Source organism: Kitasatospora sp. NPDC059827, assembly GCF_042731675.1.
GTDB lineage: Bacteria > Actinomycetota > Actinomycetes > Streptomycetales > Streptomycetaceae > Kitasatospora.
On the sequence record NZ_JBHWIV010000002.1, the window covers coordinates 51,445 to 103,723 of the forward strand.

Below are 52,279 nucleotides of genomic sequence, written 5' to 3' on the forward strand. Positions count from 1 at the left end.
CCCGCATCGTCGCCCCCCGCCGGGGGCACCCCCCCCTCCCGCAACCCCCCAGGGCCGCTGCCCCCCCTGGGGGGGTCCCCGCGGCCGTCGGGGTGTTCAGGCCTTGTGGGAGGACTCCAGGTGGGCGAAGACCACCACGTTGTCCAGGTAGTCCCGGCGCTTCTTGTCGTAGGTGCCGCCGCAGGTGATCAGGCGGAGCTGGGCGTCCGGGGTCCTGCCGTAGACCTTCTGGTCGGGGAAGGCGTTCTTGGCGAAGGTCTCCACGTTGTCGACCGAGAAGACGGCGACGGTGCCGTCGGCGCGGCTCACCTCGACCTTGTTGCCGGGCAGCAGCAGGCTCAGCAGCAGGAAGACCGCCGGGCCCTTGGTGGTGTCGACGTGGCCGGCGACCACCGAGCTGCCGCGCTCGCCCGGGGTGACGCCGTCGCGGTACCAGCCGACCAGGTTCTTGTCGTCCGGCGGGGGTGCGTTGAGCTGTCCGGCCGGGCCCAGGGCGAGTTCGGTGAACGGGGCGTCGACGGCGATCTGCGGGATCCGCAGCCGGGTCGGCTTGGACCGCTTGAGCACCGGTGCGCCCGGCGCCGCGGCCGGGGCCGTGGCGCCGTCGGTGGCCGCCGCGGGGCCCGGGACGGCGGGGGCGGCAGCCGCCGGGGGAGCGGCTTGGCCGGCCGCCTGGTCCTCGGCGGTTCCGGTGTCCACCGAGTTGTAGATCAGCAGCAGGCCGACCGCTGCCGCGCCCATCCCGCCGCGCAGCAGCCTGGGCATTCCGGAGCCGGGACCGCCGGTCATCCGTGTCCTCCGCTCGAAGTGCTTCGTGGGGAGCCTGTTCCGCAACGGCCCGCCGCCCCCGTGCGCCCCGCCCGGGAGGGGGGAGCGCCCAGAGGCGGCGGTGGCGGACGTCAGACGGCTGCGGCGCCGGAGGTGCGACGGCCGCGGCGCAGCGCGATCGCACCGGCCCCGAGGCCGCCGAGCAGCAGCACCGCGCCGGAGGCGAGGCCGCCGCCGGACAGTGCCAGGCCGCCGCCGCCGGTGTGCACGCCGCCGTGCGGGGTGTGCTCCTCCTCCCGGCCGTCGGAGCCCTTGCCCTCGGAGCCCTTGTGCTCGCCGGAGCCCTTGCTGTCGGAGCCCTTGTGCTCGCCGGAGCTCTTGCCGTCGGAGCCCTTGCTGTCGGAACCCTTGTGTTCGCCGGAGCTCTTGTCGTCGTAGCCCTTCGAACTGTCGGAGCCGCCCTTCTCGGGCTGCTTCTCCTGCCAGGTGAGGTTCTTGCCCTGGTCCGAGGAGGAGCCGTCGGCGAAGGCCATGGGGGTGCCGACGGTGAGGACGGCGGCGACGGCCGCTCCGGCGAGCAGCGTGCGTGCAGAACGCATGAGGATGATCCTTCCGGCGCGTGGGTCGCGACCGCCGGCACGGTGCCGGTCAGGGGACTCGCGAACAAGTGGCGCCTGATCCACCGTCAACCACGGTGGGGCCGCCTGCCACCCGAGCGTGGCAGCGCCGGTACGGAGAGTGCGCCCTTCGGGTGGAGTCCGGGGCGTGTTCACCCGGGTGGCCCGGCGATCCGGGTGATTCGGATTCGAGGCGGGGTGGTAGTGGTGCGCGCACGTACGGGCCCGCCCCCGGCGTGGCGCGCGCATGGGCCCGCCCCCGGCGTGGTGCCGGGGGCGGGCCCAGAGCGGAGCGGGGACGCGGCTCAGCGGTCCCAGCGGTAGAACTCGCGCGCCATGGCGTCCTTCGGCTCGCGCCAGGTGGCCGGGTCGTAGGCCTGGACGAAGGCGGTCAGGCGGTCGCTGACGGTCCGGAACTCCGGGTGGCCGAGGACCTTGGCGACGGCTGGGCCCGGCGGGCGGTCGGCCTCGATCAGGTGCAGGTAGACGTCGCCGAACTGGAAGAGGCTGCGCCCGGTGACGCCGATCAGGTGCGGCAGTTCGCCGCGGTCGGAGTCGGCGAACACCTCGGCGATGTCCGGGGCGGCCTCGGGCTTCATCCGCGCGACGATCAGGGCGCGGTGGGCGCCGGTCACTGCTCGGCCGCCCGCTTCTCGACCTTCTCGCGGATCAGCTGCAGCTGGATCCGGGAGTTCTTGTTGATGTGGTTGACCATGCCGTCGTCGTCCACCGGCGCGGTGGGCTTCATCGCGAAGTCCTGGACCCAGCGCATCCGGGTGCCGGCCGGGACCTCGGCGTACTCCCAGCGGATCTGCATGAACTCGAACGGTCCGGGCTCGACCCGGCGGGCGTTGACCTCCAGCGACGACCGGTCGGTGGTGCGCTCGGAGACCCAGCTCCACACCTGGCCGTTCTCGTCCGGGTGCATGGTGAGCCGGAACTGCACCCGGTCGCCGTCGCGCTCCAGCACCTCGACCGAGGCGTACTCGCTGAAGAGGTCCGGCCAGTTCTCCAGGTCGTTGGTCATCTCCCAGACCAGGTCGAGCGGGGCGTTGATGACGATCTCGTTGTCGGTGTGTCCGGGCATCTCAGGCACCGGCCTTCGCGGCGAGGGAGGTGTTGACCAGCTCCAGGAACTCGGCCGGGGTCTTGGCGGACTCGGCGCCGGAGGTGACCTTGAGGCTGTGCCGGTTCTCCAACTCGCCGACGATGCCGAGGAGTCCGAGCGAGTCGACGCCGAAGTCGTCGAACTGCGCGCCCGGCTGCTCCAGGTCGTTCGGGGCGACGGTGACGCCGGCCCGGGCCTGGAGCAGGGCGGCCAGTTCGGGATAGCTGAGGGTGTTGCTCACGGGGTTCCCTTCGAGGAGGTCCAGTGGATCGGGGGTGCGGGGGTCAGGTCGGCTCCCCGCGGCGGAGCACCAGCGCGGAGTTGGAGCCCATCAGCCCGCGGCTGAGCACCAGCGCGGTGCGCAGTTCGGCCGGGCGGGCGCGGCCGGTCACCAGGGCGAGGTCGTGGCAGACCTCGGTGACGTTGGGGGTGGGCGGCAGCACGCCGTCCTCCATGGCGAGCACGGCGGCCGTGACGTCCAGCATCGGGGCGCCGCAGTAGGCCCGCCCGGTGCCGGCCTTGGGGGCGGTGACCGGGACGCGCTCGGCGGCCGGGCCGAGCGCGTCGACCAGCGCCAGGGCCTCGGCCCGGTCGGCGGCGGGGACGCCGAGCGCGTCCGCGAAGACCACGTCGATCTCCTCGGGCGCGATCCGGGCCTCGTCCAGCGCGATCCGGATCGCCGCGGCCAGTCCCTCCCGGGACTGCTCCCAGCGGGAGGCCCCGGTGAAGGTGGCGCCGTGTCCGGCCAGGTGGGCCCGGACGGCGGCGCCGCGCCGGCGGGCCGCTGACTCGTCCTCCAGCAGCAGCATCGCGCCGCCCTCGGCGGGGGCGAAGCCGCAGGCCTGCGCGGTGAACGGCAGGTAGGCGGCCTCCGGCCGGTCGGCCAGGCTCAGCTCGGGGTAGCCGAGTTGGCAGACCATGGAGTACGGCGCGAGCGGGGCCTCGGCGGCGCCGACCACCACGGCGTCGGTGCCGCGCTCGACCGAGCGGGCGGCGTGCGCGAGCGCGTCCAGGCCGCCGGCCTCGTCGCTGGCGACCACCCCGCACGGGCCCTTGTAGCCGCCGCGGATCGAGATCTGGCCGGTGCTGGCCGCGTAGAACCAGGCGATGGACTGGTACGGGCCGACGAACCGCGGCCCCTGGCCCCAGAGTTGCTGGAGCTCGCGCTGGCCGAACTCGCCGCCGCCGGAGCCGGCCGCGGTCACCACGCCGACCGCGAAGGGCCGTTCGGGATCGGGCCGGAACCCCGCGTCGGCCACCGCCAGGTCGGCGGCGGCCATCGCGTAGTGGGTGAAGCGGTCGGTCTGCACGAGGTAGCGGCTGTCGATCACCGACTGCGGCTCGAACTCCCGCACCTCGCCCGCGACCCTGAGCGGCAGCTCGGTGCAGCCCTCGCGGGATATCCGGTCGAGGACGCTCACGCCCTGCCTGGTGGCCTTCCAGAAGGCGTCGGCCCCGACACCGTTCGGCGCCACCACGCCGAGACCGGTGACGACCGCCCGGCGGCCCTGCTGACGTGACGTCATGGAACTCACCCCGTTCTGTTGAGCACGACGGCGGACTGGAATCCGCCGAATCCGCTGCCGACCGAGAGGATGTGGCTCAGCGGCAGCTCGCGCGCGGTGCGCGGCACGTAGTCGAGGTCGCACTCCGGGTCCGGAGTCTCGTAGTTGGCGGTCGGCGGCACCACGCCGTGGGCCAGTGCCAGGGTGCAGGCGACCACCTCGATCGCGCCGATCGCGCCCAGCGAGTGCCCGACCATCGACTTGATCGAACTCATCGGCGTCTCGAAGGCGTGGCCGCCCAGCGAGCGCTTGACCGCGGCGGTCTCGTGCCGGTCGTTCTGCTTGGTGCCCGAGCCGTGCGCGTTGACGTAGTCGACGTCGCCGCGGTCGACCTTGGCGTGGTCGAGCGCGTGGTCGATCGCCCGTGACATCTCCAGCCCCTCCGTGGTGAGGCCGGTCATGTGGTAGGCGTTGCCGAAGGTGGCGAAGCCGCCGATCTCGCCGTAGATCCGGGCGCCGCGGCGGCGGGCGTGCTCCAGCTCCTCCAGCACCAGGACGGCGCCGCCCTCGCCGAGGACGAAGCCGTCCCGGTGGGCGTCGAAGGGGCGGGAGGCGTGCTCCGGGTCGTCGTTGCGCTCGCTGGTGGCCTTGATGGCGTCGAAGCAGGCGACGGTGATCGGCGAGATCGGGGAGTCGGAGGCGCCGGCGACGCAGATGTCGGCGCGTCCCTCCTCGACCGCCTGGAAGCCGTAGCCGATCGCGTCCAGGCCGGAGGTGCAACCGGTGGAGACGGTCTGCACCGGGCCGTGCGCGCCGACCCGCTCGGCCACCGCGGAGGCCAGCGTGCTGGGCGCGAAGGCCCGGTGCAGGTGGGGCTCGGCGTGCCGGTGGTCCACGTCCCAGCGCGCGCCGGAGGCGCTGACCAGGGCGTAGTCGTGCTCCAGCCGGGTGGTGCCGCCGACGGCGGTGCCGAGCGAGACGGCGATCCGCCACGGGTCCTCGGCGGCCAGGTCCAGCCCGGCGTCGGCGACCGCCTCGGCGGCCGCGACCATCGCGAACTGCACGTAGCGGTCGGCCCGTCGGACCTCCTCGGGGCTCAGCCCGTGGGCGGCCGGGTCGAAGTCGCACTCGGCCGCGATCCGGGAGCGGAACCCGGCCGGGTCGAACAGGGTGATGCCCCGGGTGGCGGTGCGGCCGGCCGTCAGGAGGTCCCAGAAGGCGGGGATCCCGATCCCTCCGGGCGCGACCACGCCGATCCCCGTGACGGCGACCCGCCGTGTCACGAGGCCACCTTGGCGTGTTCCGGGGGGCCGGCGGGGGCGGACTCCCCGGCGCCGGCGGCCTCCTCGGTGCTCACGTGGCCCAGGTCGGGGCGCGGCGCGAGCGGGCCGCAGTGGAAGACCATCCGGGCCTCGGTGTCGCCGACGTTGCGGAAGCGGTGGCGCATGTTGATCGGGATCATCAGGCCCTGGTCGGGCTTGAGCGGCCGGGTCTCCCCGTCCAGGTCGACCTCCAGGTCGCCGGAGACGACGAACACGAACTCCTCGGAGTACGGGTGGTAGTGCTCGTTGATCCGCTCGCCGGGCGCGATGATGGCCAGGCCCATGAAGCCGCTGGTCGCCCCGCAGCTGGGCGGGGTGAGCATGGTGCGCAACAGGGCGCCGTGGCGGCGGTTCTCCGGGGCCTCGTCGACGTTGATGATCGGCGGGAACTGCGTGGTCATGATGGCTTTCCTCCGGGAGGGCTGGCCGGGTGTCAGTCGTTCTGCGAGCTGCGGTCGGTGACCGGGCTCATGGCGCGGGCGGCGAGGAACGCGCCCAGGCCCGCGGCGGTGCGCAGGTCCCCGGCGGGGCCGAGGTCGAGCAGGGCGGCCAGTTCGGCGGCCTCCTGGTCGCCGGCCACACCGAGCGCGGCGGCGGCCTCGGCCTCGGCCGGCACCCGGAGGTCGACCAGGCGCACCACGGTGTCCTCGCGCTGGAAGACGATGGCCGCGGCGACCGGGCCGGTCGGGTCGGCGGTGGCGAGGTTGTCGTGGTCGAAGAGCAGCTCGGCGACGGCCGGCCCCCGGCCCGGGCGCACCGGGTAGAGCACGGCGTGCCGGTGCAGCCGCCCGGAGGAGGGGGAGCTGGCGATCGCCTGGTGCCGGGCGGGCAGCGCGGCCTTGGCGAAGAAGGCCCGGGCGGACTGCGGGTCGCCCAGCTGCCGGGCCTCCTCCAGGTACGGGTTGAGCTCCTCCTCGACCGCCCGCACCTCGGGCTGCATCGCCACGTGGCGCAGCGCGTCGCCGAGGTTGCCGACCACCTCGACCGCGCGCACCACCCGGTTGCCGTGCATGAACAGCGAGGTGCGGCGCAGCCGGGTGTGCTCGTCCACCTCGGCCCGGGGCGAGGTGTAGCCGGACAGGATCCGGGCCACCTCGGCCTCGCTGCCGGGCTTGACGGTGAAGGTCAGCGCGTGGCGCACCACGCCGTCCGGGCCCGGGTCGGCCCGCGGCGGGCCGACGTGCCCGGCGGGCTCGCTGCGCGGCAGGCCGGGCGGCACCTCCATCGGGGCCCTGGTGCCGGTGGACCCGGCCGCCGAGGTCTCGCGCAGCACCGCGTAGCGCAGCGAGCGGAAGTTGTCGCTGACGCAGCCGTGCATCGGCTTGACCATCTCGCGGTGGGCGGGGCTGTCCACCCACTGCAGGAAGGTCTCCTGGTCCCGCCACTCGCTGGTGATCAGCCACTGGCGGGGGTCGTTGATGGACTGGCACAGCTGGTCGCTGACATGGCCGGGCACCGAGGCCACCTGGTGGCGCAGTTGCTCGTAGACGTCGAGGAAACGCTGCTGGGCGCCGTCCTGGATCTCCAGCATCAGCACCACCCTCAGCCGGGTGTCGGATTCCTCGTGCTGCTTCGGCTGCGGTTCGGACAGAGTCGTCATGATCCACTTTCTGCTCTTGGCCGCACGCGGCGGGCCGTGGCGGCCGCGTCCGGCGGGTGCTCCCGGCTGGGGGAGGGCGGTGCGGTGGCGGTCGGCCCGGGGCGCTCGGCGCCAGGCCTGAGGTCGATCGTGAGCGGCCGACCGGGCGCGGCGCGAGATTTGCGGGCCATCCGGGCGAAGGGGCGGCACAGGCCCCCTCGGGCGGGGGATGGAAGAGCGGGGCCCCGGCTGAGCGGGCCCGTCCAGGGCGGCGCCGAGTCCAGTCGCCGGGCCGCGGAATCCCCTTACAGGGTGGAGCAATTGATGAATCCGAAGGTGGACGAACGGGTGCCGGTCCTGATCGTGGGCGGCTCCCTGGTCGGGCTGTCGGCCTCGCTGTTCCTCGGTCGGCTGGGTGTCCGGCACCTGCTGGTCGAGAAGCACGCCGACACCTCGCACCACCCGCGCGGGCGCGGCAACAACGTCCGCACGATGGAGCTGTACCGGGTGGCCGGGATCGAGCCGGCGATCCGTGAGGCGGCCTCGGTACTGGCCCCGAACCACGGCATCCTGCAAGCGCCCTCGCTGACCGGCGAGGAGCAGGAGTGGCTGTTCCGGGAGATCGACCCGGGCGGGCGGCTGGCCCGGTTCAGCCCCAGCTCCTGGTGCCTGTGCAGTCAGAACGACCTGGAGCCGGTGCTGCTGCGGTCGGCCCGCGACCTCGGCGCGGACCTGCGGTTCAGCACCGAGCTGATGTCCTTCGAGCAGGACGCCGACGGCGTCACCTCGGTGCTGCGCAGCCGGGAGACCGGCGAGGAGCGGGTGGTGCGCTCGGAGTACCTGATCGCCGCGGACGGCCCGCGCAGCCCGGTCCGGACCGGCCTGGGCATCGGCCGGACCGGCAAGGGCGAGCTGTTCCACAACGTCAGCATCACCTTCCGGGCCAAGCGGCTGGCCGACGTGGTCGGCGACCGGCACTTCATCGCGTGCTACCTGACCAACCCGGAGGCGGACGGCGCGCTGCTGCCGGTGGACAACCAGTCCGAGTGGGTCTTCCACGCGCCCTGGCACCCCGAGCACGGCGAGCCCCTGGAGGCCTTCACCGACGAGCGCTGCGAACGGCACATCCGCACCGCCGTCGGCCTGCCCGAGCTGGACGTCGAGGTGACCGGCAAGGCGCCCTGGCACGCCGCCGAACGGGTCGCCGAGCGGTACGGCGTCGGCCGGGTCCTGCTCGCCGGGGACTCCGCCCACGAGATGTCCCCGACCGGCGCGTTCGGCTCCAACACCGGCATCCAGGACGCCCACAACCTGGCCTGGAAGCTGGCCGCGGTGCTCTGCGGCTGGGCCGGGCCCGGCCTGCTGGAGACGTACGGGCAGGAGCGCCGCCCGGTCGCCGAGGTCACCGGCGAGCGCGCCTCGGCCCGCTCCGCCGAGCACAGCCACCCCGGCTACGCGGTCGTCCCCGGCGTCGGGCGGCAGGCCGGGGTGCTGTCGGTGGCGCTGGGCTACCGCTACCCGCGGGGCGCGGTGGTCGGCACCGACCCGCGGGGCGCGGTCGTCCCGGAGCAGTTCGAGTCGTCGGGCGAGCCGGGCAGCCGGGCCCCGCACCAGTGGCTGCTGTGCGCGGGCGTGCGGCTGTCCACGCTGGACCTGTACGAGCAGGCGATGGTGCTGCTCACCGACCCCGAGGGCGCGGCCTGGCAGCAGGGCGCCCGGCGGGCGGCGGACCGGCTGGCCGTCCCGCTGGACGCCTACCGGATCGGCGACGGCGCCGAGGACGACCTGGCGCCGGAGCCGGGCAGCGACTTCGCCGCCCTGCACGGGGTGGGCCCGGGCGGTGCGCTGCTGGTGCGCCCGGACGGTTTCGTCGCCTGGCGCTCGCCGGGCCCGGTCGAGGATCCGGAGGCCGAGGTGGAGGCCGCGCTGCGGGCGGTGCTGGACCTCTGACGCACGCGGACGGGCCCGCCGGTCGTCACGCCCGGCGGGCCCGTCCTGTCAGGTCCCGGGTGTCAGGTCCCGGGTGTCATGGGTCAGGAGTCTCGGGGGTCACAGGGGGTGCTCAGGCGGTCAGTGACCGCCCGCGTCGACCACCTCGACGTCGGCCACCTCCCGCTCGATCTCCTCGGCGGGCAGCGCCACCCGGATCGCCCAGTAGTAGATCGCCAGCGCGAACACCGAGACCAGCGCCATGTCGTACCAGAGCGGGATCAGGCCGGTGCCGTTGCCGAAGCCGCCCTGCCAGGAGATCAGGCCGAGGCCCAGCAGGTAGACCGGCAGCCACTGGGCGGCCTTCCAGTTGAGCCGCGGCGCGTTGGGCAGGCGGTTCTTGATCGCGTACGCCGCGTAGCCGCCGAGCAGGGCGTAGCCGAGCACGATGGCGATGCCCAGGCGGGACAGGGTCTGCCAGCCGGCCCAGTAGATGATCAGGCTGGCGACCACGAAGGAGACCGGGGAGATCACGCCGCCCAGCGGCAGCCGGTAGGAACGCTCGCGGTCGGGCAGCCGGCGGCGCAGGGCGCCGAAGGCCAGCGGGGCGCCGGCGTACATCAGCACGCTGGCGGAGGTGATGAAGCCGACCAGCTGCTGCCAGCTCGGGAAGGGCAGGAAGCAGATCACGCCGGTCACGAAGGACAGGATCAGGCCGAACCACGGCACGCCGTTCCGGTCCAGCTGCTCGAACTTCTGCGGCGCGTAGCCGTTGCGGCTCAGGCCGTAGGAGATGCGCGAGGTGGAGGTGGTGTAGATCAGGCCGGTGCCGGCGGGGGAGATCACCGCGTCGACCTTGAGCACGTAGTACAGCCAGCCGATGCCGACCAGGGTGGCCAGGCCGGCGAACGGGCCGTCGATGCCGGGGAAGTCCAGCTTCGCCCAGCCGTTGGCGAAGGCGGTGACCGGCAGTGCGCCGATGAAGACGACCTGCAGCAGGGTGTAGATCAGGGTGCCGATGGCGACCGAGCCGAGCACGGCGCGGGGGATGTCGCGCTTGGGGTTGCGGCTCTCACCGGCGATCTGGATGGCCTGCTCGAAGCCGAGCAGGGCGAAGATGATGCCGCTGGTGCTGATCGCGGCGAGCACGCCCTTGGCGCCGAACGGGGCGAATCCGTGCGAGGTGAAGTTGGAGGCGTGGAAGCTGGTGATCGCCAGCATGAAGATCGTGAGCAGAGGAACGAAGATCTTCAACCAGGTGGCGATGCTGTTGGTCCGGGCGAGGACCTTCACGCCGAGGAAATTGACCGCGACGAACACCGCCATCAGCATGGTCGCGACAATGAATCCGCTGGTGGTCAGGGTGCCGTTGGCGTGCTGCAGTCCGCTGGCCCAGGGCACGTCCTTGGCGTAGCCGATCATGGCCTCGACCTCGATCGGTGCCACGGTGGCCGCCTGGAGCCAGGAGAACCAGCCGAAGGACATGCCGGCCAGGCCGCCGAAGGCGTAGTGCGGGTAGCGCGCGGTGCCGCCCGAGACCGGGAAGAGCCCGCCGAGCTCGGCGTGCACGAGCGCGAGCAGCACGATTCCGACGGCGCCGATGCCCCAGGAGATGACGGCCGCCGGTCCGGCGGCGGTGACGGCGCTCTTCGCGCCGAAGAGCCAGCCGGAGCCGATGATCGAGCCGACCGAGGCCCACATGAGGCCGATGAGTCCGACGTGGCGCTTGAGCGACCGGTGTGCGGTCCCGGTGGTGCCGGAGCTCTGGCCGGGCGGCGAGATCTGGTTGAGGGAAGCCATGGATGATCTCTCTGTGTGTGGGGGCTCCGGGGTGGGCGGAGCGCGGAGAGTTGCCACACAGTAGGGCTATTCATAGACCTCTGCACAGATTCCATTGCTGAATGTTTACTTTCTTTGCCAGATATCCGTGCAGGTAGGGGGCCGTCTGTTCATGGGCGTGTTACGTGACTCGCGAGTAGGTTCAGTATTTGAGCGGCAATTGAGCTTCGCCGTCCGGTCCGGCAATATGGATCACCCCACTCGTTTATGGGAATGACGTGAATCGCATAGCCATGCCGCCGCGGGCGCGGCGTAGGCTGGTTGCGTGCGTTTCGTGATCCTGCCGCCGCCGGTCCGCTAGCGGGCGGCGCACCGATCGGACCCGGCCGGGAGGCAGCGCCCCCGGCGCCGGGGCGATGACCGCCGCCCGCGTACCCCGCGGACCCGAACCGGCGAGCCATCGTGGAGTACCGACGCATGACCTCCTGCACCGCCGTGCCGTTCCGGCACGGCCTGTTGTCCATTTCCGCCGCCGCCGTCGCCTGGGGGGCGGGCGGAGCCGTGGCCGCGCTGCTGATGCGCACCAGCGGGCTCGGCCCGGTGGCCGTCTCCTGCTGGCGCTTCGGCGTCGCGGCGCTCTGTCTGGCACTGCTTCCCTCGGGGGCCGGGCGGGCCTCCGGCGGCGGGCGCGGCTCCGCCGTGCTGACCGGCCTCGGGCTGGCCGTCAGCCAGTGCGCCTACTTCGCCTCCGTGCACTGCGCGGGGCTGGGACTGGGCACCCTGGTCACCATCGGGGCGGGGCCGGTGCTCACCGGCCTCGGCGGGCACCTGCTGCTCGGCGAACGCCTCACCGGGCGGGCGGTGGCCGCCGTCGCGCTCGCCCTCGGCGGGCTGGCCCTGCTGGTGGCGTCCCCGGCCGCCGGGCCCCGGCCGGTGCTGGGCGTCGGCCTGGCGGTGGTCGCGGGCGCGGGCCAGAGCGGACTGACCCTGTGGGCCCGGGCCGGCGGGTCGGCCCGGGCCGACCGGGGCGCCTTCGTCACCGGCCTGCTCTGCCTGCTGCCGTTCGCGGCGTTCCAGGGCGTGCTGCCCAGTACCGGGCAGCCGGCGCTGACCGGGGGAGCGCTGCTGTTCCTCGGGACGGTGCCCACGCTGCTCGCCTACCGGTGGTACTTCTCCGGGCTGACGGCCGTCCCGGGCACCACCGCCTCGGTGCTGGTGCTGCTGGAGCCGGCCACGGCGGCGGTGATCGGCGTGCTGTTCCTCGGCGAGCCGGTCACCGCGGGCCTGGTGGCCGGTTCGGCACTGCTGCTGGCCGCGATCGCGGCCCTGGCCCGCGGGTAGCGGGCGGCGCGGGCGGCGTGGCGCGGCGGCGTGCACCCGGGCGGGCGAGCTGTGGTCGCCGGGGGCGCGCCGCCGTGCTGTCGTGGGCCGCATGATGACCTCACGCGCGGCCCGGGTGGCCGTCACGACCGCGACCGCCGTCCTGCTCGCCGCCGGGGCCGCGGCCCCCACCGCCTCGGCGGCGGGGGCCGCCCGGCGCGACGTCACCGCCGCCACCTGCCGGGCCGCGGGCGGGCACGTCGAGGGCAGCGGCTACTGCGTGGACGCCGGTGGGGTGGACGCCTGGGGGGCGGAGATCGACGGCCAGGCGGTCAACCCGAACCCGCGCCCCGGGTTCGAGTGACACGGCCGGTTCACGGCACCGGCCGGAGCGTCACCGGCGCCGGGGTCAGCGCCCGCAGCACCAGGTCGATCCTGACCTTGGCGGCGCCGGCCCGGTGCAGGGCGGCGGCGACCGCCCGCAGCTCCTCGGGCCCCGTGCAGGCGAGCCGCAGCTCCAGGTCGGCGTCCCCGGCGAGCGCGAGGCCGCTCTGGACCGCCGGGAACTCCGCCGCGAGCCGGTCGAAGTCCAGCGGCACCGGCCCGTGGCTGATCCGGGCGATGGCGTGCAGCGCCCGGGCCTGCTCCGGACGGCCCGGAGCGGGTTCGAAGCCGTCCGGGACGAGCTGTAGCGGGGCCGTCACCGGTGCTGGAGGCGGGCGGTCGGGGTCGCGGTCGGGGCCGTGCCGGGGGCGGCCCCGACGGTGGCGGGGGTGGTGACCGGCGGGGCGACCAGCCCCGGGTCGAGCACCAGGGTGTCGACGCCGAGCGGCCGGGTGAGGTTGCGCAGCGCGGCCTCGCCGAGTTCGGTCCAGGCCTGGTCCGGTCCCAGGAGGGCGGCGAGGGCCTCGGGGCTGGAGAAGCCGACGGCGCAGCGGACGCCGTTGCGCATGCGGAAGAGGCGGAGGGCGGCGGTGCTTCCGGTGCCGGTGGTGGTGACCGGAACGTGCCAGACGACGCAGGCCATGCGGATGCTCCCGAGTGGGGTGGTGGTGGCTGCCGGAACTGCTCGTCCCGACGCTAGGCCGGGTCCTGCCGGACCGCGCCGGTCCTGACGCAGCGTTGACCGAATGGGGTGGTGCGTTGACGCACTCCTGACACCCGGCTCACCCGATTGGACTACACCAGTCCCGCGTCGGCCCGAACTCGGCCCGAACGGTGTCGTACAACCGCCCCAACCCCGCCCGTCCCGTACGGCTCCGGAGCGCTCCGCTTGCCGTGCGCCGCGCACCGGACCACGGTGGATCCGGCCGCCGGTCGCGCCCCGCGCGGGCTCCCGGATCCGACCGGCGCGCGCTCCGGGGCGGGGGGAGGTGGAGAGTGGGGCCCGGGACGAGATATCTTGACGTCAAGACGTTGGAGACGTGAAGCGGAGTTTCGATGACTGACTCGACCATCATCTATACGCACACCGACGAGGCTCCGGCCCTGGCGACCTACTCGTTCCTGCCGGTGGTCCAGGCGTACGCCTCGACGGCGGGCGTCCGGGTGGAGACCCGTGACATCTCCCTGGCCGGGCGGATCATCGCCAGCTTCCCGGAGCGTCTGACCGAGGCCCAGCGGATCGGCGACGCCCTGGCCGAGCTCGGCGAGCTCGCCAAGACCCCGAGCGCCAACATCATCAAGCTGCCGAACATCTCGGCCTCGGTGCCGCAGCTCAAGGCCGCCGTCGCCGAGCTCCAGGCCCAGGGCTACGCCCTGCCGGACTACCCGGACGAGCCGCGCACGGCCGAGGACGAGGACGTCCGCGCCCGCTACGACAAGGTCAAGGGCAGCGCCGTCAACCCGGTCCTGCGCGAGGGCAACTCGGACCGCCGGGCCCCGCAGTCGGTCAAGAACTACGCCAAGACCCACCCGCACCGGATGGGCGCCTGGAGCTCCGACTCCAAGACCAACGTCGCCACCATGGGCGAGAACGACTTCCGCTCCACCGAGAAGTCCGCCGTGATCGCCGCCGACGGCGCCCTGCGCATCGAGCTGGTCGGCCAGGACGGCGCCACCACCGTGCTGCGCGAGAAGGTCCCGGTGCTGGCCGGCGAGGTCGTCGACGCCTCGGTGATGCGCGCCGCCGCCCTGAACGACTTCCTGGCCGCCCAGGTCGCCCGGGCCAAGGCCGAGGGCGTGCTGTTCTCGGTGCACCTCAAGGCCACCATGATGAAGGTCTCCGACCCGATCGTCTTCGGCCACGTCGTCCGCGCCTTCTTCCCGCAGACCTTCGCCCGCTTCGGCGACGCGCTGGCCGCGGCCGGCCTGAACCCGAACAACGGCCTCGGCGGCATCCTGGCCGGCCTGGACGCGCTGGAGAACGGCGCCGAGATCAAGGCCTCCTTCGAGGCCGAGCTGGCCGAGGGCCCGGCCCTGGCCATGGTCGACTCCGACAAGGGCATCACCAACCTGCACGTGCCGAGCGACGTCATCGTCGACGCCTCGATGCCGGCCATGATCCGCACCTCCGGCCACATGTGGGGCCCGGACGGCCAGGAGGCCGACACCCTCGCGGTGCTGCCGGACAGCAGCTACGCCGGCGTGTACCAGGCCGTCCTCGACGACTGCCGCGCCCACGGCGCCCTGGACCCGGCCACCATCGGCTCGGTCCCGAACGTCGGCCTGATGGCCCAGAAGGCCGAGGAGTACGGCTCCCACGACAAGACCTTCGAGATCGCGGCCGCCGGCACCGTCCGCCTGGTCGACGCCGAGGGCAACGTGGTGCTGGAGCAGGCCGTCCAGCCCGGCGACATCTTCCGCGCCTGCCAGACCAAGGACCTGCCGATCCAGGACTGGGTCAAGCTGGCCGTCACCCGCGCCCGCGCCACCGGCGACCCGGCCGTGTTCTGGCTGGACGCCGAGCGCGCCCACGACGCCGTGCTGATCGAGAAGGTCAAGGCGTACCTGCCGCAGCACGACACCACCGGCCTGCAGATCGAGATCAAGTCCCCGGTCGAGGCCACCAAGTTCTCGCTGGAGCGCATCCGCCGCGGCGAGAACACCATCTCGGTCACCGGCAACGTCCTGCGCGACTACCTGACCGACCTGTTCCCGATCCTGGAGCTGGGCACCAGCGCCAAGATGCTGTCGGTCGTCCCGCTGATGGCGGGCGGCGGCCTGTTCGAGACCGGCGCCGGCGGCTCCGCCCCGAAGCACGTCCAGCAGCTGGTCAAGGAGAACTACCTGCGCTGGGACAGCCTGGGCGAGTTCTTCGCGCTGGCCGCCAGCTTCGAGCACCTGGCCTCCACCACGGACAACGCCCGCGCCCAGGTGCTGGCCGACACCCTGGACCGCGCCACCGGCACCTTCCTCAACGAGGACAAGTCGCCGAGCCGCCGCCTCGGTGGCATCGACAACCGCGGCAGCCACTTCTACCTGGCCATGTACTGGGCCCAGGAGCTGGCCAAGCAGACCGCCGACGCCGAGCTGGCCCAGGCCTTCGACGCGCTGGCCAAGGCGCTGACCGAGCAGGAGAAGGCCATCGTGGACGAGCTGATCGCCGTCCAGGGCTCGGCCGTCGACCTCGGTGGCTACTACCAGCCGGACCCGGCCAAGGCCGCGGCCGTGATGCGCCCGTCGAAGACCTTCAACGAGGCGATCGCCAACCTCGGCTGACACCCTTCGGGTTGACGCACCGGGAGGCCCCCGGGACCGCTGCGGCGGTCCCGGGGGCCTCCTCGCGTCTCCGCCGGGCCCGCCGGGCCGCCGGACCGGGCGGCGGGCGCCCGTGGCCGTTCAGGCCAGGCCGAGCACCACTCCCGCCCCGGTCAGCAGCAGGACGGCCGCGCCGTTGGCCCGCGGCAGGGCGAGCGCGGTGCCGACCGCCTCGCGCAGCAGCTGGTACGGGCCGTGGGCGAGCGGACCGTCCGCGCCGAGCACCCGCGCGGGGGCGCCGGCCCGGCGCGCGGCCAGGGCGGAGCGGACGGTGTGGAAGCCGCTGGTGATGACGGCGCAGCGGTAGCCGGGGTGCTCGGCGGCCATCAGGGTGGCGCTGAACCGCAGGTTCTCGGCGGTGTTCACGGCCCGCTCCTCGCGCCGGATCCGCTCGGCCGGGACGCCCCGGGCGACCAGGTAGCGGGCCATCGCGCCGGCCTCGGTGCAGTCCTCGTGCGGGCCCTTGCCGCCGGTCACCAGCAGCAGCGGCGCGTGCCCGGCGGCCTCCTCGGCGGCGAATCGTTCCAGCGCGGCGTCCAGCCGGGCCGCCAGGGTCGGCGCGGGCTCGCAGCCGTCCAGTGCGGCCCCCAGGACCACCAGGTAGTCGGCCCCGGCGGGCACCGGGCGGCGGCGCTGGAACAGCGCGCAGCCGAGGAAGCCGAGCAGCCAGAGCAGGACGTACCCGCCGAGCAGGACGGCGGGGAGGAACAGGGCGTGCATACCCCTCGAACGCGCCCGGGGGAACGACCGTTCCACGACATGACGGAGCCCACGTCCTCCGGGGGCGTGGGCTCCGGGGAGGGCGTGGGCTCCGGGTGTTCCGGGCGGGCCGGGTGGTCTGGGCGGGCCGGGTGCTGCGGGCGGGCCGGGGCTCAGCCGGCGTCGGCCGCCGGGGTGGCGGTGGGCGCGGCGGCCGGGGCGGCGGCCGGGCGCTGACCCCTCTTGTGCAGCGAGGCCAGGTAGGCGTTGTACGCCTCCAGCTCGGCGTCGCCGGTGCGCTCCTCGGAGCGGTCCCGGCGGCGGGCCTGCCGCTGCTCGGAGCCCATCCACTGGTAGACCAGCGCGATCAGCACGATCGCGGTCGGGATCTCGCCGAACGCCCAGGTGATGCCGCCGGCCAGCTTCTGGTCCTCCAGCAGGTCCGTCCCGGGTGGTGCGCTCTGGACGGTGAAGGTGGTCACCAGCGGGTGGCTGGCCATCATCACCGCCACGCCGAAGAAGGCGTGGAACGGCATCCCCATGAACAGCTCGATGATCCGCATCACGTGGCCGGGGCGGTGCGGGCCCGGGTCGACGCCCATGATCGGCCAGAAGAAGGCCAGACCGGTCATGAGGAAGTGCACCATCATGAAGATGTGCCCGAGGCGGTACTGCATCAGGAAGTCGAACGCGGGAGTGAAGTAGACCCCGTACAGGCTGGCGATGAACATCGGGATGGTGAAAGCCGGGTGCGAGATCACCCGGACGTACCGGCTGTGCAGCAGCGCCACCAGCAGCTCGCGCGGACCGCGCGGCCGGCCCTTGCCCGCCGGGCGCAGCGCACGCAGCGCCAGCGTGATCGGGGCACCGAGCAGCAGCAGGATCGGCGTCAGCATGGACAGCACCATGTGCTGGATCATGTGCGCGCTGAACAGCACCATGCCGTAGTCGTTCAGCCCGCTGCAGGTGACCAGCAGCAGGCTGGCGACGCCCGCGACCCAGCCGACGACCCGGCCGATCGGCCAGCGGTCGCCGCGCCGGTACAGCCGGACCACGCCGGTCAGGTACAGCGCCAGCGCGACCAGGCCGCCGAGCAGGAACACCCAGTCCGGGGACCAGGTCCAGACGTTGGAGAGGGTGAACGGGCCTAGTGGGGTCATCCCGCCGTGGTGGTGCATTCCTGACATTCCGTCGCCCATCGGCGGGTCCCGCTTTCCGTCATTGTGGTCCCCGCTGGGGGTCCGGTTCGCCCGTTTTGCTTGGCATACAGCCTAGGTGGGCCTTACCCCGGGCGTGCCGCCGCCCCCTCCGTACGGGTGGCCCGGCCAGTGGGCGGGGTGCTGGGTGGGGCGGTGGGCGGGGCGGTGTCGGGCGAGGGTTCGGGTGGGCCGCGCGTCGCTAGACTGACCGGCCGGTCGGCAGGGAGGAATCAGGCATGGCGGCGGCACAGCGGCCCGTGGTCGCGCTCACCGGGGCCACCGGGTTCATCGGATCGGCCGTACGGGAGGCCCTCGCGGCGCGCGGCGTGCCGGTGCGGGCCCTGGTGCGCGGGGAGCCCGTCGCGGACGGGCACACCGCCTGGGTGCCCGGCGACCTCGCCGACCGCTCCGCACTGGACGGGCTGTGCGCGGGCGCGGGGGTGCTGCTCCACCTCGCCTCCCGGGTCACCGGCGGCGAGGAGGAGTGCGCGGCCGTGAACGACCGGGGCACGGCGGCCCTGATGGCGGCGGCCACCCGGGCCGGGATCGGGCGGATCGTCCACCTGTCGACCACGGCGGTGTACGGCGGGGGCCCGCACACGGACCTCGGGGTCGGCGGGGCGCCGACCGCGCCGCTGTCGGCGGCCAGCCGCACCCGGCTGCTCGGGGAGGGGCACGCCCTGGCCGCCGGTGCCGCGGTGCTGCGCCCGGCCCTGGTCACCGGGACGGGCGACCGCTGGGTGGTGCCCGCGCTGGCCGAGCTGGCCCGCAGGGTCCCGGGCCGCTGGGCGGGCGGCGCGGCCCGGCTCTCCCTGGTGGACCGGACCGACCTGGCCCGGCTGATCACCGGGCTGGCCCTGGACGCCCCGGAGCGGGTGACGGGTGTCCACCACGCGGCCCACCCGGAACCGGTCCGCAGCGGCGAGCTGCTCGACGCCCTCGCCGGGCTCGGCCTGCTGCCCGCCCAGGACGGCCCGGCGCTGTCCTGGGCGCAGTGCCGCCGACGGCTCGCCGCCGCGCCGGGCCCGGTCTCCGAGCGCCAGTTCGCCATGGTCGCCCGCGACCACTGGTACCGCAGCGACGCGGTCTGGCGCCTCGCCGCCTGCCCGCCCGGCCCGGGCCCGCTGGCCCGCCTCGCCGGGGCGGCGCCCTGGTACCGGTCGGCGCTGGGGCTGTAGGGCGGGTCAGGGCTGTAGAGCGGGTCGGGGCCGCAGGAGTGCGTCAGGGCTGGAGGCGGCGGGCCCGGGCGTCCAGGAAGCGCTGCTCGGCGAGGCTCGCGGTGGCCTTGGCCGCGCGGCGGTAGTGGTCGTACGCGGCCGCCCGGTCGCCGGAGCGTTCCAGCAGGTGGGCCCGGACCGAGAGCAGCCGGTGGTGGTCGGCCAGGCGCCGGTCGGCGTCCAGGGTGGCGAGCAGGTCGAGGCCGGCCCGCGGGCCGTTCAGCTCGGCGAGGGCGACGGCGCGGTTGAGGGTGACCATCGGGTTGGGGGCGATCCGCTCCAGGATCAGGTAGAGCGCGTGCACCTGGGCCCAGTCGGTCCGGTCCGCGGTGGCGGCGTCGGCGTGGGTGGCGGCGATGGCGGCCTGCAGCTGGTACGGGCCCAGAGCGGGGCCGGCCAGGGCGGCCTTGGCGAGGGCGGTGCCCTCGTCGAGCAGCGGGCGGTCCCAGCTCGTGCGGTCCTGTTCGGCCAGCGGGACCAGGTCGCCGGTGGCGGTGGTGCGGGCCGCCCGGCGGGCGTGGGTGAGCAGCATCAGGGCGAGCAGCCCGGTCACCTCGGAGTCCTCGGGCAGCTGGGCGTGCACGATCCGGGCCAGCCGGACGGCCTCCTGGGCGAGGTCGGTGCGGTGCAGCTCACTGCCCGAGGAGGCGGTGTACCCCTCGTTGAAGATCAGGTAGAGCACGTGCAGGACGACCCGCAGCCGTTCCTCGCGCTCGGCGCCCTCGGGGAGGGCGAAGGAGCTGCCGGCGGCCCGGATCCGCTGCTTGGCCCGGCTGATCCGGGCCGCCATGGTGGCTTCCGGCACCAGGAAGGCGCGGGCGATCTCGGCGGTGGTCAGGCCGCCGACGGCGCGCAGGGTGAGCGCGGTCTGGGAGGCGGCGGTGAGCGCCGGGTGGCAGCACAGGAACAGCAGCACCAGGGTGTCGTCGGTGTCCGGCACGTCCTCGGGCGGCACCTCGGCGGCCGTGGTCGCGTGCTCGCGCTCGCGGCGGGCGTGGTCGCTGCGGATCCGGTCGACCAGCCGCCGGGAGGCGACCGTCACCAGCCAGCCGCGCGGGTTGTCCGGTACGCCCTCCTCGGGCCACTGCACGGCGGCGGCGAGGACGGCCTCCTGGACGGCGTCCTCGCAGCCCTCGAAGCGGTCGTACCGTCGTACCAAGGTGCCGAGGACCTGCGGCGTGAGTTCACGCAGCAGGCCCTCGAAGTCCGGTGCCGTCATGCCTCCAAGTGTCCGTCGGAGAACATCACCTGGCGCACCTCGACGCCCAGCCCCTCGATCGCCGCGTCCGGGATCCGCGCGGCCAGTTCGACGGCCCGCTCCTTGTCGTCGCAGTCGAGCAGGTAGAAGCCGCCCAGGAACTCCTTGGCCTCCAGGAACGGGCCGTCGGTCACCACCGGCCGGCCGTCCCGGACGGTGACCACGGCGGCCTGCGACGGGTCGACCAGCGCCTGGGTGAGGATCAGTTCGCCGGAGGCCTTCAACTCCTCGATGAACGCGCCGTGCCCGGCGCCGATCGCGGCCTTCTCCTCGTCGGTCAGCGCGTCCAGCACGGCCGGGTTGATGTGCAGGCTGATCAGGAACTTCATCGCGTCCTCCTCGTCGTGGGCGGGCCCGGTGCGGGGCCCTCGACCGTCCGGTCGGAGCCGGGGCCGCCGTCTTGACATCCCCGTCGGAGAAATCTCCCACGGGTTTCGTCGCCTCTCCCGGGTCTCTTCCCCTCCCTCGGGTCTCTTTCCGTCCCCCGGGTCTCTTTCCGTCCCCCAGTGCTCCGACGTCAAGAAGTCCCCGGCCGCTCCGACCGACCGGTGCGAGGGACCCGATGCGGGGAGCCCGCGACGAGAGACGACGAGGAGCACGTGATGAGAGCCGACCGGGCCCGGCTGGGGCTGGCCCTGCTGATGCTGCCGACCCTGGTGGTCGCGATGGACATGACGGCGCTGCTGCTCGCCCTGCCGAGGCTGAGCGCGGACCTGGGCGCCTCCGCCGTCGAACAGCTGTGGATCAGCGACGGCTACGGGCTGATGGTGGCCGGGCTGGTGATCACCATGGGCACGCTGGGCGACCGGATCGGCCGTCGACGCCTGTTGCTCATCGGCGCGGCGGCCTTCGCGGTGCTGTCGGTGGTCGCTGCCCTCGCGGTCGACCCGCTGATGCTGATCGTGGTCCGGGCCCTGCTGGGCGTGGCCGGGGCGACGCTGGCGCCGTCCACGCTGGCGCTGATCACCAACATGTTCCGGGACGACCGCGAGCGCGGGCGGGCCGTAGCCGTCTGGGCGACCTGCCAGTTCGCCGGCGGTGCGCTGGGGCCGGTGCTGGCCGGACTGCTGCTCCGGTCCTTCTGGTGGGGATCGGTGTTCCTGGCCGCCGTCCCGGCGATGGCGCTGCTGCTGGCCGCCGGGCCGTTCCTGCTGCCCGAGTTCCGCGGCGGGGCGGCCGGGCGGCCGGACCCGGCCGGGGTCGGGCTGTCGCTGGCGGCGGTGCTGCTGGTGCTGTACGGCGTCAAGCAGTTGCCGGTCGGGGGCGCGACCGGCGTCCCGGTGGCCGCCCTGCTGCTCGGCGCCGGCGTCGGCTACCTCTTCGTCCGACGTCAACGGGGGCTGGAGCAGCCGCTGTTGGACCTGGGGCTGCTGCGCAACCGGCCGTTCGCGGCGGTGCTGGTCTCGCTGGTGCTGGCCGGGACGGCGATGGCCGGCACCGGGCTGCTGGTCACCCAGTACCTGCAGAGCGTGCTGGGCCGCTCGCCGTTCGCCTCGGCCGTGCTGTTCGCGCCGATGGGCCTGGCGGTGGCGGCCGGAACCCTGGCCGCGCCGCGGCTGGTCGGCCGGGTGCGGCCGACCACCGCGATCGCCGGCGGACTGGCGCTCTCGGCGCTGGGCGCCCTGCTGCTGGTCGCCGTGGACGGGAACGCGGGCTCGCTGCCGCTGGTGATGACCGGCATCGCGGTGCTGGCGCTCGGCACCGGGCCGCTGTTCGCCCTGGGCACCGGGCTGGTCCTCGACTCGGTGCCGCCGGAGCGGGCGGGATCGGCGGCGGCGATGTCGGAGACCGGCAACTACTTCGGCGGCTCGCTCGGCTTCGCCGTGCTCGGCACCGTCGCCGCGGCGGTCTACCGCGACCGCACGGGCGGCGGCCCCGACTCGCCGGCCGCCGCGGTCGAGGCGGCCCGGCACCTGCCCGCCGAGCAGGGTGCCGCACTGCTGCGCGGCGCGCGCTCGGCGTTCACGGCCGGGCTGCACGTGAACGGGCTGATCGCCGCCGCACTGTTCGCCGGGCTCGCGTTGCTGGCCCTGGCGGTGCGGCCGACGGTGCGGCCGGCGGGGGGAGTGGCCGGGGAAAAGGTTGGCGAGGGGGCCGGGGAAAAGGTTGGCGAGGGGGCCGGGGAAAAGGTTGGCGAGGGGGCCGGGGAAACGGCCTCTACCCGGCCCGGGTGAACGGCCGGTGCGGGGGCGGCGGTGGTGTCCGCCGCTCCCCGGCGGGCGGTAATGATCATGGAGTGATCCTTGGTAGCGTCGGTCGCGGTGCCGCTCAACTGCGGCTCAGCACCATCGACATGAGAGAGCATCACATGGCCCCCAGGACCATCCGCCGTGCCGTCATCCCCGCCGCCGGGCTGGGCTCCCGCCTGCTGCCGCTGACCAAGGCCACCCCGAAGGAGATGCTGCCGGTCGGCGACAAGCCGGTGATCGAGCACACCGTGCGCGAGCTGATCGAGAGCGGCATCACCGACATCACCATCGTCGTCAACGGCGACAAGGGCCTGATCCAGGAGCACTTCCGCCCGAACCCGGTGCTGGTCGAGCAGCTGCGCCGGGACGGCAAGGCGGCGTTCGCGGACGCGGTCGAGGAGGTCGGGGAGCTGTCCCGCAAGGGGCACATCAGCTACCTCTACCAGCACGGCCCGTACGGCAACGGCACCCCGGTGCTCAACGCCGCCCGGCACTTCGGCGACGAGCCCTGCCTGGTGCTCTGGCCGGACGACGTGTTCGTCGCCGAGGTGCCCCGGGCGCAGCAGCTGATCCGGGCGTTCGAGCAGACCAACGCGCCGGTGCTGGCGCTGATGCCGATGGCGCCCGAGGACTCCTACCGCTACGGCGTCCCGGTGGTGAAGGAGGACCTCGGCGGCGGGTCGCTGCGGATCACCGGCCTGGTCGAGAAGCCCAAGCCGGCCGACGCCCCCTCCGGGTACGCCGCCATCGGCGGGTACGTCATCACCCCCGGCATCGTCGACGAACTGCGCGAACTCACCCGCCGCTGGCACGAGAAGCCCGAGGACGAGGTCTACCTGACCGACGCCATCAACGCCTACGCGGCCCGCCGTGCCGTGTACGGGCAGGTCATCGCCGGCACCTGGTACGACACCGGCAACCCCGCCGCCTACCTGCGGGCGCAGTTCGCGGCGGCCCTCGCCAACCCGGAGTACGGGCACGAACTGCGGCAGCTGGCGGCGGAGTTGGCCCCGGCCGAGTAGGCGGGCCGGGGCCGGGGCCGCTGTCGGTCAGCTCCGGTCGTGGTCCCCGGTGGCGCCGTCGGTGAGTTCGCGCAGGATGTCCAGGTGCCCGGCGTGCCGGGCGGTCTCGGTGGCCATGTGGATGAGCACCCAGCGCAGCGAGACCGTCCGGCCCGACCAGGAGGTGCCGGTGGACTCCAGGTCGAGCTCCTCGATCACCTCGTCGGCGGCGGCCCGGGCGCGGGCGTAGAAGGCCAGCACCTCCGCCGTCGACTCGTGCGGCTCGATCCGCATGTCGGAGCTCTCGTCCGCGTCGAGGTCGAACGGCAGCGGCCCGGTCTCCCGGCCGAAGGTCTCCCGGAACCAGCCGAGTTCGGCGCCGGCCAGGTGCTTGACCAGGCCCAGCAGGCTCGTCCCCGAGGGCGTCATCGGCCGCCGCACCTGCTCGTCGTCCAGGCCCTGGACCTTCCACACCACCACGTCCCGGTGCCGGTCCAGGGCCGTGTGCAGGCTTTCCTTCTCGCCGCCGGTGAACGGCACGGTCTTGATCATGCGCGGGACGCTAGCAGACCCCTCCGCTCCCCTCCCTCAGGGCCCGGGGACGAGGGTGTTCTCGTTGGTGCGGCCGGCGGCGTAGTCGTCGATGTTGCGGGCGGTGGCGTCGATGATCTGGCCGACGGCGGTGCGGGTGAAGTAGGCCTGGTGGCTGGTGACCAGGACCTGGGGGAAGGTGACGAGGCGGGCGAGGACGTCGTCGGTGATGCCCTGGACGGAGCGGTCGGTGAAGAAGACGCCGGTCTCCTCCTCGTAGACGTCCAGGCCGACGCCGGAGAGGCGTCCGGCGCGCAGGGTCTCGACCAGGGCGGCGCTGTCGACGAGGCCGCCGCGGCTGGAGTTGACGAGGATGGCGTCGTCCTTCATCCGGGCCAGGGCGGCGGTGTCGATCAGGTGGTGGGTGGCCGGGAGCAGCGGGACGTGCAGGCTGATCAGGTCGGCGCGGGTGAGGAGTTCGGGCAACTCGGTGTAGCGCATGCCGAGTTCGCGGCAGGCCGGGTTCTCGGCGATGTCCCAGCCGAGGAGTTCGGTGCCGAAGCCGGCCGCGATCCGGGCGAAGCACTCGCCGATCTTGCCGGTGCCGATCACGCCGACGGTCATGCCGTGGACGTCCCGGCCGAGCAGGCCGTGGAGGCGGAAGTCGAACTCCCGGGTGCGGGTGGCGGCGCGGGTGAGGCGGCGGTTGACGGCGAGGGCGAGCGCCCAGGCGTGTTCGGCTACTGAGTACGGGCTGTAGTGGGAGACCCGGGCGACGGTGAGGCCGAGGTCGGCGGCGGCGTCGAGGTCGATGTTGTTGAAGCCGGTGGAGCGCTGGGCGATCAGCCGGGTGCCGCCGGCGGCGAGGACGGCCAGGGTGTCGGCGTCGAGGACGGCGTTGACGCTGCTGCTGACGGCGGGGTGGCCGGCGGCGAGCGGGGCGGTGTCGCGGTCGAGGAACACGTCCAGGCAGCGCAGTGCGTGCCGGCCGGCGAAGGCCCGTTCCAGCAGCGGCCGTTCGTCGGCCTGCACGCCGTACGCCAGGATCTCCATGCGACGTCCTTCCGGGGAGGGCTCCTGCGGCGCACGCTAACGGGGCGGTGGCCGGAACGCCCGCCGGGCGCACGGGAGCCCCCGGCGGCTGCCGGGGGCTCCGGAACGGGCGGGAGGGGCGGCGGTCAGAGGACCGTCTCGGCCTCCTGGTAGCGCTCCTGCGGGACGGTCTTGAGCTCGGCGACGGCCTCGGCCAGCGGCACCAGGTTGATGTTGGTGCCCTGGAGGGCGGTGATGTGCCCGAAGGCGCCCTTGTGGACGGCCTCGACGGCGTGCCAGCCGAAGCGGGTGGCGAGCACCCGGTCGTAGGCGGTGGGGGTGCCGCCGCGCTGGGTGTGGCCGAGGATGACCGGGCGGGCCTCCTTGCCGAGGCGGTGCTCCAGTTCGCGGGAGAGCTGGGTGGCGATCCCGGTGAAGCGCTCGTGGCCGTAGATGTCCTTGCTGCCCTCCTCCCAGTGCATGGTGCCGGGCTCGGGCTTGGCGCCCTCGGCGCAGACCACGATGGCGAACTTCTTCTGCCGGTCGAAGCGCTCGCGGACCACGGCGGTGAGCTTCTCGATGTGGAAGGGGCGCTCCGGGACGACGATGGCGTGCGCGCCGGCCGCCATGCCCGCGTTCAGCGCGATCCAGCCGGTGTGCCGGCCCATGACCTCGACGACCATGACCCGCTGGTGGGACTCGGCGGTGGTCTTCAACCGGTCCAGGGCCTCGGTGGCGACCGACACGGCGGTGTCGAAGCCGAAGGTCACGTCGGTGGCGGCGATGTCGTTGTCGATGGTCTTGGGCACGCCGACGATCGGCAGGCCGGCGTCGCTCATCAGCTTGGCGGCCTTGAGGGTGCCCTCGCCGCCGATCGGGATCACGGCGTCCAGGCCGAGGTCGGAGCAGTACTTCTTGGCCCGCTCGACGCCGTCCCGCAGGTGGCTCGGCTGCACCCGGGAGGACCCGAGGATGGTGCCGCCCTGGGCCAGGATGCCGCTCACCGAGTCGAGGGTCAGGGGGCGGTGGTGCCCTTCCAGGAAACCGCGCCAACCGTCCTCGAACCCGATGATCTCGTCGCCGTGGTCGACCACCCCCCGGTGGACCACGGAACGGATCACCGCGTTCAGGCCGGGGCAGTCACCGCCGCTGGTCAGCACTCCGATACGCATTAGCTTTGCAACTCCCGAGCAGAACCGAGGAACGGCCGGACTACAGGCTGGGACGACGAGCCGTCACCGCGACGAGGCCTTCCCCACCGGGGTGACGGGGAGGTTGCCTCGGGGTGAAGCACCGGCCGGATCCGGACAGAGCATCCGAAAACGGCCGTGAAGTCGAGCATACGACCCCTGGTCCGGCCGGGCAGGAGCCGACGCGGGAGCGGCGCCGTCGGCGCCCCCGCGCGGAATTGCAGCCTGCTGCCGAGGAGGGTGTGCAGCCGGCAGCCCCATTGTCGTACGTCCGGGGCCGCCCGTGGGCCGGATGACCGCATCGCGGGCACCCGGGCGGGGCGGCTCGGTCGTACGACGCGGGGTGCGTCGTGAGGGGTGGGTGACCACGCGGGTACCACGCGGGTACCACGTGGTCACTCCCCGGGCACTGCGTGGGTACTACGCGGGGCGCGCCGTGGCGGCGATGCGCTCGGCGCGCAGCGCGTCGTACCAGGTGGTGTCGGCCGGCGGCAGGGCGTTGACGTCCAGGGCCAGCCGGATCAGCATGTCGGCGACGGCGGGGTTGCGGGCCAGCACCGGGCCGTGCAGGTAGGTGCCGAAGACGGTGTCCCGCCAGGCGCCCTCGGTGCCGTCGCCGGTGCCGTTGCCGCGGCCGACGGTGACGTTCGCGAACGGCTGGACGCCCTGGCCGAGGTGGGTGACGCCCTGGTGGTTCTCGAAGCCGGTCAGCTGCGGCAGGCCGAGCCGCGGGTCCACGTCGGCGAGCACGTCGCCGACGCAGCGGGCGCCCTCGCCCCGGGTGGTCCAGACGTCCAGCAGGCCGAGGCCCGGCTCGCGCTCGCCGAGGTCGTTGACGAACTCGTGGCCCATGATCTGGAAGCCGGCGCAGACGCCGAAGATGATCGCGCCGTTCTCGGCGGCCCGCACCAGGCCGCTGTCGGCGCGCAGCCGCTCGGCGGCCAGTCGCTGCGGGCGGTCCTCGCCGCCGCCGATCAGGTAGATGTCCCCGCTGGTGGGGATCGCCTGGTCGGAGCGGACGTCGATCCGGGTCACGTTGAGATGGCGCTGGCGGGCCCGGCGCTCCACGACCAGGGCGTTGCCGCGGTCGCCGTAGGTGCTGAGCAGGTCCGGGTAGACCCAGACCACGCGCAGGCTGCTCTCACTCATCCTCGAAGGCCTTCCGTCACGAAAAGACTGGTGTGCGGGCGCGGCATCAGCCGGCCACGACCTTCCGCAGCTGCTGGAAGGCGGTGTAGTTGGCGATGGCCTCGATCCGGCCGGGCGGGGCCATCCGGACGGCCTGCTCCAGGGTGTCCACGACGTGGAACTGCAGCCCGGCGACCTCCAGGCGGACGGCCAGGTCCAGCTTGCGCTGGCCCATCACGAAGATCGGGTGCCCGGCGAGCCGCTCGTAGTCGACGTCCCACAGCCAGGAGGTGTCGGTGCCGTCGGCGTCGAGGGCGTTGACCGAGAGGATCACCGGGGCCGGCGGGCCGTCGATCAGCGAGAAGGTCTCCAGCCAGCCGGCCGGGTTCTTGGCGAGCAGCAGCCGGATGTCCCGGCCCTGGTACTGCACCACGTCGTAGCGGCCGGCCACGGCGGACACCGAGCGCATCCGCTCCAGGGCGACCTGCGGGGAGACGCCGAACACGGCGGCGACGGCGGCCGAGCTGGTGGCGTTGGCCAGGTTGGCCCGGCCGGGCAGCTGCAGCTGGATCGGCCAGGCGCCGCGCTGCGGGTCGATCACGTGGGTGCCCTGGAGCGCCCAGTGCGGGTTGGGGCGCCGGAAGCCGCAGTCCTGGCAGAACCAGTCGTCGCCGGGGCGCTGCATCACGCCGCCGCACGCGGGGCAGGACCAGGCGTCCTCCTTCCACGCCTGTCCGGCGGCCACCCAGACCACCTTCTTGCAGGAGGAGGCGGCCCAGGTCACCAGCGGGTCGTCGGCGTTGGCGATGACCACGGCCTCGGTGTCCTGGAGGCCCTCGCGCCACTTCTCCGCCATCATGCGGGTCTCGGCGGCGCGGTCGAGCTGGTCGCGGGAGAGGTTGAGCAGGGCGATCGCCTTGGGGTGGGTGTCGCGGGCGACCGTCGCCAGGTACTTCTCGTCGACCTCGATCACGCCGAAGCGGGCCTCCGTGCCACCGGCCAGGGCGGACGTGATGCCGGCCGGCATGTTGGCGCCCAGGGCGTTGGAGACCACCGGGCCGGCGGCGCGCAGCGCCTCGGCGATCAGGCGGGTGGTGGTGGTCTTGCCGTTGGTGGCGCTGACCAGGACGACGTCGAGGTGGTCGGCGAGGGTGGCGAGCAGGTCGGGGTCGAGCCTGAGGGCGACCTTGCCGCCGATCACCGAGCCGCTCCCGCGACCGGCCTTGCGGGACACGGCGGCGGCGACCTTGCCGGCCGTGACCGCGATCTTGGCGCGGGCCGGCAGCGAGGCGTCGCGTGCGCCTGTGGGCTCCGATTCGGTGCCTGCCATGCTCAGTGGTTCCTCCTTGCTGCGGCACCACCTGTCGGCCGGATAACGGGCCGTCGGGCGGCGGGGACGGGGCCAGCCTACCGACTCCGTAGCCCGGCCGGACGATCCGGACCCCATGCCGCCAGCTGCGACGCCGCTGCCGGGGCTGCTGACGGCCCGTCAAGGAGGGCGGTGTACGGAGGGACCCCTGCTGCGGGGAAGGACGCCGTGACGGCTGCCCCGGGTTCCCGGAGCAGCCGGTAAGGATGTCGTGAAGAAATGATCAGCGGCCCGGAACGGGTGCGGAGGCGGCGGCGGGCGCGGCTCCGGCGGCCAGGGTGGCGGTGATCACCAGGGTGCCGTCCTCGCAGTGGAAGTCCAGCGGCGCGGCCAGCCGGCGCATCGCGGCGATCAGCCCGGTGTTGGCGGCCTGGGTCACCGCGTACGCCGTGCCGATCCCGGCCGACCGGGCCACGGTGGTCAGCCGCCGGAGCAGCGCCAGGCCGAGCCCCTGCCGCTGCCAGGCGTCCTCGACCAGCACGGCCAGCTCCGCCTCGTCCTCGTCCCACATCAGGTGCCCGAGGGCGAGGACCTTCCCGTCGGGGGCCACCACCACCAGGCTGCGGCCGTGCCGGGGGTCCAGCAGGTGCTCCAGGTAGCGGTCGGCGTCGCGGACCGGCCCGTGGTAGCGCAGCCGCAGCGCGGCGGGGGAGCAGCGCTCGTGCATCGCCAGGGCCGCCGCCTTGTCGGCGGGGCCGGCCGGGCGCAGCAGCAGCTCGGTCCCGTCCGGCAGGGACAGCCGGGACACCTCCGCGGCCGGGGCGGCCGGAGCGGCGTGGCCGCGGGTCGGCCGGTGCGGGCCGCCGGGGTGCGCGGGCGGCCGGGTGGACTGGGCGTCGGGCGCTGCGCACCTGCGGTTCGACCTGCGGAAGGGCCGGTGCCAGAGCCGTTCGAGGCGGGTGCGGGGTGCCGTCATGGGTCCGACGCTACCGACGGCTCGCTTCCGGCCGGTTACGTGATCGTGAACGCACGAATGCCCGGCCGCGACCGGGCCCCCGCCGGGACGGATCCGGCACAGGTCCAGACCGGTGCCTCATGCGGTCGGGACGGCGGGCGGCCGACGGTGGAGTCCGTACCCGGCGCTCCTGGTGAGCAGGTCCGCCGGGGTCCGTACGTCCACGCACCGAAGGCTCTCCCATGCGCAACTCCGACCTCGCCGCCGCCACCACCGCCACCACCGGCGGCACCCCCGCCAACCCCGCCACCCGCCTCCCGCACGCCCGCCGGGCGCCCGTCGGCACCGCGCTGACCGGTCTGCTGGACCGGCAGGCCCGCACCCGGCCCGCGTCCCCGGCCGTCGTCGGCGAGCACGGCCACCTCACCTTCCTGGAGCTGTCCGAACGCGCCCGCGGGCTGGCCGCGCGGCTGCGCGCGCTGGGCGCGGGCGCGGGCCCGGACGACTGCGTGGGCCTGTACGTCGAGCCCTCGGTGGAGCTGGTCGCCGGGGCCTGGGGCGTCCTGTACGCCGGGGCCGGCTACCTGCCGCTGTCGCCCGAGTACCCGGAGGACCGGCTCCGCTACATGATCGAGGACAGCGGCACCCGGATCGTCCTCACCCAGGAGCACCTGCGCGAGCGGCTGGCCGGACTGCTGCCGGCCGGCACCGCGGTCCTCACCGTCGAGGAGGCGCCGCCTGCGCACGGGCAGCCCGAGGAGTGGGCGCAGCCGGAGTCGACGGCCTACGTGATCTACACCTCCGGCAGCACCGGCCGCCCCAAGGGCGTGCAGATCGAGCACCGGGCGGTGGTCTCCCAGCTGCGCTGGCTGCACACCGCCGGGCACCTCGACCCCGGGGTCACCGTGCTGCAGAAGACCCCGATGAGCTTCGACGCCGCCCAGTGGGAGATCCTCGCCCCGGCCGTCGGCGCCCGGGTGGTGGCCGGCACGCCCGGGCTCTACCGGGACCCGGAGGCGCTGGTCGCCGCCGTGCGCCGGTACGGCGTGACCGCCCTGCAGTGCGTGCCGACGCTGCTGCAGGCCCTGCTGGACACCGAGGGCTTCACCGACTGCACCGGCCTGACCGGCCTGTTCTCCGGCGGCGAGGCGCTCTCGCTGCGGCTGGCCCGCGACCTGGCCGCCGCCCTGCCGGGGGCCGCACTGGTCAACCTGTACGGCCCGACCGAGTGCACCATCAACGCCACCGCCCACCTGGTCGACCCGGCCGCGCTGGGCGACGGCGCCGGCTCGGTGCCGATCGGCCGGCCGGTCGACAACACCCAGTGCTACGTCCTGGACGAACGGCTGGCCCCGGTCGGCCTCGGGGACGTCGGCGAGCTGTACATCGGCGGTGTGCAGCTGGCCCGCGGCTACCTGCACCGGCCGGAGCTGACCGCCGAGCGGTTCGTGCCCTCCCCGTTCGCCCCGGCCGAGAAGCTGTACCGCACCGGCGACCTGGTGCACTGGAACCCGGACGGCACCCTCCAGTTCGCCGGCCGGGTCGACAACCAGGTCAAGCTGCGCGGCTACCGGGTCGAGCTGGACGAGATCGCCCGGGCGATCGAGGAGCACACCTGGGTCCGCCGCTCGGCCGCCGTGGTCACCGCCGACGCGCGCACCGGCCACCAGAACCTGGTCGCCTGCGTCGAACTGAACCCGCGCGAGGCCGCCCTGATGGACCAGGGCAACCACGGCGGCCACCACCAGTCCAAGGCCAGCCGGCTCCAGGTCCGGGCCCAGCTGTCCGACCCCGGGGTGCGGGCCCCGGCCCAGCTGGCGGGCCGGGAGAAGGTCGAACTGCCCGGCCGGCGCGAGAGCGGGACCCAGCGGCGGGCCGTCTTCGCCCGCAAGACCTACCGCTTCTACGACGGCGGCCCGGTCACCCGGGACGACCTCACCGCGCTGCTCGCCCCCCGTCCGGCCGGCCCCTTCGGCCGCGAGCTCGGCCTGCTGAGCTTCCCCGAACTCGGCCGGATCCTGCGCTGGTTCGGCCAGTTCCACAGCGAGGAGCGGCTGCTGCCCAAGTACGCCTACGCCTCGCCCGGCGCGCTCTACGCGACCCAGCTGTACCTGGAGACCGGCGGCCTGGACGGGCTGGCCGCCGGGCTGTACTACTACCACCCGGTCGAGCACACCCTGATCAGGGTCGGCGCCGCCGACGCCCGCCCGGAGCCGTACCTGACACTGCACTTCTCCGGGCGGACCGCGGCGATCGAGCCGGTGTACAAGGACAACATCCGCGAGGTGCTGGAGTTCGAGACCGGGCACATGCTGGGCGTGCTGGAGGAGGTGCTGCCCGAGTACGGCCTGGAGGTGCGCCCGCAGGGCTTCGACCCGGCCGTCCGGCAGCGGCTGGACGTCGCCGAGGAGGACCACTACCTGGGCAGCTTCACCGTCGACCGCAACCGCGGCCTCGCCCCCGAGGAGCACACCGAGCTGTACGTCCAGGCCCACGGCGACCGGGTGGACGGCCTGCCGGCCGGCCTCTACCGCTACGCCGACGGCGAGTTGACCGGGGTCGCGGACGAGGTGGTGGAGTCCCGGCAGGTGATCGCGATCAACCAGGCCGTGTACGCCCGGGCCGCGTTCGGCATCACCGCGGTCAGCCGGGCCGCCGAGGACTGGCTGGAGTACGTCGCGCTCGGCACGAAGCTGCACCACCTCCAGCGCAACGGCCTGGGCCTGGGCTTCATGTCCTCCGGCTACAGCTCCAAGTCCGGCCACCCGCTGCCCGCTTCGCGCCGGATCGACGAGATCCTCGACGCGGCGGGCATCGCCACCGGCGCCTCGTACTTCTTCCTCGGCGGGAAGGTGAGCGAGGAGCAGATCGGCAGCGAGGGCATGCACGAGGACACCGTGCACATGAAGGGCCCGGCCGAGATCATCAAGGACGAACTCGCCACCCTGCTGCCCGACTACATGCTGCCCAACCGGGTGCTGATCGTCGACGCCCTGCCGCTCACCGCGAACGGCAAGGTCGACCTCAAGGCGCTGGCCGGCTCCGAGGCCGTCCGCGCGGACGGCGGGCGCGGCGAGTTCGTCGCCCCGCGCACCGCGCGGGAACGGTGGCTGGCCGAGGCCTGGGGGCAGGCGCTCAAGTACGAGGAGGTGTCGGTGACCGACGAGTTCTTCGCCGCCGGCGGCAACTCGCTGACCGCCGTGGCGCTGGTCAACCGGATCAACCGGGAGTTCGGGACCTCGCTGCCGCTCCAGGTGGTGTTCGAGTGCCCGAAGCTGGCGGACCTGGCGGCCCGGATCTCGGCCCCGGACGGTGCGCCGGCCTCACGGCTGGTCCCGCTGCAGCCCGGGAAGCCGGGGGAGTCGGGGCAGTCGGGGCAGCCGGGGGAGTCGGGGCAGCAGGGCCGGCCGGTGTTCTGCTGGCCCGGGCTGGGCGGCTACCCGATGAACCTGCGGCCGCTCGGCCGGGAGGCGAGCGACGGGCGCGCCTTCTACGGCGTCCAGGCGCACGGCATCAACGAGGGCGAGACGCCGTACGCCACCATCGGGGAGACGGCCGCCGCCGACCTCGCCGAGCTGCGCCGGGTGCAGCCCGAGGGCCCGTACACCCTGTGGGGCTACTCCTTCGGCGCCCGGGTCGCCTTCGAGGCGGCCTGGCAGCTGGAGCAGGCCGGCGAGCGGGTGGAACGGCTGCTGCTGATCTGCCCGGGCAACCCGGAGGTCCGGCAGGCCGACGGCCGGGAGTACGGCCGGGAGTCCTCGTACGCCAACCCGGCGTACGTGACCATCCTGTTCTCGGTGTTCGCCGGGGCGATCAGCGGGCCCGAGCTGGAGCGCTGCCTGGCCGGGACGGTCGACGAGTCCTCGTTCGTCGCCGGGGTGCACCGGATGCTGCCCGCGCTGGACGAGGAGGTGATCCGCCGGATCACCCGGATCGTCGGCGAGACCTACGAGTTCGAGTACAGCTTCCGCGAGCTGGCCGAGCGGCGGCTGGCGGCGCCGGTGACCGTCTTCAAGGCTTCGGGCGACGACTACTCCTTCATCGAGGGCAGCACCGGCTGGTCGGCCGCCCCGCCCACCGTGGTGGAGCTGGCCGGGGACCACTACGGGGTGCTCAAGGAGCACGGGGTGCTCGAACTCGCGGCCGCCATCCGGGCGGTGGAGCGGCCCACCCCGTGACGCCCGGGCGCTGACGCGGACACGCTCACGGATGGCCCAGGATCCGTGACCGCGGGAGCCCCTTCGGATAGGGATGGCTCGGCTTTCCGCCGAACCCGTCTCGATCCGAAGGGGCTCCCCCATGCTCGCGAAGAACTCCGCACTCGCCACGGCCTGTTGCGCCCTGCTGCTGGCCGTACCGCTCGCCCTCGCCGGGACGGCCGCCGCCGCCGGCAGCGGCAGCAGCACCGGCACCAACGGCACCGGCAACAGCAGCACCGGCAACAACAACACCAGCATCAACACCAGCAGCAACAACGGCCCGAAGACCCCCCAGGAGGCGGCCGCCTGCAAGAGCGTCACCGGTGCGCTGCTCGGCGGCTTCGGCGGCATGCTGGGCAACGCGGTGTGCGTGGTGCAGCCGGCCGACCGGGGCTGAGCGGCCCGCCGACCCGCCCGAGGAGCGGCGGGCGCCCGATCAGGCGCCCGCCGCCGCCACCAGTCGCTGCTCCAGCAGCTGCCACTGCGCCGCCATGTCGTGCACCAGGTACAGCTCGCGGCTGCGGGTCCAGGCCTGGCCGGACCGCGGGTCGTACGTCCCCGGCATCGCCGTCCCGGCCGGGGCGCCCGCCGAGGCGATCCCGGCCAGCCGGGTGGTGAGCACGCAGCGCTTCACGTGGTCCCGGAAACCGACCACCCCGGCGGTGCCGATCCCGCCGGGCAGGCCCTTGCGGGCGGCGGCGACCTGGGCGGCGACGCCGTAGGTGCTCAGGTAGGTGATCGTCCCGTCCGGGGCGACCACCGGTTCGATCGAGGTGACGTCGGTCAGCCCGTGGACGTCGGTCAGGAAGTGGGCGATCTCCCACTGGGCGTACACCGGCACCTTGCGGCGGCGGTGGATCCTGGCCACGGTGTCCGCCAACTCCCGGTTCACCGGGCCCGGTTCGTACCGCACCTTGGCCGGGTCCCCGCCGCCGGCCGGGGCGCGGTTGCCGAAGGCGTAGGCGAGCAGGAAGTCGACCTTCGCCGGCTCCACCGTCGGCGGCGCCCAGTCGAAGCAGACGTCCAGGATCCGCGGCACCTCGGCCTCGGCGGCCGCCCGGTCACCGCCCAGCGCACCGGTCAGCGCCTTCACCATCTGCCGCCGCAGGCCCTCCTGACCGCCCGTCCCCTCGGCCTGCGCCTGCCCGGCCCCGGCCACCACCGGCACCACCGCACCCGCCGCCATCGCCGCGGCGAACCTCCGCCGATCCATGCTGCGCACCCGCTCCCTGTTCCGTCGTCCGATCGGCCCATCCGACCGGGCGCGCACGTCCGCCGGGCGGCCGGGCACGGAAGCCCCGGTGAACGTTGGCCGGACCCGGAAGACGGGTGCGGGCCCTTCGCGTGCTGACGTATCATCCGGCGATCTGTTGAGCTGTTGTTTACCCGGATGAGACGACATGGCGGACATGGAGCACGAAGAGCCGACCGAGAGACCCACCGGTCTCCGGGCGATCTGGGCCAACACCCTGGAACCGGTGGCCCCGCTGCCCTGGTACCGCACGGTGTCCCGCAAGGTCTGGATCGGCGGCGCTGTGGTCGTCGCCCTGTTCGCCGGGCTCACCGTCGCCGCCGTCACCGGCGCGGGCACCCCGCCCTCGCACCGGATCACCCTGGCGGACCGGATCGGCGACCAGGAACGGATGCCGGACACCGACGAGATCACGGCCGAGCGCTGGCGCCTGCACCACAACCTCACCGCGCTGAGCCGTTACCGGGACGTCGAGGTGGCGGGCTACGGCCCCGTCGGCTCGGGTCGCAGCACTCTCCGGGTGGTCGGGATGACCGGCGGCTTCGCGGACGCCCGGGAAGAGCTGGACCGGCAGTTCGGCGCGCACTGGGGCGCCCGGACGACCAGGGACAGCGAGCCGATCCGGAGCCGCCGGGACTACCCGGCCGGCCCGCTCGGGGGCGCGATGGACTGCGCCGTCGTGGGCGTCCCCGGCGAGGAGCGGACGATCTGCATCTGGGCGGACGGGACGACGGTCGGCGGGGTCGTCGACGAGTCGGGCACGACCACCACGGACGACCTGGCCAAGCGCACCACGGAGGTCCGTACGGCCGTCGAGGTCGAGGGCTGAGCGGGTCCGCGCCGTTCAGGCGATGCGGGTCGGGGTGTCCTCGACGGTGTGGCCGGTGGTGGTGAGCAGGGCGGTGAGGGCCGCCGGGTCCAGGGAGTGGGGGGTCCGGAGGAAGAGCTCGTCGGCCGTGGGGTGGCGGTGGAGCGAGAGCAGGGTGATCCGGTGGTCGGCGAGCGCGGCGGGGGTGTGGGCGAGGGCGGTGGTGCGGACCCGCCACAGCGTGGTCGGGGGCGGGCCGTGGGGGGACCACCAGGAGTGCAGCAGGGCCGTGGCGAGCAGGGCGACGGCCGAGCCGATCAGCAGGACCGGGCCGTCCGGGCCGTCGACCACGAGCTTGGCGATCAGGTCGGCCGCGGTGACGGAGAGGAAGACCGCGGCGAGCTCGACGGTGTCCCGGCGCCAGCGGGGGGCACGGGGGAAGGAAGGCTTCGAGTGCTCCATGCCCTCCACCGTGCCCGCTCGGTGTTTCCGGTCCGCGAACCGGCCGTGACCTGCTGGTTAAGGTCCGTCCGGGGGTGTTACGGCAGCAGCGTGCGGGCGGCGGCCCGGACCTCGTCGAGCAGCAGGCGCAGGTCCGCCTCGGTGGTCGCGGCGTTGAGCAGGCAGGCGCGGAGCATCTCGTGCCCGCCGAGCCGGGCGCCGGTGACGAAGACCCGGCCGCGCCGCTGGACGGCGACCGGCAGCTCGCGGTTGAGGGCGTCGCGGGCCGCCGCGTCCCGCCCGGGCGCCCGGTGGCGGAACGCCACGATGGACGTCTGCACCTCCGCGAGCAGCTCCAACTCCTCGTCGGCCTCGACGAGTTCACCGAGGCGGCGGGCGAGCGCGGTGCACCGGGCGATGTCCCGGGCGAGGCCGGTGCGGCCGCGGTGGGCGATGGTGGCCCAGACCTTGAGGGCGCGGAACGGGCGGGTCTGCTCGGTGCCGTACTCGGAGAACCAGCCGAGCTCCCCGGCCGCCTCGTCGCGCAGGTAGGACGGGACGAGGCTGAACGTGCCGCGCAGTTCGTCGGTGTCCCGGACCAGGGCGCAGCCGCAGTCCACCGGGACGCCGAGCCACTTGTGCGGGTCGAGGGCGAGCGAGTCGGCGCGCTCCAGGCCGGCGTAGCGGTGGGCGATGGCGGGGTCGAGCCGGCCGAAGGCGCCGTACGCGCCGTCGACGTGCAGCCACAGGCCCTGCTCCTGGCAGAGGTCGGCGAGCGGGTCGAAGGCGTCCACCGCGCCGGTGCCGACGGTGCCGGCCGAGGCGACCACCAGGAAGGGCAGCAGTCCGGCGGCGCGGTCGCGTTCGACGGCGGCGCGCAGGTCGGCGGGGTCGAGCAGCCCGTCGGGGCCGGTGGCGACGGTGCGCAGGTGGCGGCTGCCGAGGCCGAGGAGCTCGGCGGCCTTGCGGACGCAGGAGTGGGTCTCGCCGGTGACGTAGCCGACCAGCGGCGGCAGCCCGGCCAGGCCCGCCTCGCGGACGTCGTGGCCGGCCCGGCGGGCGGCCCGGTTGCGGGCGGCGGCCAGGCAGACGATGGTCGCCGCCGAGGTGCCGGAGGTGAGCAGTCCGCCGCCGGCCGGGTGCGGGAAGCCGACCAGTTCGGCGATCCAGCGGACCACGGCGCGCTCCAGGTGGACGTCGGCGTGGTCGCCGCCGGCCGAGCTGGGGTTCATCGCGGCGGCGGCGAGGGTGGCGAGCACCCCGGCGGGGGCGGGCGCGGAGTTGACCCAGCCGAAGAAGCGCGGGTTGCCGTTGCCCATGGGGTGGGGGAGGACGTCCTGCCCGATGGCCTCGACGAGTTCGGCGAGCGGGCGGCCCTCGGCAGGCAGCGGGGCGTCGAGCAGGGCCTGCCGGGCGGTGTCGTCCATCGGCTGCCAGACCGGGCGGGCAGGCAGTTCGGCGAGGTAGTCGGCGACCAGGTCGGCGGCGGCGTGGGCGGCGCCGCGGAAGTCGTCGGAGGTCATGTGGGTGTGCTCCAGGGGCCGGGGGACCGGGGGAGGCGCGGCGTCCTCGGCGCACCGTGATCAGCAGATGCTACGGAACGGGCCCGCGCCGTTGCGGCGCGGGCCCGGAGGGTGGGACGGGGCGGTCAGTCGAGGGAGGCGGACAGCCCGCTCGCGGAGCGGCAGTAGCCCTGCATCTCCTTGTTGGTGATCTTCGCGCAGAGCCGCCCGGCCGCGCCGCCGTCGGTGTAGTTGACCGTGTAGTAGCTGACCAGCCCCTCCGCGCAGGCCTTGCGCTGCCAGCCGTCGGCGGCGGTGGCGCACTGCTGGGCGGCCCAGTCCTCGCGGTCCAGGTTGTACTTCATGGTCCGGGAGCCGACCCCCCGGCTGCAGTCCACCGCCCCGCCGCCGGCCTTGCCGTTGAGGCACCACTTGAGCGCGTCGGCGTAGACCTCGGGGTGGTTCGGGTAGTCGTGCGAGGACAGGTAGAAGGTCGGGGCGTAGAAGAAGCAGGCGGACTGGAACAGCGAGGGCTGGTCCTTGCACGGGTACAGCGGGTCCTGGGCGAGCTTGTCGGCGGGCAGGTTGGCCTTGGCCTGCTCGTCCTCCTCGTCCGGGCCGAAGAGCTGCATGAACAGGCCCTCGGAGCAGCGGATCCGGTTCTGGTCGCTGGTGAACTTGTTGCACAGGTCGCGGGCCTTGGCGACGTCCTGCTTGGCGACGAACATGGTTCCGTGGCCGACGCCGTGGATGCAGGGGCCGCTGTTCTTGGGGGCGCACAGCTTGAGCAGGTCCACCTCGGGCTGGGTGGAGGCGTTGAGCATCTCCTCGACCGCGCCGTGCAGGTAGCCGGCCGCGCAGGTCTCGTGCGGGAAGGAGATGACCTTCTGGAAGTCGGCGTTGAAGCGCTTGACCGCCGCGTGGCCGAGCTCGTGCGCGATCGGGTGGCAGAAGCGCACGGTGTACGGCTTCTCCTTGGTGATCCTGTCGAGGTCGGCGAGGGCGACACCGGGGTCGGTGGCGTCCATCTCGGCCATCATCTTGTTGCGCAGCGTCGAGCGGGTCCACACCGCCGGGTCGCCGGTCGGGGTGGCGCTCGCGGCGCCGGCCGTGACCGGCTGGGCGCCGGGGCCGGCACCCGCGCCCGGACCGGCGACGGCCGGGGCGGCGGAGGCCGCGGCGGGCTTCCAGTCGGTGACGGCCACCGAGCCCAGGCCCAGGACGCCCAGGAGCACGGCGGTGAGAATCGCGAAGACTCGCGGCTGCATGACGGGATCCCCCGGCGGATCGAGGTGAACGGTTCGCTCCCATCCTGACGGCACCGGGAGCGCGATCCCGCGTTATCGCCCGCCATTCGGGAGTGTCGGCGACGCTACCGCATCGCCGGGACGCCCCGGCGGGCCGGGACGGCTCCCGGCGGGCGGCGCCCGCGGGGGGACCCCCCCACCGGGTGGTGCGCCCCGGGGCCGGGGGGGGCGGGCCGGGCGCCGGGGGGGGGGCCCCCGGGGCCCCCCCCGCCTCGGGGGGCGCCCCCCCCGGGCCGGGCGCGCGTTCCGCCGTTCGGGAGGGGGGACGGTGCGTCAGAGCTCCAGCGTCACGCGGTACTCCGTCAGCCAGACGTCGAGGTCCAGCGCCAGGTCGACGCCCAGCCGCACCGACCCGGGGTCGGTGTCGGGGGCGAGCGCGTCGGCCAGCCGCCGCCGGTCCAGCAGTTCCAGTGCCGGGGAGGTCCGTTCGGCGGCGAGCCGGGCGAGGTCGGCGCGCAGCAGCTGCGGGTAGCGAGGGTCGGCGGTGATCGGGTACGCGCTCTTGACCCGGTCGGCGACCTCGGCCGGCAGCAGGTCCCGGACGGCGGCGCGCAGCAGGCTCTTCTGCTGCCCGTCGAAGGTCTTCATCGCCCACGGCGTGTTGAAGACGTACTGGACCAGCCGGTGGTCGCAGAACGGCACCCGCACCTCCAGCCCGCCGGCCCGGCTCATCCGCTCGTTGCGGTCGAGCAGCACGCCGGAGAAGCGGGTGAGGTTGAGGTACGAGACCTCGCGCATCCGCCGTTCCACCGGGTCGGCCGAGGGCAGGTGCGGGACTTCGGCGAGCGCCTGCCGGTACTGGGTGCGGCGGTGGCCGGCCAGGTCGAGCTTGCGCACCAGGTCGGCGTCGAGTAGCTGCTCGCGCGGGGCGGAGCCCGGGCCGGCCAGGCCGCCGTCGAGCCGGGCGGCCCAGGGGAAGTCGTCGGCGGCGATCGCGGCCGGGTCGTGGAACCAGGGGTAGCCGCCGAACAGCTCGTCCGCGGCCTCGCCGGACAGGGCGACGGCGGCCCGCTCCCGGACGCGGCGGAAGAGCAGCAGCAGGGCGGCGTCCAGGTCGGCGAGCCCGCCCGGGAGGTCCCGGGCGCGCAGCACGGCGTGGCTGCGGCGCAGCTCGGTGAGCTCGGCGGCGTCCAGCGCGATCACGTCGTGCTCGGCGCCGACGTGCCGGGCGAGCATCCGGGCGTACGGGCCGTCCGGCGTCGAGCGGGCCGGGTCGGGGTGGAGGTCCTCGTCCCGGCCGGTGAAGTCCACCGCGAGGGTGCGCAGCGGGCCGGCCCCCGTCCGGCGCAGCGCCGCCGCGGCGAGGGCGGTGAGGGCGCTGGAGTCCAGGCCGCCGGAGAGCAGCGAGCAGAGCGGCAGGTCCGAGTCGAGCTGGCGGTGGACGATGTCCTCCAGCAGGGCCCGGACGGTGGCGATCGTGGACTCCAGGGAGTCGACGTGCTCGCGCGCCTCCAGCCCCCAGTAGCGGCGCTCCGTGACGCCGCCGCGGCGCACCCGGACCAGGTGCCCGGGCCGGACCTCGTGGACGCCCCGGTACGGGGTGGTGCCGGGCGTGCGGGTGAGGGAGAGCAGTTCGCGCAGCCCGTCCAGGTCGACCACCGCGCGGACCGCGGGGTGGGCCAGCACCGCCCCGACCCCGGAGCCGAACACCACGCCGTCCGGGGTCGGGCGGTAGTGCAGCGGTTTGACGCCCAGCCGGTCGCGGACCAGCAGCAGCTCCTCGTGCCGGGAGTCCCAGATCGCGAAGGCGTACGCGCCGTTGAGCCGTTCGGCCAGGCCCTCTCCCCACTCCAGGTAGCCGAGCAGCACGACCTCGGCGGCGTCCCGGGTGCGGAAGCGGTGGCCGGCCGCCTCCAGTTCCGCGCGCAGTTCGCGCTGGTTGTGGACCTCGCCGGTGAGGGCGAGTACGGCCAGTGGGCGGCCGTCGTGCTCGACGGACAGCGGCCGCGCCCCGCCGTCGGCGTCGGCCGCGCCGGGGCGGCGGCGGCCGAGCGCGGCGTGCGGCTCCAGGTGGACGCCGCCGGCGTCCGGGCCGCGGCAGACCTGGGTGGCCGTCATGGCCTCGAGGACGTCGTGCTCGGCGGTGAGGTCGCGGTCGAAGGCGACCCATCCGGTGATCCCGCACATCAGCAAGCCCTCCGGTCTTCGGGTACGTGTGGCGGGGGTCACGCTACGGGCGCCCTCGGCGCGGCATCAAGAGCCTGTCCGGAAGGTGACGGCCAGGGGTCCGCGCGGTTACCCGGGCCGAAAGTCGCCGAGCCTGCCCGAATTCGGGCAAGATCTTTGGCTTCGGCGCGCCGGGCGACCTAGAGTTCTCATTCGTGCCGAGCTCACCCCACCCTCACGAAGACCTCCTCGCCCACCTCTCCCGGACCAGCCCGCTCGGGCCCCGGGAAGCGGCGCGGGTCGTGGCGGAGGTGCTGGCGTACTTCTCCGAGACCACCGAGGAGTACGTCCGTCGCCGCCACGGCGAGCTGCAGGCACGCGGCCTCACCAACGAACGGATCTTCGCCCGGCTCGCCGAGGAGCTGCCCGCCCGCCGCGTCGCGGCGCCGGAGCTCTCGGCCCGTCAGCTGCGCCGGATCGTCTACGGCTGAGCCCCGGGTTCATTCGCTATTTCTGGAGGAGTCCACGCATGTGCGGAATCGTGGCCTACATCGGCCCCAAGGACGCGACCCCCTTCCTGCTGGAAGGACTGGCCCGGCTGGAGTACCGCGGCTACGACTCGGCCGGCGTCGCCGTCGCCGGGCGCACCGGCGGCATCAAGCTCCGCAAGGTGAAGGGCCGGGTCGCCGACCTCGCCGCCGCCGTGCCGGCCCGCTTCAAGGGCGGCACCGGAATCGGCCACACCCGCTGGGCCACCCACGGCGTGCCCAGCGACGCCAACGCGCACCCGCACCTGGACAACGCCGAGCGGATCGCCGTCGTGCACAACGGCATCATCGAGAACGCCGACGAACTGCGCGCCAAGCTCGCCGCCGACGGCGCGGTCTTCCGCTCCGAGACCGACACCGAGGTGCTCTCCCACCTGATCGCCGCGCACACCGCCGAGGGCGTCGAGCTGGAGGACGCCGTCCGCGCCGCGCTCGGCCGGGTCGTCGGCACCTACGGCATCGCGGTGCTCGACGCCGAGCAGCCCGACCGCATCGTGGTCGCCCGCAACGGCAGCCCGATCGTGCTCGGCATCGGCGAGAAGGAGATGTTCGCCGCCTCCGACGTCTCCGCCCTGGTCCGCTACACCCGCCAGGTGGTGCACCTGGAGGACGGCGAGCTCGCCACCGTCCGCGCCGACGGCTTCCGCACCTTCACCGCGGACGCCCGCACCACCCATCGCCAGCCGTCCACCGTCGACTGGGAGATCGACTCCTTCGACACCGGCGGCTACGACCACTACCTGCTCAAGGAGATCCACGAGCAGCCCACCTCCGTCGAGCGCACCCTCAGCGGCCGGCTCGACGAGCGGTTCAGCACCGCCCACCTCGGCGGCCTCAACCTGGACGCCCGCGAACTGCGCGAGATCCGCCGGGTGAAGATCCTCGGCTGCGGATCCGCCTACTACGCGGGCGAGATGGGCGCCCAGCTGATCGAGGAGCTGTCCCGCATCCCCGCCCACAGCGAGCCCGCCTCGGAGTTCCGCTACCGCAACCCGGTGATCGAGGCCGACACCCTGTACGTCGCGGTCAGCCAGTCCGGCGAGACCTACGACACGCTGGCCGCCGTCCAGGAGATCAAGCGCAAGGGCGGCCGCGTCCTCGGCGTCGTGAACACCGTGGGCAGCGCGATCGCCCGCGAGTGCGACGGCGGCATCTACCTGCACGCCGGGCCCGAGGTGTCCGTCGCCTCCACCAAGGCCTTCACCTCCACCGTGGTCGCCTTCGCCCTGCTCGCCCTGCACTTCGGCCGGATCCACGACCTCTCGCCGGCCGACGGCCGCCGGATCGTCTCCGCCCTCCAGGCGCTGCCCGACCAGATCCGCGAGGTGCTCGACCAGTCCGACGCGATCGCGAAGCTGGCGGCCGAGTACGCCGACTCCGCCGGCATGATGTTCATCGGCCGGGTCCGCGGCTACCCGGTGGCCCGGGAGGGCGCGCAGAAGCTCAAGGAGATCTCCTACGTCCACGCCGAGGCCTACCCGGCGAGCGAGCTCAAGCACGGGCCGCTGGCCCTGATCAGCCCCGAGCTGCCGACCGTGGCCCTCGTCCCGGACGACGAGCTGCTCGACAAGAACCTCACCACCCTCGGCGAGATCAAGGCCCGCTCCGGCCGGGTCATCGCGGTCGCCCACCGCCGGCCCGAGGACAAGCTGGCCGACCACTGCATCCTGGTCCCCAAGAGCGAGCCGGAGCTGGACCCGCTGCTCCTCAACATCCCGCTCCAGCTGCTCGCCTACCACGCGGCGGTCGCCCTCGGCCGGGACGTGGACAAGCCGCGGAACCTGGCGAAGAGCGTGACGGTGGAGTAGCCGTCAGGCGTTCGAACCCCGGGCCCCGGTCGTTGTGCGGACGACCGGGGCCCGGCCGCCGTCAGGCCCGGTTCGGGCGCGCCGTCCGGACGTGCTGCCCGATCAGGGCGGCCAGGGTCAGCACGGCGGCGGCGTGCAGCAGCCACCAGCCGGCCCCGAAGGTCAGCGTGAGGTTCGCCTGCACCGTGGGCGGCAGCCTGTGGGCGATGTCGTCGGGGCCCACGGTGAGGTCCGCGACGACGAGAGCACAGGGCAGCGGCAGGGCGCAGAGGTGCCCGAGGAGCCGGAGGGCCGGGTACGGGCGGTGCGGCAGGACGGCCGCGCAGACCAGGGCGAGCAGGGCGGGCACCAGCCACGCCCAGGACATGAATCCGAGGGCCCGTTCCGTGTCGGCGAGCCCGAGCGCGGAGTACAGCGGGAAGCCCGACCCGGACGCGTGGTTGATGGCGGCGACCGTCTGCGGGGTCATGTTCCCGCCGGCCGCGATGCTGACGGTGCCGCCGGTGAGCAGCATCGACACGCCGTACACGGCGAGCAGCCCGGCCGGCACCAGGACGGACGCGAGCAGGCGCTCCCGCCGGCCGGTCGCCGCGGGCCGGCCCGGTTCTCCCGGCCGGCCCGGTTCTGCCGGCCGGACCGGGAGGGTCGGCGGGGTGACCGGTTGGGTGGCGAGCGCGGTCGGCGGGTGCGCGGGCCGGGCCGGCGGCTGCGGCAGCTGCGGTTGCCGCAGCCGCTGCTCGGCGAGCAGGGCGGCCGCCTGCGCCCCGGTGAGGCGGGCGTTCGGGTCCTTCGCCAGCAGGCCGTCGATCAGCGGGGCCAGCGGGCCGGCCAGGGTCATCGGCGGCGCCTGTTCGAACAGCACCGCGGTGAGCGTCGCGACCGGGGTGTCCCGGCGGAACGGCAGTCGGCCCTCGGCGGCCTGGTAGAGCGTCGCACCGAGCGAGAACAGGTCGCCTGCCGGGGCCGCGGGGCTGCCGTGGGCGCGCTCGGGGGCGAGGTAGTCGACCGAGCCGATGAAGGCGCCCGAGGCGGTGAGGGCGGTCTGGTCCTGCTGCACGGCGATCCCGAAGTCGGCGAGCAGCACGCCGCCGTCGTCGGCCAGCATGATGTTCGCCGGCTTCACGTCGCGGTGCACGATCCCCGCCCGGTGCGCGGCGTCGAGCGCGGCGAGGACGGCCTCGGCGACCGTCACCGTGTCGGCGGTCGGGAGCGGGCCCTCCCCGGCGATCCGCTCCTCCAGGGACCGGCCGACGATCAGCTGCATCACCGTCCACGGGACGCCGTCGTCGACCACCACGTCGTGGACGCCGACGACGTTCGGGTGGTCGCGCAGCCGGGCCGCGTGCCGGGCCTCCCGCTGGGCGCGCAGCAGGCGCTCGGAGTGCTCCTCGGGCGAGGCGGCGGGCGGCAGTCGGACCTCCTTGACGGCCACGTCCACGCCGAGCACCTCGTCGTGGGCCTGCCAGACGCTGCCGAAACCGCCCGCCCCGAGCCGCCGGGCCAGCCGGTACCGGCCGCCGACCAGCCGCCCCGCCGAGGTCACGGCCGTGCCGCCGTCCCCGCTGTCCGCCACCGTCGGTTCCCCCGATCCTCGGCCTGCACGTCCGCCACAGTCTGGCAGAGCCAGTTCGGCCGGCGGCGGGGGAGGGCGGCGGGGGTGCGGAGTTGGTGATGCTTCGGGATACCGACGGGTTGTCATGACTGAAACACCGTCGGGCTGGGCATAACGACGTGGACCCACCGAAGGGCCCGGCTGACGCTCCCCCACGAGCGCAACCGGGCCCCGGGCCGGCGATCGGGCCTGGGCGTGACTCCCCCCACGGAGTGGCGACCAGGCCCGCAGCGTGTTCAACCAGCGATACGCAGAGTACATGTCATATCCACGTAGCGCTACCGAGTTCCGCGCTTCCGTTCCGGGCCCCCGGGCGGGCCCTGGGACGGGCCTCGTCCGGGCCCCGGGGCGGGGGTCAGTTCGCGCGGCCGGCCCAGGCGTAGGCCGCCAGGACCGAGAGGTAGCGCCGCCGGACGTCGTCGCGGTCGGCGGCCTCCGGGACCGACTCCCGGTTCAGGCGTTCGATCATCTCCGCCTGGTCGAGCAGGACCCGGCGCTGCTGTTCGGTCCGGGTCTCCGCCATGATCTCGGCCAGCGCGTCCAGCTGGCGGATCAGGACGGCGGGCATCCCGGGGGCGGCCTGGCGGATCTTCTCGAACGACCGCTGGACCAGCCGCTCGTAGCTCACCGGGACGGTCATCACCCGGACGTACCCGGCCTCGTCGCGGTGGACGGGGTTCGGGTCCCAGCGGGCGGCGATCCGGCACAGGCCCTCGCCCAGCCAGTCGATGCAGGTCAGGGTGGTGAAGGTGTCGTTGACCGCGGTGGACAGGGCCCGGATGGCGATCTCCACCAACTGGTCGACGGCGAAGGCGATGTCCTGGGCGAGGGTGCGGGTCGACCCGACGACGTGGGCGCGGGCGAAGCTGCGGGCCACCTCGGGCGCGGCCGCCGGCGGCCAGACGGTGGCCAGCGGGTGGCCCTGGACGAGGAAGTGCCCCGGCCGGTGGTCCAGCCGGATGACGGCGTCGAGCTCCGCGGCCATCCGGACGAGCGTGCGGTGCCGGACGAACTGGAGGTAGCCGCTGGCGGGGGCCGGGACCGTCGCCCCCGAGGTGTCCAGCCGGACGTTCAGCTCCGCGGCCGTCGGCCCCGCACCGCCCCCGGCAGGCCGGTCCGGCCCGCCCGCGCCCGCCTCGATCGCCTCCGACAGCTCCGCCGCGATGCTCGCGATCACCCGGGGCAGCTGGATGGAGGTGGCGATGTGGTGGATGAAGAAGATCAGTACGGCGAGGTCGAGCATGACCAGCACCATGCACACGGTGATGGACAGATGGGGGACGAAGTCGCCCCTCGGGCCGGGCCCGATGACGACCAGCGAGAGGATCGCGAAGACGAACGTCCCGACGAAGGTGCCCAGGGTCATCTGGGTGGTGCGGTCCCGGATGAAGGTGCGCAGCATGCGCGGCCCGAACTGGGTGGAGGCCAGCGTGAGCGTCACGATCATGATCGAGAACACCACGCCGACCACGGTGATCAGCGCCGCCGCGATCGCCGCCAGGACCTGCCGCGCCGAGTCCGCCGTCCCGCTGATCACCCAGGACGGCAGCCCCAGCGTCCCGTCGTACGCCCCCCGGTCCAGCGAGACCGTGACCGCGAACAGGGCCGCGGCGAACCCGACCTCCAGGATCGGGACGACCCACAGATTGGTCCGCAGCGCCTCGCGCCGCCACTGCGCCTCCAGGTGGACACCGCGGATCACCTCGCCCACCTCCGTACGCCCGGCCCGCCGGTACACCCCCTCGACCACCCAATCTAGGGTCCCGGCGGCCTCCCGGCTCGGCGTCCGCCCAGCCCGTACGGCTTGACCTTGACACGGTGACAAGCCCTTCACTGGTCTCCAGGAGGTGGTCCCGATGACGACGTCGACCGAGGACGAGAACACGATGCGGGTGTGGAAGGGGCTGGCGCACGACGACCCGTCGGTGCGGCTGCGGGCCGCGCTGGCCGTCGGGACGAACCCGGACCCGGGGTTCGTCGACGGGCTGGTCGAGCGCTGCGCCGTCGAGCCCGACTTCCCGGTGCGGGAGATGCTCACCTGGGCGCTCACCCGCCATCCGGCGGCGGTGACCGTCCCGCCGCTGCTCGACGAGGTCCGCTCGGAGCGCGCCCAGGCACGGAGCCAGGCGCTGCACACCCTGTCCAAGATCGGGGACCGGCGGGCCTGGCCGGCCGTCACCCCGGCGCTGCTGTCCGACCCCGACGAGGAGGTGGCCCGCAGCGCCTGGCGGGCCGCGGTCGTGCTGGTGCCCGAGGACGAGCGGCCCGCCCTGGCCGTAGGGTTGGCGGCGCAGCTCGGGCGCGGCGGCCGGGAGACGCAGCTGAGCCTCAGTCGGGCGCTGGTCGCGCTCGGGGAGGCGGTGGCGCCGGTCCTGACGGCCGCGACGACGGACCCCGACCCCCGGGTGCGCGCCCACGCGCTCGCCACGGAGGCGCTGCGCCGCGACCCGGACGCCGGCTTCGAGTCGGCGATCGAGGAGGCGAAGCGGATCGCCGTCCTCGGGACCGAACGGGACGGGTAGCGGGGATGTCGATCGGTGGCGGACGGTGTGGACGGTTTGGACGGTGTGGGCGGTGCTGATCGGTGAAGTCGCCCGGCGGTCCGGGGTCAGTGCCCGGATGCTCAGGCACTACGAGTCGCTCGGCCTGGTGCGGCCCTCGGGCCGTACCGGCTCCGGCTACCGGGAGTACTCCGACGCGGACATCCGGCGGATCTTCCACATCGAGAGCCTGCGCTCGCTCGGCCTGTCGCTGCACGACGTCGGGCGGGCGCTCGACGACCCGGGCTTCGCACCCTCGGGGCTGGTCGACGACCTCGTCGCCCGCACGCTGGAGCGCATCGCGGCGGAGACCGAGCTGCTGACGCGGCTGCGCCGGATCGGTGCGGCGGAGCCCGGCGGCTGGGAGGACGTCCTGCGGACCGTGGCGCTCCTGCGCGGGCTGGAGTCGGGGAGCGCGGGGGCGCGGCAGCGCGCGGCCCTGGCGGCGGTCGAGGAGGCCCCCGTCCCCCTGGAGGCACTGGCCGAGGCGGTGCTGGCCGAGTCGGACCCGAACGCCGCCGGGGCCCTGCGGTGGGCCTTGGCACGGGCCGGCGGGGCGGCGGTGGCCCTGCTGGCGCCGGGCCTCGGCTCGCCCTCGGCCGAGGTGCGGGAACGCGCCGTCCGGTCCCTCGCCGAGATCCCGGCCGACGCGGCGACCGCACTGCTGCGGGACGCCCTGGCTGGCCCCGATCCGGTGGTCCGCGGGTACGCGGCGCTGGCGCTCGGGGCCAGGCGGGTGGCCGACGCCGTCCCGACGCTCATCGACATGATCGTCGAGGAGCGGAACGACGCCGACGCGGCCGACGCGCTGGCCGCGCTGGCGAACGGAGGCGCCGGGGGCGGTGACGCCGGGGCCGGTGACGCCGGTGTCGGTGCTGCCGGTGATCCCGTTCTGGCGGACCGGATCGCCGGGCGGCTCGTCGAGCGGCTGGCCCGGGACGGGGTCGACGAGCCCGCCCGGCGGCGGCTGACCCAGGCGCTCGCGGACATCCCGGGGAGCACGGCGACGCGCGCGCTCGCCGGGCTGGCGCGGGACGGTGACCGGGTGGTCGCGCTCACGGCGGCGTACGTGCTCACGCTGCGCGGCGCGTGGTAGCGGACTCCCGCGCGGCCGCGCAGTGGCTGTGGGCGGTCGGTGGCGGTGGGCCGGTCAGCCGGCGCTGCTGATCCGCAGGATGCCGGTGGTGGTGCCCTGGTAGACCACGCCGCCGGGGGCGATGGAGCCGACCATCTGGAGCGTGTCGAAGAGGAAGCCCGCGCCGAGGTAGTGGGTGCGGGTGACGGCGCCGGTGCGGGGGTCGACCTCGGCGTAGTCGTAGGGATCCAGGATCGAGGTGGCGTCGGTGCCGGGGATGACCGGTCGGCGCAGCACGGTGTGGAGCAGACCGTCGCCGGTGGACAGCCTCGGCACGGCGGCGGAGCGCACCGTGGTGTCCCAGACGAGGTCGCACCCGGAGCCGTCGGAGCGGACGTCGACCCGGCTGAGGCCGCCGGAGAAGCGGCCGGAGGCGGGCACGCTCGGGCCGGCGTCGGCGGGCAGCTTGGGGTACGGGTAGCCGTAGGTGCTGGCGACGAAGACGGCGTTCCCGGCGCCGACCGGGGAGTTCTCGCTGCCACTGCCGCCCGCCCTGAGGACGGGGACGGAGCAGACCTCGGAGCCGTCGGCGGTGCGGTAGACCAGCAGGTGCACGGTCGGCGCGGCGTTGTCGACGACGGTGACGTAGTCGGTGCCGGTGCGCGGGCCGAAGAAGGTCGGCGTGGAGCCGGTGCCCCAGCTGAGCTGTCCGGGCTTGCGGCCCGGCCCGCGGTCGTACGGCCGCCGCCAGGCGATGCGCGGAGTGCCGTCGGCCTCGGCGGTCAGCAGGTAGGTGGCGTGGGTGGTGGCCACCAGCGTGCCGGCCGGGGCGGTGGAGAGGGAGTTCGCGACCTTCTCCCCGGCCGGGAGGGCGAGGGTGCGGACGGTGCCGGTACGGTCGTCGGCGGTGCCGACGACCCCGCCGCCGGTGGCGAACCAGACCCGGCCCTGCCAGTCCGGGGACAGGCCGGTCACGGCGTCGCCCTCGGGCACGGCGCCGGCCAGCGACAGCCGGCTGTCCACGGTCAGCGCCCAGGCGCCGGTGGCGGTGCGGTGGTGGCCGATCCGCAGCAGGTCGCGGTTGCCGTCCACCACGACCAGGCGGTCGTCCTGGTCCAGGTAGGCGTACACGCCGCCGAGCAACGAGCCCTTGGCGATGGGGAGTTCGGCGACGGAACCGCCGTCGGCCGGGTCGAGCAGGTGGACCGTCGGGACGAGGCCGAAGATCGTGGTGCAGAGCGCGACCGGGCGTCCGTCCGAGCCGACCAGCACCGTCGGGCAGGCGGACTGGAGGGCCACCCGCTCGGAGTCGAGCGGGCCGGGCTTCGGGCCGGGCAGCGGGGTGGCGTCGGAGGAGCCGGTGTCGCCGTGCATGGTGGCGGTGCCGTCGGGCCCCGCGTACGGGTTGTGCGGCGGGAGCGGACCGAACGGGCTGTCGGCGTGGGCGGGGGTGGGGACCGCGAGGGCGGGGTTCGCGAGGGCGGGGACCGGGAGGGCCAGCAGGGCGGCGGTCACGAGTGCGGGCAGCGCGAGGCGCATGGGAGTTCCCGTCGGGAGGAGGGGTAGGCGGCGTGGTGGTGCACGTGATCGCCCGGGTGGGGGTTCCCGACGGCGCCGGGGGCGCCGGGCTGATCACCGCGTCAGAGCGCGCGGTGACAGATCGCCGAGCACGCGTGCCCGAGGTCGACGTCGAGTCGACGGCTCAGGTGCGTGTGGCGGTTCATGCGGCCAGCATGGACCACTGACACTTTGTCGCACAAGCGTCCGTCCGGCCCGTGGGACCGGGGGGGTGTCGGTGGTGGTGGCGGTGGTGCCGGTGGTGGTGCCGGTGGTGGTGCGGGTCAGAAGACCGAGCAGCCGGAGAGGGTGGTGAGGGTGTCCAGGGCGGTCACGGCGGCGACCGAGTTGCCGGCCTGGTCGAGGCGGGGCCCCCAGGCGCAGACGGCCGCGCGGCCGGGCAGTATGGCGAGGACGCCGCCGCCGACGCCGCTCTTGCCGGGCAGGCCGACACGGAAGGCGAACTCGCCGGCGGCGTCGTAGGTGCCGCACGTGAGCAGGACGGCGTTGAGGCGCTTGGCCTCGCTGCGGCTCATCAGGCGGGTGCCGTCGGTCCGGACGCCGTAGCGGGCGAGGAAGGCGCCGGCGAGCACGAGGTCGCGGCAGCTGGCGGCGATCGCGCAGTGCGCGTAGTAGTGGTCCAGCACGGTGTCGACCGGGTTCCGCAGATTGCCGTGGCTGGCGATGAAGTGGGCGAGCGCCGCGTTGCGGTGGCCGTGCTCGGCCTCGGAGACGGCGACCACCGGGTCGGTGTCCAGCACCCGGTTGCCGGACTCGCGGCGCAGGAACTGCCGTACGGCGCCGGAGGCGTCGCCGGTCAGGGACTGCAGGCGGTCGGTGACCACCAGGGCGCCCGCGTTGATGAACGGATTGCGCGGGATGCCGTGCTCGGTCTCCAGTTGGACCAGCGAGTTGAAGGGGTTGCCGGAGGGCTCCCGGCCGACGCCCCGCCAGAGGTCCTCGCCGCCGTCGGTGCTGTAGGCGAGGGCGAGGGCGAGCGAGAACAGCTTGGAGACGCTCTGGATCGAGAACGGCCGCTCCCAGTCGCCGACGCCGTGCAGCTCGCCGTCGACGGTGGCCACGGCCATGCCGAAGGCCTCCGGGTCGGCCTCGGCGAGGGCCGGGATGTAGTCGGCGACGTGGCCCCGGCCCGTGGTCGCCCGGGCGGCCGCCTCGGCGGCGGCCAGCAGGACGGGGTAGTCCAGGTTCTCCACATCGAACAAGGTTCTTCACTCCACGCGCGGACGGGTACGGACACGATCCGGCCGGGGGCCGCCGTGCGGCGACACCCGGTCCGACCTGTGATTATCCGTGCTCGGGGGAGTGCTGTGCGCCAGGCGGGGTGCGGTGCGTGGCGTGCCGGGAGGCCGGTGCTACGGCGCGTTGGTCGGCGCCTGGACCGGCGGGCCGGTCAGCAGGGTGCCGGAGTCCGCGTACGGCCAGCCGTTCGGGACGCAGCCGTGCAGGCCCTTGATCTGCTGCATCATCACCGGCGCCGGGGCGCCCGGGCCCGGGCAGTCGACGTGGCCGTTGCCGAGGATGTGCCCGACCTCGTGGTTGATCGCCAGCGCGTGGTACAGCTCCGGTTGGTTCCGGTAGAACTCGGACAACTCGGTCCACCGCTTGAGGTTGATCACTACCTGGTGCTGGACGCCGCAGTTGACCCAGCCGCCGGTGTCCAGCCCGTACTGGCCGCAGATCCGGTCGGTGGAGCCCGGGGTCGCCAGGTAGACCGTGAAGTCCACCGGGTCGGCGGCCATCCGCTGGAAGGACGCGGTGCCCCCGGCCGCCCAGCCGCGCCGGGTGTCGCCGAGGACGGCGTCCACCTCGGCGGCGAACTGCGCCGGACTCTCCGCGATGCCGTCCTCCACCCGCACCTTGTAGCGGTACAGGTGCTCCCCGGTGCCGAAGCGGGCGGAGCCGCCGGGGGCGGTGGTGAAGGCCAGCGGCGCGGGCTCGCCGCTGTGCCAGGGCTGCCACCACAGCAGGCCGGCGGTCACCGCCGCGACCAGGGCCAGGGCGAGCGCGGCGTGCCAGGGCCGCCAGTGCCGCCAACGGCGCGGGCGGGCCGCGGCCGCCCGCATCGGCCGCGGCCCGCCGCCCCCCCGGCGTGCGTGCGGCGGGTTTGGGGGGTGGGGGGGGGGGGGGTGTGGGGCATGGTGGGGGTGGGGGTCCTGGGGGGGGTCAAAA

The 52,279-nt window shown here is 74.2% G+C and carries 47 protein-coding genes; 15 read left to right on the forward strand and 32 right to left on the reverse strand.

Features of this window, described 5'->3' with window-relative positions:
• Nucleotides 1–96 precede the first annotated feature (96 nt).
• The 9 genes from ACFV8H_RS01455 to ACFV8H_RS01495 all read right to left on the reverse strand — a co-directional run bounded on the left by ACFV8H_RS01455 (nucleotide 97) and on the right by ACFV8H_RS01495 (nucleotide 6,920).
• The gene (locus tag ACFV8H_RS01455; RefSeq protein ID WP_380396025.1) at nucleotides 97–789 is read right to left on the reverse strand and encodes a class F sortase; all 693 of its coding nucleotides are present in this window, start codon (nucleotides 787–789) and stop codon (nucleotides 97–99) included.
• 110 nt (nucleotides 790–899) lie between these two features.
• Nucleotides 900–1,367, reverse strand: a complete 468-nt coding sequence (locus ACFV8H_RS01460) for a hypothetical protein (protein ID WP_375885925.1) — start codon at nucleotides 1,365–1,367, stop codon at nucleotides 900–902.
• Between the two features lie 323 nt (nucleotides 1,368–1,690).
• A complete protein-coding gene (locus ACFV8H_RS01465; RefSeq protein WP_030287701.1) occupies nucleotides 1,691–1,984 on the reverse strand; it encodes a TcmI family type II polyketide cyclase in 294 nt (97 codons plus the stop codon).
• Between the two features lie 32 nt (nucleotides 1,985–2,016).
• The gene (locus ACFV8H_RS01470; RefSeq protein ID WP_380396026.1) at nucleotides 2,017–2,472 is read right to left on the reverse strand and encodes an SRPBCC family protein; all 456 of its coding nucleotides are present in this window, start codon (nucleotides 2,470–2,472) and stop codon (nucleotides 2,017–2,019) included.
• A gap of 1 nt (nucleotide 2,473) precedes the next feature.
• Complete coding sequence (locus ACFV8H_RS01475) at nucleotides 2,474–2,734, reverse strand: acyl carrier protein (RefSeq protein WP_375885930.1); 261 nt, start codon at nucleotides 2,732–2,734, stop codon at nucleotides 2,474–2,476.
• Nucleotides 2,735–2,777: 43 nt separating this feature from the next.
• The gene (locus tag ACFV8H_RS01480; protein WP_375885933.1) at nucleotides 2,778–4,019 is read right to left on the reverse strand and encodes a beta-ketoacyl synthase N-terminal-like domain-containing protein; all 1,242 of its coding nucleotides are present in this window, start codon (nucleotides 4,017–4,019) and stop codon (nucleotides 2,778–2,780) included.
• A gap of 5 nt (nucleotides 4,020–4,024) precedes the next feature.
• Entirely contained in the window at nucleotides 4,025–5,281 is a 1,257-nt protein-coding gene (locus ACFV8H_RS01485; RefSeq protein WP_375885935.1) for a beta-ketoacyl-[acyl-carrier-protein] synthase family protein, read from the reverse strand.
• Nucleotides 5,278–5,721, reverse strand: coding sequence for a cupin domain-containing protein (locus ACFV8H_RS01490; RefSeq protein WP_380396027.1), 444 nt, complete (start codon nucleotides 5,719–5,721; stop codon nucleotides 5,278–5,280). The genes ACFV8H_RS01485 and ACFV8H_RS01490 overlap by 4 nt, the downstream gene beginning before the upstream one ends.
• A 32-nt stretch (nucleotides 5,722–5,753) precedes the next feature.
• Nucleotides 5,754–6,920 (reverse strand): SchA/CurD-like domain-containing protein, encoded by a 1,167-nt coding sequence (locus ACFV8H_RS01495; protein WP_380396028.1) that lies wholly within the window; start codon nucleotides 6,918–6,920, stop codon nucleotides 5,754–5,756.
• A gap of 303 nt (nucleotides 6,921–7,223) precedes the next feature.
• Here ACFV8H_RS01495 and ACFV8H_RS01500 point away from each other — a divergent pair, with 303 nt between their 5' ends.
• Nucleotides 7,224–8,849, forward strand: coding sequence for an FAD-dependent oxidoreductase (locus ACFV8H_RS01500; RefSeq protein WP_380396029.1), 1,626 nt, complete (start codon nucleotides 7,224–7,226; stop codon nucleotides 8,847–8,849).
• 120 nt (nucleotides 8,850–8,969) lie between these two features.
• Here ACFV8H_RS01500 and ACFV8H_RS01505 read toward each other — a convergent pair whose 3' ends face one another.
• Complete coding sequence (locus tag ACFV8H_RS01505) at nucleotides 8,970–10,529, reverse strand: APC family permease (protein WP_380396158.1); 1,560 nt, start codon at nucleotides 10,527–10,529, stop codon at nucleotides 8,970–8,972.
• A gap of 555 nt (nucleotides 10,530–11,084) precedes the next feature.
• Between ACFV8H_RS01505 and ACFV8H_RS01510 the strand changes: the two genes are divergently transcribed.
• Together ACFV8H_RS01510 and ACFV8H_RS01515 are read left to right on the forward strand one after the other, a co-directional pair.
• Complete coding sequence (locus ACFV8H_RS01510) at nucleotides 11,085–11,948, forward strand: EamA family transporter (protein ID WP_380396030.1); 864 nt, start codon at nucleotides 11,085–11,087, stop codon at nucleotides 11,946–11,948.
• Between the two features lie 91 nt (nucleotides 11,949–12,039).
• On the forward strand, nucleotides 12,040–12,291 hold the full coding sequence (locus ACFV8H_RS01515; protein ID WP_360237083.1) for a hypothetical protein: 252 nt from the start codon (nucleotides 12,040–12,042) through the stop codon (nucleotides 12,289–12,291).
• Nucleotides 12,292–12,301: 10 nt separating this feature from the next.
• Here ACFV8H_RS01515 and ACFV8H_RS01520 read toward each other — a convergent pair whose 3' ends face one another.
• On the reverse strand, nucleotides 12,302–12,631 hold the full coding sequence (locus tag ACFV8H_RS01520) for a hypothetical protein (RefSeq protein ID WP_380396031.1): 330 nt from the start codon (nucleotides 12,629–12,631) through the stop codon (nucleotides 12,302–12,304).
• Nucleotides 12,628–12,954, reverse strand: a complete 327-nt coding sequence (locus tag ACFV8H_RS01525) for an SAV_915 family protein (RefSeq protein WP_375885953.1) — start codon at nucleotides 12,952–12,954, stop codon at nucleotides 12,628–12,630. The genes ACFV8H_RS01520 and ACFV8H_RS01525 overlap by 4 nt, the downstream gene beginning before the upstream one ends.
• 413 nt (nucleotides 12,955–13,367) lie before the next feature.
• On the opposite strand from ACFV8H_RS01525, the gene ACFV8H_RS01530 reads away from it, so the two are divergent.
• Nucleotides 13,368–15,587 (forward strand): NADP-dependent isocitrate dehydrogenase, encoded by a 2,220-nt coding sequence (locus tag ACFV8H_RS01530; protein WP_380396032.1) that lies wholly within the window; start codon nucleotides 13,368–13,370, stop codon nucleotides 15,585–15,587.
• A gap of 120 nt (nucleotides 15,588–15,707) precedes the next feature.
• Here the strand turns inward: ACFV8H_RS01530 and ACFV8H_RS01535 are convergent, their stop codons facing one another.
• Entirely contained in the window at nucleotides 15,708–16,346 is a 639-nt protein-coding gene (locus tag ACFV8H_RS01535) for a YdcF family protein (RefSeq protein ID WP_375885956.1), read from the reverse strand.
• A 152-nt stretch (nucleotides 16,347–16,498) separates the two neighbouring features.
• Nucleotides 16,499–17,503: a cytochrome c oxidase assembly protein gene (locus ACFV8H_RS01540; RefSeq protein WP_380396033.1), complete on the reverse strand. Its 1,005-nt coding sequence runs from the start codon at nucleotides 17,501–17,503 to the stop codon at nucleotides 16,499–16,501.
• A 257-nt stretch (nucleotides 17,504–17,760) separates the two neighbouring features.
• On the opposite strand from ACFV8H_RS01540, the gene ACFV8H_RS01545 reads away from it, so the two are divergent.
• The gene (locus ACFV8H_RS01545) at nucleotides 17,761–18,702 is read left to right on the forward strand and encodes an NAD-dependent epimerase/dehydratase family protein (RefSeq protein ID WP_380396034.1); all 942 of its coding nucleotides are present in this window, start codon (nucleotides 17,761–17,763) and stop codon (nucleotides 18,700–18,702) included.
• Nucleotides 18,703–18,745: 43 nt separating this feature from the next.
• On the opposite strand, the gene ACFV8H_RS01550 is transcribed toward ACFV8H_RS01545, so the two are convergent.
• A complete protein-coding gene (locus ACFV8H_RS01550; RefSeq protein ID WP_380396035.1) occupies nucleotides 18,746–19,960 on the reverse strand; it encodes an RNA polymerase sigma factor in 1,215 nt (404 codons plus the stop codon).
• Nucleotides 19,957–20,328, reverse strand: a complete 372-nt coding sequence (locus ACFV8H_RS01555; protein WP_380396036.1) for a YciI family protein — start codon at nucleotides 20,326–20,328, stop codon at nucleotides 19,957–19,959. Before ACFV8H_RS01555 ends, ACFV8H_RS01550 begins: the two co-directional genes overlap by 4 nt.
• A 273-nt stretch (nucleotides 20,329–20,601) precedes the next feature.
• Between ACFV8H_RS01555 and ACFV8H_RS01560 the strand changes: the two genes are divergently transcribed.
• Nucleotides 20,602–22,173 (forward strand): MFS transporter, encoded by a 1,572-nt coding sequence (locus ACFV8H_RS01560; RefSeq protein WP_380396037.1) that lies wholly within the window; start codon nucleotides 20,602–20,604, stop codon nucleotides 22,171–22,173.
• Nucleotides 22,174–22,307: 134 nt separating this feature from the next.
• A complete protein-coding gene (locus ACFV8H_RS01565; protein WP_375886200.1) occupies nucleotides 22,308–23,210 on the forward strand; it encodes a UTP--glucose-1-phosphate uridylyltransferase in 903 nt (300 codons plus the stop codon).
• A gap of 27 nt (nucleotides 23,211–23,237) precedes the next feature.
• On the opposite strand, the gene ACFV8H_RS01570 is transcribed toward ACFV8H_RS01565, so the two are convergent.
• The 6 genes from ACFV8H_RS01570 to ACFV8H_RS01595 all read right to left on the reverse strand — a co-directional run bounded on the left by ACFV8H_RS01570 (nucleotide 23,238) and on the right by ACFV8H_RS01595 (nucleotide 29,355).
• Entirely contained in the window at nucleotides 23,238–23,741 is a 504-nt protein-coding gene (locus ACFV8H_RS01570) for a DinB family protein (protein WP_380396038.1), read from the reverse strand.
• 36 nt (nucleotides 23,742–23,777) lie between these two features.
• A complete protein-coding gene (locus ACFV8H_RS01575; RefSeq protein ID WP_380396039.1) occupies nucleotides 23,778–24,773 on the reverse strand; it encodes a 2-hydroxyacid dehydrogenase in 996 nt (331 codons plus the stop codon).
• Between the two features lie 125 nt (nucleotides 24,774–24,898).
• Complete coding sequence (locus ACFV8H_RS01580) at nucleotides 24,899–25,924, reverse strand: 6-phosphofructokinase (protein WP_380396040.1); 1,026 nt, start codon at nucleotides 25,922–25,924, stop codon at nucleotides 24,899–24,901.
• A 438-nt stretch (nucleotides 25,925–26,362) separates the two neighbouring features.
• Nucleotides 26,363–27,091: a type 1 glutamine amidotransferase gene (locus ACFV8H_RS01585; protein ID WP_375885976.1), complete on the reverse strand. Its 729-nt coding sequence runs from the start codon at nucleotides 27,089–27,091 to the stop codon at nucleotides 26,363–26,365.
• Between the two features lie 46 nt (nucleotides 27,092–27,137).
• Complete coding sequence (locus ACFV8H_RS01590) at nucleotides 27,138–28,400, reverse strand: MurT ligase domain-containing protein (protein ID WP_360237043.1); 1,263 nt, start codon at nucleotides 28,398–28,400, stop codon at nucleotides 27,138–27,140.
• A gap of 262 nt (nucleotides 28,401–28,662) precedes the next feature.
• Entirely contained in the window at nucleotides 28,663–29,355 is a 693-nt protein-coding gene (locus tag ACFV8H_RS01595) for a GNAT family N-acetyltransferase (RefSeq protein ID WP_380396041.1), read from the reverse strand.
• A gap of 221 nt (nucleotides 29,356–29,576) precedes the next feature.
• Between ACFV8H_RS01595 and ACFV8H_RS01600 the strand changes: the two genes are divergently transcribed.
• Both ACFV8H_RS01600 and ACFV8H_RS01605 read left to right on the forward strand, forming a co-directional pair.
• A complete protein-coding gene (locus tag ACFV8H_RS01600) occupies nucleotides 29,577–33,512 on the forward strand; it encodes an amino acid adenylation domain-containing protein (protein WP_380396042.1) in 3,936 nt (1,311 codons plus the stop codon).
• A gap of 121 nt (nucleotides 33,513–33,633) precedes the next feature.
• A complete protein-coding gene (locus ACFV8H_RS01605; RefSeq protein ID WP_380396043.1) occupies nucleotides 33,634–33,930 on the forward strand; it encodes a hypothetical protein in 297 nt (98 codons plus the stop codon).
• 39 nt (nucleotides 33,931–33,969) lie between these two features.
• Here ACFV8H_RS01605 and ACFV8H_RS01610 read toward each other — a convergent pair whose 3' ends face one another.
• Nucleotides 33,970–34,746: a hypothetical protein gene (locus ACFV8H_RS01610; RefSeq protein ID WP_380396044.1), complete on the reverse strand. Its 777-nt coding sequence runs from the start codon at nucleotides 34,744–34,746 to the stop codon at nucleotides 33,970–33,972.
• A gap of 187 nt (nucleotides 34,747–34,933) precedes the next feature.
• Here ACFV8H_RS01610 and ACFV8H_RS01615 point away from each other — a divergent pair, with 187 nt between their 5' ends.
• Nucleotides 34,934–35,614, forward strand: coding sequence for a hypothetical protein (locus tag ACFV8H_RS01615; protein ID WP_380396045.1), 681 nt, complete (start codon nucleotides 34,934–34,936; stop codon nucleotides 35,612–35,614).
• A 15-nt stretch (nucleotides 35,615–35,629) separates the two neighbouring features.
• On the opposite strand, the gene ACFV8H_RS01620 is transcribed toward ACFV8H_RS01615, so the two are convergent.
• The 4 genes from ACFV8H_RS01620 to asnB all read right to left on the reverse strand — a co-directional run bounded on the left by ACFV8H_RS01620 (nucleotide 35,630) and on the right by asnB (nucleotide 40,970).
• Nucleotides 35,630–36,055, reverse strand: coding sequence for a hypothetical protein (locus ACFV8H_RS01620; RefSeq protein ID WP_375885990.1), 426 nt, complete (start codon nucleotides 36,053–36,055; stop codon nucleotides 35,630–35,632).
• Between the two features lie 77 nt (nucleotides 36,056–36,132).
• Nucleotides 36,133–37,557 carry a pyridoxal phosphate-dependent decarboxylase family protein gene (locus tag ACFV8H_RS01625; RefSeq protein WP_380396046.1) on the reverse strand — a complete coding sequence of 475 codons (1,425 nt, stop codon included), beginning with the start codon at nucleotides 37,555–37,557 and terminating at the stop codon, nucleotides 36,133–36,135.
• Between the two features lie 125 nt (nucleotides 37,558–37,682).
• A complete protein-coding gene (locus tag ACFV8H_RS01630) occupies nucleotides 37,683–38,804 on the reverse strand; it encodes a hypothetical protein (protein WP_380396047.1) in 1,122 nt (373 codons plus the stop codon).
• A gap of 312 nt (nucleotides 38,805–39,116) precedes the next feature.
• Nucleotides 39,117–40,970, reverse strand: coding sequence for an asparagine synthase (glutamine-hydrolyzing) (gene asnB, locus ACFV8H_RS01635; protein ID WP_380396048.1), 1,854 nt, complete (start codon nucleotides 40,968–40,970; stop codon nucleotides 39,117–39,119).
• Between the two features lie 194 nt (nucleotides 40,971–41,164).
• Between asnB and ACFV8H_RS01640 the strand changes: the two genes are divergently transcribed.
• Nucleotides 41,165–41,440, forward strand: a complete 276-nt coding sequence (locus ACFV8H_RS01640; RefSeq protein WP_360237016.1) for a hypothetical protein — start codon at nucleotides 41,165–41,167, stop codon at nucleotides 41,438–41,440.
• A 38-nt stretch (nucleotides 41,441–41,478) separates the two neighbouring features.
• Nucleotides 41,479–43,305, forward strand: a complete 1,827-nt coding sequence (glmS, locus tag ACFV8H_RS01645) for a glutamine--fructose-6-phosphate transaminase (isomerizing) (RefSeq protein WP_380396049.1) — start codon at nucleotides 41,479–41,481, stop codon at nucleotides 43,303–43,305.
• 61 nt (nucleotides 43,306–43,366) lie between these two features.
• On the opposite strand, the gene ACFV8H_RS01650 is transcribed toward glmS, so the two are convergent.
• The gene (locus tag ACFV8H_RS01650) at nucleotides 43,367–44,878 is read right to left on the reverse strand and encodes a protein kinase (RefSeq protein WP_380396050.1); all 1,512 of its coding nucleotides are present in this window, start codon (nucleotides 44,876–44,878) and stop codon (nucleotides 43,367–43,369) included.
• 394 nt (nucleotides 44,879–45,272) lie between these two features.
• Entirely contained in the window at nucleotides 45,273–46,667 is a 1,395-nt protein-coding gene (locus ACFV8H_RS01655; protein ID WP_380396051.1) for a DUF2254 domain-containing protein, read from the reverse strand.
• Nucleotides 46,668–46,773: 106 nt separating this feature from the next.
• On the opposite strand from ACFV8H_RS01655, the gene ACFV8H_RS01660 reads away from it, so the two are divergent.
• Both ACFV8H_RS01660 and ACFV8H_RS01665 read left to right on the forward strand, forming a co-directional pair.
• Entirely contained in the window at nucleotides 46,774–47,439 is a 666-nt protein-coding gene (locus ACFV8H_RS01660) for a HEAT repeat domain-containing protein (protein ID WP_380396052.1), read from the forward strand.
• A 52-nt stretch (nucleotides 47,440–47,491) separates the two neighbouring features.
• Nucleotides 47,492–48,553 carry a MerR family transcriptional regulator gene (locus ACFV8H_RS01665; RefSeq protein WP_380396053.1) on the forward strand — a complete coding sequence of 354 codons (1,062 nt, stop codon included), beginning with the start codon at nucleotides 47,492–47,494 and terminating at the stop codon, nucleotides 48,551–48,553.
• 54 nt (nucleotides 48,554–48,607) lie between these two features.
• Here ACFV8H_RS01665 and ACFV8H_RS01670 read toward each other — a convergent pair whose 3' ends face one another.
• Nucleotides 48,608–50,071 carry a hypothetical protein gene (locus ACFV8H_RS01670; RefSeq protein ID WP_380396054.1) on the reverse strand — a complete coding sequence of 488 codons (1,464 nt, stop codon included), beginning with the start codon at nucleotides 50,069–50,071 and terminating at the stop codon, nucleotides 48,608–48,610.
• Between the two features lie 32 nt (nucleotides 50,072–50,103).
• Here ACFV8H_RS01670 and ACFV8H_RS01675 point away from each other — a divergent pair, with 32 nt between their 5' ends.
• Nucleotides 50,104–50,277, forward strand: coding sequence for a hypothetical protein (locus tag ACFV8H_RS01675; RefSeq protein WP_375886011.1), 174 nt, complete (start codon nucleotides 50,104–50,106; stop codon nucleotides 50,275–50,277).
• 96 nt (nucleotides 50,278–50,373) lie between these two features.
• Here ACFV8H_RS01675 and ACFV8H_RS01680 read toward each other — a convergent pair whose 3' ends face one another.
• Both ACFV8H_RS01680 and ACFV8H_RS01685 read right to left on the reverse strand, forming a co-directional pair.
• Nucleotides 50,374–51,294 (reverse strand): glutaminase, encoded by a 921-nt coding sequence (locus ACFV8H_RS01680; RefSeq protein ID WP_380396159.1) that lies wholly within the window; start codon nucleotides 51,292–51,294, stop codon nucleotides 50,374–50,376.
• 168 nt (nucleotides 51,295–51,462) lie between these two features.
• Complete coding sequence (locus ACFV8H_RS01685; protein ID WP_380396055.1) at nucleotides 51,463–52,173, reverse strand: DUF3152 domain-containing protein; 711 nt, start codon at nucleotides 52,171–52,173, stop codon at nucleotides 51,463–51,465.
• Between the last annotated feature and the right edge of the window lie 106 nt (nucleotides 52,174–52,279).

Coding starts and splice junctions, on each gene's coding strand:
- ACFV8H_RS01540 (WP_380396033.1), bottom strand. CDS start 17,503: ATGCACCACCACGGCGGGATGACCCCACTAGGCCCGTTCACCCTCTCC.
- ACFV8H_RS01620 (WP_375885990.1), bottom strand. CDS start 36,055: ATGGAGCACTCGAAGCCTTCCTTCCCCCGTGCCCCCCGCTGGCGCCGG.
- ACFV8H_RS01525 (WP_375885953.1), bottom strand. CDS start 12,954: ATGGCCTGCGTCGTCTGGCACGTTCCGGTCACCACCACCGGCACCGGA.
- ACFV8H_RS01535 (WP_375885956.1), bottom strand. CDS start 16,346: ATGCACGCCCTGTTCCTCCCCGCCGTCCTGCTCGGCGGGTACGTCCTG.
- glmS (WP_380396049.1), top strand. CDS start 41,479: ATGTGCGGAATCGTGGCCTACATCGGCCCCAAGGACGCGACCCCCTTC.
- ACFV8H_RS01565 (WP_375886200.1), top strand. CDS start 22,308: ATGGCCCCCAGGACCATCCGCCGTGCCGTCATCCCCGCCGCCGGGCTG.
- ACFV8H_RS01605 (WP_380396043.1), top strand. CDS start 33,634: ATGCTCGCGAAGAACTCCGCACTCGCCACGGCCTGTTGCGCCCTGCTG.
- ACFV8H_RS01575 (WP_380396039.1), bottom strand. CDS start 24,773: ATGGAGATCCTGGCGTACGGCGTGCAGGCCGACGAACGGCCGCTGCTG.
- ACFV8H_RS01560 (WP_380396037.1), top strand. CDS start 20,602: ATGAGAGCCGACCGGGCCCGGCTGGGGCTGGCCCTGCTGATGCTGCCG.
- ACFV8H_RS01505 (WP_380396158.1), bottom strand. CDS start 10,529: ATGTGGGCCTCGGTCGGCTCGATCATCGGCTCCGGCTGGCTCTTCGGC.
- ACFV8H_RS01490 (WP_380396027.1), bottom strand. CDS start 5,721: ATGACCACGCAGTTCCCGCCGATCATCAACGTCGACGAGGCCCCGGAG.
- ACFV8H_RS01570 (WP_380396038.1), bottom strand. CDS start 23,741: ATGATCAAGACCGTGCCGTTCACCGGCGGCGAGAAGGAAAGCCTGCAC.
- ACFV8H_RS01610 (WP_380396044.1), bottom strand. CDS start 34,746: ATGGATCGGCGGAGGTTCGCCGCGGCGATGGCGGCGGGTGCGGTGGTG.
- ACFV8H_RS01660 (WP_380396052.1), top strand. CDS start 46,774: ATGACGACGTCGACCGAGGACGAGAACACGATGCGGGTGTGGAAGGGG.
- ACFV8H_RS01530 (WP_380396032.1), top strand. CDS start 13,368: ATGACTGACTCGACCATCATCTATACGCACACCGACGAGGCTCCGGCC.
- ACFV8H_RS01580 (WP_380396040.1), bottom strand. CDS start 25,924: ATGCGTATCGGAGTGCTGACCAGCGGCGGTGACTGCCCCGGCCTGAAC.
- ACFV8H_RS01550 (WP_380396035.1), bottom strand. CDS start 19,960: ATGACGGCACCGGACTTCGAGGGCCTGCTGCGTGAACTCACGCCGCAG.
- ACFV8H_RS01465 (WP_030287701.1), bottom strand. CDS start 1,984: ATGAAGCCCGAGGCCGCCCCGGACATCGCCGAGGTGTTCGCCGACTCC.
- ACFV8H_RS01470 (WP_380396026.1), bottom strand. CDS start 2,472: ATGCCCGGACACACCGACAACGAGATCGTCATCAACGCCCCGCTCGAC.
- ACFV8H_RS01515 (WP_360237083.1), top strand. CDS start 12,040: ATGATGACCTCACGCGCGGCCCGGGTGGCCGTCACGACCGCGACCGCC.
- ACFV8H_RS01630 (WP_380396047.1), bottom strand. CDS start 38,804: ATGCAGCCGCGAGTCTTCGCGATTCTCACCGCCGTGCTCCTGGGCGTC.
- ACFV8H_RS01495 (WP_380396028.1), bottom strand. CDS start 6,920: ATGACGACTCTGTCCGAACCGCAGCCGAAGCAGCACGAGGAATCCGAC.
- asnB (WP_380396048.1), bottom strand. CDS start 40,970: ATGTGCGGGATCACCGGATGGGTCGCCTTCGACCGCGACCTCACCGCC.
- ACFV8H_RS01585 (WP_375885976.1), bottom strand. CDS start 27,091: ATGAGTGAGAGCAGCCTGCGCGTGGTCTGGGTCTACCCGGACCTGCTC.
- ACFV8H_RS01555 (WP_380396036.1), bottom strand. CDS start 20,328: ATGAAGTTCCTGATCAGCCTGCACATCAACCCGGCCGTGCTGGACGCG.
- ACFV8H_RS01590 (WP_360237043.1), bottom strand. CDS start 28,400: ATGGCAGGCACCGAATCGGAGCCCACAGGCGCACGCGACGCCTCGCTG.
- ACFV8H_RS01625 (WP_380396046.1), bottom strand. CDS start 37,557: ATGACCTCCGACGACTTCCGCGGCGCCGCCCACGCCGCCGCCGACCTG.
- ACFV8H_RS01455 (WP_380396025.1), bottom strand. CDS start 789: ATGACCGGCGGTCCCGGCTCCGGAATGCCCAGGCTGCTGCGCGGCGGG.
- ACFV8H_RS01600 (WP_380396042.1), top strand. CDS start 29,577: ATGCGCAACTCCGACCTCGCCGCCGCCACCACCGCCACCACCGGCGGC.
- ACFV8H_RS01685 (WP_380396055.1), bottom strand. CDS start 52,173: ATGCGGGCGGCCGCGGCCCGCCCGCGCCGTTGGCGGCACTGGCGGCCC.
- ACFV8H_RS01460 (WP_375885925.1), bottom strand. CDS start 1,367: ATGCGTTCTGCACGCACGCTGCTCGCCGGAGCGGCCGTCGCCGCCGTC.
- ACFV8H_RS01595 (WP_380396041.1), bottom strand. CDS start 29,355: ATGACGGCACCCCGCACCCGCCTCGAACGGCTCTGGCACCGGCCCTTC.
- ACFV8H_RS01545 (WP_380396034.1), top strand. CDS start 17,761: ATGGCGGCGGCACAGCGGCCCGTGGTCGCGCTCACCGGGGCCACCGGG.
- ACFV8H_RS01510 (WP_380396030.1), top strand. CDS start 11,085: ATGACCTCCTGCACCGCCGTGCCGTTCCGGCACGGCCTGTTGTCCATT.
- ACFV8H_RS01500 (WP_380396029.1), top strand. CDS start 7,224: ATGAATCCGAAGGTGGACGAACGGGTGCCGGTCCTGATCGTGGGCGGC.
- ACFV8H_RS01480 (WP_375885933.1), bottom strand. CDS start 4,019: ATGACGTCACGTCAGCAGGGCCGCCGGGCGGTCGTCACCGGTCTCGGC.
- ACFV8H_RS01670 (WP_380396054.1), bottom strand. CDS start 50,071: ATGCGCCTCGCGCTGCCCGCACTCGTGACCGCCGCCCTGCTGGCCCTC.
- ACFV8H_RS01615 (WP_380396045.1), top strand. CDS start 34,934: ATGGCGGACATGGAGCACGAAGAGCCGACCGAGAGACCCACCGGTCTC.